This is a genomic window from Pelomonas sp. Root405 (assembly GCF_001425165.1).
Classification (GTDB): domain Bacteria; phylum Pseudomonadota; class Gammaproteobacteria; order Burkholderiales; family Burkholderiaceae_C; genus Pelomonas.
The window spans coordinates 787,906-844,515 of the sequence record NZ_LMDU01000001.1; the positions used below are offsets into that span (position 1 = coordinate 787,906).

A 56,610-nucleotide genomic window follows, 5' to 3' on the forward strand; every position below is an offset into this window, starting at 1 on the left:
CTTCCGCGGCGACGCGACCAAGAACATCATCGTCGGCAACACTGCGCTGTACGGCGCGACGCGCGGCGAGGCCTTCTTCCGTGGTGTGGCTGGCGAGCGCTTCGCGGTGCGCTTGTCGGGTGCGACGGCGGTTGTCGAAGGCACGGGCGACCATGGCTGCGAATACATGACCGGCGGCACCGTCGCCGTGCTGGGCAAGACCGGCCGCAACTTCGCCGCCGGCATGAGCGGCGGCATCGCCTACGTCTATGACGAGGACGGCCACTTCGCCAAGCGCTGCAACACCAGCATGGTCTCGCTGGAAAAGCTGCAGACCGGGCAGGAGCAGGAGGCCAGCGTCGACAAGGCCATCTGGCACCGCACCAAGGGTGTCGACGGCGTGGACCGCGAGGCCCAGACCGACGAGGCCATCCTGAAGAAGCTGCTGGAAGACCACCACCGCTGGACCGGCAGCCAGCGCGCGCGCGACATCCTCGATCACTGGGCCGAGGCGCGTGGCAAGTTCATCAAGGTGTTCCCGAACGAATACCGCCGCGCGCTGGGCGAGATCAACGCCGCCCGGGAAGCCGCACAAACCATCGCTCAGGCCAAGGCGCCTGAAGCCGTTGTCACCGCCAAGGTCTGAGGAGAGGGAGCATGGGAAAAGTCACCGGCTTCATGGAGTACGAGCGCCTGGAAGAGGGCTACGAGCCCGTCCCCGCTCGCGTCAAGAACTACAAGGAATTCGTCATCGGCCTGAACGTCGAGCAGGCCAAGCAGCAGGGTGCGCGCTGCATGGACTGCGGCACGCCCTTCTGCAACAGCGGCTGCCCGGTCAACAACATCATTCCGGACTTCAACGACCTGGTCTACAAGGGCCGCCCGGAAGACTGGCACAACGCCATCCGCGTGCTGCACAGCACCAACAACTTCCCCGAGTTCACCGGCCGCATCTGCCCCGCACCTTGCGAGGCGGCCTGCACGCTGAACGTCAATGACGACGCGGTGGGCATCAAGTCCATCGAGCACGCCATCATCGACCGCGCCTGGGCCGAGGGCTGGGTGCAGCCGCAGCCGCCCAAGGTGAAGACGGGCAAGAAAGTGGCGGTTGTCGGCGCCGGCCCCGCCGGGCTCGCCGCAGCGCAGCAGCTCGCCCGCGTCGGCCACAGCGTGACGGTGTTCGAGAAGAACGACCGCGTCGGCGGCCTGCTGCGCTACGGCATCCCGGACTTCAAGATGGAGAAGTCCCACATCGACCGCCGCGTCGAGCAGATGAAGGCCGAGGGTGTCGAGTTCCGCACCGGCGTGCTGATCGGCTCGCTTCCTGAAGGCAGCAAGGTCACCAATTGGGCGAAGGAAACTATTCAAGCCGATGATCTGAAGGCCCAGTTCGATGCCGTCGTGCTGACCGGTGGCGCCGAGCAGTCGCGCGACCTGCCGGTGCCGGGCCGCGACCTCGCCGGCGTGCACTTCGCGATGGAGTTCCTGCCACAGCAGAACAAGGTCAACGCCGGCGACAAGCTGAAGAACCAACTGCGTGCCGACGGCAAGCACGTCATCGTCATCGGCGGCGGCGACACCGGCAGCGACTGCGTCGGCACCAGCAACCGCCACGGCGCCAAGAGCGTGACCCAGTTCGAGTTGCTGCCCCAGCCGCCCGAAGTGGAAGACCGCCCGATGACCTGGCCCTACTGGCCGATCAAGCTGCGCACGTCGTCCAGCCACGAGGAGGGCTGCGAGCGCGAGTTCGCCATCGCCACCAAGGAGTTCGTTGGCGAGAAGGGCAAGCTGACCGGCGTCAAGACCGTGCGCCTGCAATGGCAGGGCGGCAAGATGATCGAGGTTGAGGGCAGCGAGCAGATCCTCAAGGCCGACCTGGCGCTGCTGGCAATGGGCTTCGTGTCGCCGGCCGCGACGGTGCTGGAAGCCTTTGGCGTCGACAAGGACCAGCGCGGCAACGGCAAGGCGCCGACCGAAGGTGCGAACGCCTACAAGACCAATGTCGACAAGGTGTTCGCCGCTGGCGACATCCGCCGCGGGCAGAGCCTGGTGGTCTGGGCGATTCGTGAGGGCCGGCAGGCGGCACGCGCGGTGGATGAGTACCTGATGGGCGTGACGACGCTGCCGCGCTGAAAAGCATCGGTCCGAAAAGCAACAAGGCCGCCCGAGGGCGGCCTTGTCTTTGAGGCTTTCGGCTCAGTTGTTGATCAGGATTTCGCGCCAGTTCAGGCGTTGCAGGCCGAGGTTGACCGGGCTGCGTGTGTCGACCTTTTCAACCGGCTGGCAGTTGTTGCCCGTGCAGTTGTCCTTGCCGGCGAGCAACACGGATTTACCGACACCGTTGATGTTGACGCTGTAGAAGGTCAGGTCGATGACGACGCCATCGGTCTTGCTGACATAGCAGTTCGTGCCGCCGCCGGTCAGCCCACAATAGCCCGAGCCAAGGTCGATGGCATAGATGCGGCTGGTGCCGTTGGGCGCGCAGGGGTCGGTGGAGCTGGGCGAGGTGGCGGCGAAGGCGACGGTGCCGTAGAAGGACGTCGGGTCCGACAGCACGCGCCAGCCCGGCCCACCGGCAGAAACGCCCAGATCGACAAACCAGCCGAGTTGCGTGCGCAGGTCCAGCGAGATCTTGTTGTTGAGGTTGGTCAGCTCCAGCAGGTTGGACACCGTCAATGGGAAGGTGATGCCCGCCGGCAGGTCCGAGGTTTGGCCAGTAATGGTGCCGTCCTTGCTGAAGGCGCCGTTGGTGCCGTCCAGGATGGCAAAGAAGCGCTGCGCCTGGGTGTTGCCCAGATCGCTGGAGTCGAGCAGGCGGCCGGTGCCCACTGTGATGAAGCGGCGGTTGGTGCCGGGCTGCACCACGGGCAAGGGCTTGCTGGTGACAGGAAGGGGGGTCCCGTTGGCGCCCACCAGCTGGGCGAAATTGACTGGCGCGGGATACGCGGTGGTTCCCGAGACGTCGACGCGCCAGATGTTGCCCATCAGGTCGCCACCATAGACGGCATCCGCATAGCCATCGGTCAGGTCGAGCACGAAGGCGTTGACGTGTGCCATACCCGCCTGGTTGCTGGCCGAACAAGTGCTGCAGCTGGTGGCCACCTTCTCCAGCAGCGCGCCGGTGCGCGGGTTGATGAAGAAGAAGTAGGCCTTGCCGTCGGCGTTGTTGTAGCCCGATCCGGCCACCACCACCCAGCCGTACTTGCGGGTCTTCACGACGACCGGCTGGCCGTAGGTGTAGCCCAGGTCGGCGTCCTTGAATTCCCACAACACCTTCTGTGCCGCGATCGCTTCGCTCGTGACCGAGGCCGGGTCGGTGATGTCCAGCGCATAGAGGATCTTGCCGCCCTTGCCGAGCCCGCCGAGAAGGATGGTGCGCCAGTCGGTACCGGTGCCGCCAACCGTGCGCCCGAAGTCGACATCAATGGTCAGCGGCGTGGCGTCCACCATGAAGTGGTGGATGAAGGTCGGGTTGCCGATCGATGCCAGGCCATCGGTGCTGGGTGCGCCGGTGGGGCCGTTGAACAGGGCCCCCGGGATGTAGGCCCAGACCTCCTTGCCGGCGTCCGTGCCGGTGAGGCTGCCGTTCACGGCATGCACCATGCCGTCGTTGCTGCTCACATAGACCATCTGCTGTCGGTTGGCGTGAGTGGTCTTGAAGGTGTCGTAGCCGGGGTTGTTGGCGGCGGAATACGGGGCGGCAGGGCTGGCCACCGGCCGCGCTTTCGCATTGACGATGTCACCCAGCAGCTTGGCGCGATCACGATAGGCCTTCGTCGAGCCGGTCGCTGCAGACGACAGCTCATGCGTTCGGTCGCCGCGCAGGTAGTTCAGGTAGTTGGCCGAATCGTCACCGGCGACATAGGCGGTATCCAGTGCCGTGAGCTGGCTGCTGGAGATGCCGCCTGTGCCGCTGCGAAACGGCACGCCGGCGTTGCTTGTCGTGTTGTAGGTGACGATCTTGCGCGCCGTGTCCCAGCCCGTGCCAGCTGCCTGCGTATCGAGCTTGCCGGCAAAGGTCCACTGGCTTTGCAGGCTGGGCTCGCCGGTGGTGGCATTGAAGGTCGTCAGGCTGGCTTCGAGTTCGCCCGTCCAGCTCTTGGCATCGAACTTCGTTGAATAGGACGCCACGCCGAGAGCGGAGACCTGCGGCAGTGCCGTCGAGAACGACGTCGAATAGGCGGAGAGCTGCGAGGCAATGCTGGAGAAGGTTTTGGTCAGGCCCTCCACCATCTGATCAGCGCGGGCCGCGGTGTAGTAGTTGTCCGGCCGCGGGGCGCCGTCCGGCGTGGTGTCAGTCGTCGTGGCCCACCACGACTTGTTGGCCCCGTTGTTCGCAAAGTCTGTGGCGCTCGCCGTGGCGTCCGAATACGTGCTGGGCGGCTTAAAGCCACCGTACTTGGCGGCCAGATAGAACTGGTTGTTGGACTTGAATGCCTGGTATTCCAGCACGTCCAGCCAATAGGTCTGGATGGTCTGGACGCCGGTCTTGTCGCTGCGGATGTCGTTGATGTTGGACCAGTACGCCAAGCCGGCCATCAGCGCGCCGTTGTTGGTGCAGCAGCCGCCGTATGGTTGGGTGGATCCGAGCGAACTGCCCAGGCCCTGCAGCACGCCGACCCGGTTGGTCCAGTCGTAGGCGTTGACGCCGGTGTCGCTGCTGACTTCAGCCGGCTTCGATGGCTCCGAGGCGCCGGTCGCACCGGGCAGGTTGCGGTCGGCATGGGTATTGACGTCACCGATGCCGAGCACGAAGTTGCGCTGGCATGAATACTGGACCGGGTCGTCCCAGGTCGTGATGACGGGGAAGCCATCGGTCTGGGTCGCCGTCGCGCCATTCGTCCAGGCCGGCACATTGCCGAGGTTGCGGTAATAGCGCTGCGTCGCGTAGTACAGCTCGCTGACCGGGTCGTACATCTTGTAGGCACCCGGCGTGATCTGGCCGAACTTGTTCAAATAGTTCATCACCCCGCTGTTGCTCACGCCGGTCACCGTGGCATCGGCGGGATCGGGGTTAGTGGCCATGACGCCGGTACTGGCATCCCACTCGGCCTTGGGGTTGGCGACCGGGATGCCGCCCGGTACCGGGCTCGTCGGGCCGATGAACTTCTGCTTGGCACGCAGCACGCCGCCGTCTCGGTTGAGGTTGCTGTCGTTCAGATAGCCGAAGGCGCTGTAGCGGATCTTGTCCGCGTACTTTTGCATCAGCCCGGTCGGCTTGGAAGAAGTGGCGCCGTAGGTCGTGCAGTTGGCTTCCGGCGAGGCCGCAGTGTCACAAACCTTGACGCGGACAAACGCCTCATAAAGCGTGCCGTTCTGCAATGCATTGGCCGGGTTGTAGTGCGTGGCTGTCGCATACAAGTCGGTAGCACCGCCGCCACCCACATTGGCATAAGTGGTTCCACCAGGCAGTTGCCATTGCAGGCTGACTTCGCCGCCGCCGGTGCCCTGGTAGTACTCGACAACGATGGTCAGCGTGTCGTTGGTACCCACGCCGGGCACGTTGAGAAAGTAGTCAGTGGCGCCCTGGTCCTTCCAGCCGGTGTTGTTCGTGCTGTAGGACGTGCCATTGCTTTTCGTCACGGTCAGCTTGACGCCGTCATCTCCGCGAATCTTGAAGCTGTAGCTCCCATTCGTGGGTGCCTTGACCGACCCCGTCCATTTGGCCGACACATTGGTGGTGCTCACCCCGGCCGGAAACCAGTTGCCAGTGATGTTGTAGTTGATGAAGCCCTCGGTGCGGGTGGCCACCGTCGCGCCGGTGAGCGTCTTGTTGCCGTAGTACTGCGCGGAAAACGTCGCGCTGTTGGCGAAGCCCGCATCGGGCGTCATGAACCGGATCTTGTTGCCCAGAGCCCAAATGCGCGTACTCAGCAGGCTGGCGTTGGTGAACGGCGTGGCGCCAGATATGGCAGCGTTGGCGATGCTGCTGTCGGGGAAGTTGCTCGTGCTGCCCTGGCCGCTTGGCGCCCAGGCCTTTTCGAGGACGGTCAGCGCGGAGGTGTCGATCACCCGATAGCCGCCCGTCAGCGCCCAGCGGAAGGGGTCGATGGTCTGCATCGACGCCCAGTTCAGGTAGTTGCCGCTCCACTTGTTCGTGCAGGTGCGACTGGTCGCGGCACCGTCCGGATAGAAGTAGTTGTCGGTGCCTGTGCCGTCGGTGTAGCGGTAGGAGTAGCACTTCGCCGGGTCGAAGTAGCCGATGTAAGTGTTGGCCGACGAGTACGTCCGCGTGGGATGGGCCACGCTGATCGCCGTTGGAAATTCCACCGAAAGCGCGAGTGCCAGATTGCCCGGCACGTTGACGGAGGTGAACACCGGCTGGTCGGCCAGCGTGACCTGGGCAGACGATGTGGCAGCGAGTGTCACCAGGCTGGCCAACAGCGCCAGGCCGCGCACGGAGACAACAAGGCGGACTGCATTCATGGGAAAACCTCGAAGCGCCCTGAGCAGGCTCAGTTGGTGGTGAATGTGGACTGGAAGAACGACAGCGTGTTGCGCGGCCCGGTCACTCGCAAGCTGATGCGGTAGATGGGCTGCTCGGGCACGGCGGACGGGTTCGCGTTGTTCGCCGCGCCACTGTTGGTCTGGGAATTGATCCATTCGCTGGAGCCGCCGCCGAACACGGTCTGGTTCACCAGGGTGCAGGTGCTGCTGCTGCATGCACCGGTGGCGGTGGACATGCGGTCGATGACATAGCGGATCTTGACGCCCATGTCCTGCACCTCGATATCGCTCGCCGTGCCGACGGTGGCAAAGACCGCGTCCGACAACAGAGCGTTTGGAATGCCCTGCGCATTGGTTGCAAGCAAGATGGCGCTGTAGTTCGCGGTCGGCAGATTGGTGTTGCGGGTCGTGACATTGGCCAGCAAGCCGCCGGCGCGCACACTGTCCAGCGCAATCTGCAATGCTCGCTCGCCCTGGTTGGTCAGATCCCGCTTGAAGCCGATGTTGCCCACCGTGAACTGACTTGAGCTGATCGAACGCGAGATGGCCACAGCGCCGATAAGCAGGATGACCAGGGTGATCAGAGCGAAGACCAGCACGATGCCGCGCTGGCGGTGCATGCGCACATGGATGTGGAGGTGAGGGCGCTTCATCACGGTCTAGCGAGAGTGGCGGACATTGCGCAGCGGTACCGTGAACTCGACGACCCGGTAGCGCTGGTTGGTGGTGCCGGTCGGCACGGTATAGGTGTGGGTCAGACCCGCGCCTAGCGTGCCGAACATCGTCAGAGAGGCCGGCGTGACGTCGTTCTTGTCCGCCAGGTCGCTGCGCAGGATAAGACCGACGCGCACGGCCAGGATGCGTTGCAGGTTGTCCTGGGCCACGTTGGTGCCGGCCGTGAGCGCTGCCGCCGTGAAATTGACGTCGGTTGGTGCGACCCAGCTGGCCACTTGCTGGGCGCCGCCAGCGGCGTCCACACCGTAGCGCACGCGCATGTCGACGACGCCTTCCACCAGCCCTTGAGGGGTAGCGGAGTTGATGTTCAGCAGGTCATAAGCGAAGAGCGTCGCGTTGTCGCCAATGCCCAACAGCATGAAGCGCGGCGGGTTGCCGGTGACATTGCCCAACACGGACAGGAAAGGGCGGGCCGTGAATGCTGAGATTGACAAGCCGTTGATGACATTGGCGGCGTAGGTGCCGCCGAAGGTCAGCGTCGTGACAGCGCCGCCAGCAAAGGGGCTGCTCACCTGTTGAACCATGCAGCCGACGCCTTGCTGGGACAGCAGCACCACGTCGCCGCCCCGTAGGCCGAGGGTATTGGCCAGTCTCAGCTGGCCGGCCGCGGGCGAGTTCGGCACGACCGGCAGCGCAGACTCGCTCAGGCCCGAATGACCGGTAGCCACGGCAATTACATCCGAGCCATTGGCGCCAGCGCCGGCATGGACGATCAAGGGAGCCAGCACATACGTTTGCGGAATCGCGGCAAACGGTGCGGGGAAAGCTGTCGTCGAGGGCAGCAACTGGGCGTTGTTGCGCGACACATTCAAGGGGCAGCCATAGTTCTCCGCCGTGGCCTGGCTGAAGCCGGCGCCCGCACTGCGTAGCTCGCGCTCCACCATGTAAGCGGCGTAGGCGGTGTTGCTCGTGAGGTCGTTGCCCGAGGTCACCCCGCGGCGTATCCCCTCTTGTCTCGCCACCATCATGGAGATGGCCAGTGTCAGTACCAGGCCGATGGCGAGTGTCACCATCAGTTCGACGAGGGAAAAGCCGCGGCAGGAGAGTGCGAGGCGACGTGTCATTTCGGCACCACCACGTCGGTCGTGTAGTTGTGCGTATTGCTGGCACCGCCAGTGGATTGCACTGGAACCCAGGTCACCTGCACGCGCGCTGTCGTGGGTGTCGTCACGGTCACGGTAGCGACCCCGCCAGGCACGCCGCCACTGGCGGGGTCGGCCGCGCGCGCGGCCCAGGTGGCGATGTCTGCGGCGTTCACGTTCACATCGTCCTGGTTCAACATCAAGGCTGCCATCTCGCTGGCGAGCAAGGCCGCGCGCTGCGAATCCTCGCTGCTGACCGAAACCATCAGCGCGCGGCTTTGCAGCGTGATGAGGCCCAGCAACCCGAAGGAGATGATCAGGACGCCGACGAGCATCTCGATCATCGAGAAGCCACGGCTCGCCAAGCGTGGAGAGGCCATCATCTGCATCCGTCCGGTGAGGTGCTGCTCTTGCCCGGGTCGCACATCCGGATCGAGCCGGCCAGGCTGACGGTCATACGCAAAGGGCGGCTGTCTGAACCGCTGGGGGGACTGATGTCATAGACGCGCGCTGCGGCGGTGCAATTGACGCCGATGCCGGTGGGGTCGGTCACGGTGGTCTGCCTTCCGTCCCCGCCGAAGCACACCGCGGCGACACCGGTGAGCGTGACGCCGGCGGAGACGTCGGTCAGCACGCCGCAGCGCACCGTTTTCACGAACCCCGCCGTGTTGTCTTCTGTCAGCAAAGCGTCTGGAACGACGCGGACTTGCCATTGGGTGCCGTTCGCATTCGCAACGGCGGTGTCATTGCAAGTCGTGTTGTTGGTCAGGAAGAACACCACGGTGTGCGTCCGTCGCTGCGCCTCAGCTTGGGCCAGGCGCATGCCCGACTGCAGCGCGTCGGCCACTGTGCGGGCGCGCGCATTGCGAATCCAGCTCGTGAAGTTGGGCAAGGCCACGGCCGTCAGGATGGCAAGCACGGTGACCGCCACCATCAACTCGATGAGGCTGAAGCCCGAACTGCGGCGAATCAGCATGCCTCTGCCTTCTTCATGATCCATTTGGTGGCGCATGTGGCGCCCCATGTGCTCGGCACAGCTGTTGTTGCCCGCACGTCCTGATGGTTGATCGTGTACGTGAAGCCGTTGGACGCGCCGCTGCCAACCGCCTCAAGGGTGAACTGCGTAGCGTTGAGCGTGCCTGTGCAACCGATCAGGAAATTGCCGAACGTGCGTGCCGAGGCGGTGGCGTTATTGCAGGGCGAAACGAAGGTGCCGATGTCGGCGTAGGTCCGGTTGTCCTGGTAGTAGCGCTCCATCTGCGCCCGCATCGTCGTCAGTCCGGCGCTGGCATCCGCCAGCCGGCTGCGCGTCACATAGTCGCGGTATTGCGGGATCGCGACGGCGGCAAGGATGCCAATGATGGCCACCGCGATCATCAGCTCGATGAGAGTGAAGCCGCGAGCAGCGTTGGAGCAGTGGCGATGGCGCATGGGATGGCTTTGCAAGGCAGTGGTTTGCATTTTGGTGTCGGGGGGCGCAGGCGCGATACCGCTTGTCGCGAGGCGGTGAACGCTGGTCGCGGCTTGGCCATGATTCGTGAACTGGCGCACGCTTGGTGCGCCCGCTGCCTGTCGCTTGAGACGCTGGAAGCCTCTTTTATCGGCACGCCAGCCGACTTCCCTAGGGTCTCCCCAGGGGTTCTCGGTGTTTCCCCTATCATGGCGCCCTTTCTCCCGCCCGGCTTCGGCCCGCCCGCGTGAACCCTCCGGCCACCGCACCCCTGATCGAACTGCGCAACGTCAGCGTCGGCTACGGCGACCGCGTGGTGCTCGACGGCGTCAACCTCAAGCTCCAGCGCGGCAAGGTGCTGGCGCTGATCGGCACCTCGGGCGGCGGCAAGACCACCGTGCTGCGCCTGCTTGGGCGCCAGTTGCGGCCGCTGAGCGGCCAGGTGTTGTTCGACGGCCAGGACCTAGCGCCCCTTGACCTGAACGGCCTGTACGCCGTGCGGCGTCGCATGGGCATGCTGTTCCAGTTCGGCGCGCTGTTCACCGACCTGAGCGTCTACGAGAACGTGGCGTTTCCGTTGCGTGAGCACACCGACCTGCCAGAAGCCATGATCCGCGACCTGGTGCTGATGAAGCTCAACGCGGTGGGTTTGCGCGGCGCGCGCGATCTGCTGCCGAGCGAAATCTCGGGGGGCATGGCGCGGCGCGTGGCGCTCGCCCGGGCCATCGCGCTGGACCCTGACCTGGTGCTCTACGACGAGCCTTTCGCGGGCCTTGATCCGATTTCGCTCGGCGTGGCGGCACGTTTGATCCGTGACCTGAACGACGCGCTGGGTCTGACCAGCATCGTCGTCTCGCACGATCTGCACGAGACCTTCGGCATCGCCGACGAGGTCGCGATGGTGGCCAACGGTCGCGTCGTGGCCCAGGGCACGCCGGATGAACTGCGCCGCAGCGACGACCCGCTGGTGCGCCAGTTCGTCGGCGCCGAGGCCGACGGCCCGGTGCGGTTCCATCAGCCGGCCAAGTCGGTGGCCGAAGACTTTGGGGTGTCAGCATGATGGCGCTGGCCGCCCGCATCGGCGCTGGCGTACGCCTGAAGCTGGGCGACATCGGCGCTTCGGCGCGCCTGTTCTTCAGCTTGCTGGCGCGCTCGCCCAAGGCACTGGCCCGCTTTGTCCTGGTGCGTGAACAGGTCTTCTATCTGGGCAATCGCTCGCTGTCCATCATCGGCGTGTCTGGCCTTTTCGTCGGCTTCGTGCTGGCGCTGCAGGGCTACTACACCTTGCAGCGCTACGGCTCGGCCGACGCAGTCGGTCTGCTGGTGGCGCTGAGCCTGGTGCGCGAGCTCGGCCCGGTCGTCACGGCCCTGTTGTTCGCGGGCCGAGCAGGCACGTCGCTGACCGCAGAGATCGGCCTGATGAAGGCGGGCGAGCAGCTCACCGCGATGGAAATGATGGCGGTGGACCCCGTGCAGCGCGTGCTGGCGCCGCGCTTCTGGGGCGGCGTTATCGCCATGCCCTTACTTGCGGCAGTCTTCTCGGCGGTCGGCATCATCGGCGGCTGGCTGGTGGCGGTGCCGTTGATCGGCATCGACCCCGGCGCTTTCTGGTCGCAGATGCAAGGCGGGGTCGACGTGTTCGCGGACGTGGGCAACGGCGTCGTCAAGAGCCTGGTGTTCGGCGTCACTGTCACCTTTGTCGCCCTGCTGCAGGGCTACACCTGCAGTCCCACGCCCGAGGGTGTGTCGGCGGCCACCACCCGTACCGTCGTGCTGTCGTCCCTTGCCGTGCTGGCGTTGGATTTCATGCTGACTGCCATGATGTTTTCTATTTGATGGAGTGGGAGAGAAACAAGAATGCAAGCCTCTCGACATGACGCCTGGGTCGGCCTTTTCGTGCTGATCGGTGGCGCGGCGTTGCTCTTCCTCGCGCTGAAGGCGGGCAATCTGCTCAGCCTGAATTTCGACGCCACCTACCAGGTGTCGGCGCGCTTCGACAACATTGGCGGCCTGAAGCCCAACGCGGCGGTCAAGAGCGCCGGCGTCGTCATCGGCCGGGTGGAGTCGATCAACTTCGATGACAAGACCTTCCAGGCCAAGGTCGTCATCAACCTGCACAAGGGTGCGCTGTTCCCCAAGGACAGCTCGGCCAAGATCCTGACCTCGGGTCTGCTCGGCGAGCAGTACATCGGGCTCGAACCGGGTGCGGACGAAAAGAACCTCGCCGCAGGCGACGTCATCCTGCAGACGCAAAGCGCCGTAGTGCTTGAAAACCTCATCGGCCAGTTCATCAACAACAAGGCGTCCGACATGGGCAGCACGGCCACGCCTGCGCCGGCATCCGGGAGCAAGCAGTGAGGCAATTGATTCGTGGACTGGCCCTGGTGGCCCTCGTGCTGGGCCTGGCAGGCTGCCAGACGGTACAAGGCGTGGGCAAGCGCGTGGAGCGTGCCGTCGACAAGGTCATGGGCTCCAAAGGCCAGCGGCTGGATCCCTGGGAGTCGTGGAACCGCAAGGTCTTCGCCTTCAACGAGAGGCTGGATGAGAACGTGCTGAAGCCTGTGGCCACGGCCTACTCCGAGGTCGTGCCATCACCCGTCCGCCAGGGCATCGACAACTTCTTCGGCAACATCGGCGACGCGTGGTCGGCCGTCAATCTGATGCTGCAGGGCCGCTTCAAGCCCGGCGTCGAGCAGGGCATGCGTTTCGCGGTGAATTCAACGCTCGGCCTGGCCGGTGTGCTCGATATCGCCACGGAAGCGGGCCTGGAGAAGAACAGCCAGGACTTCGGCAAGACGCTGGGCAAGTGGGGCATGGGCACGGGCGCCTATGTCGTCTGGCCGGTATTCGGGCCCTCCTCGGTGCGGGATTCCATTGCATTGCCGGTCGACTGGCAGGCGTCACCCGCCGTGGTTTTCGACGGTGGCGGCAGCAAGGTGGGCATCACGGCGCTGAATTTGGTCAACACCCGTGCCAACTTCCTGCGGGCGGGCGACATGCTGGAAGGCATCGCGCTGGACAAGTACACCTTCTACCGTGACGCCTATCTGCAGCGGCGCGGCAGCTTTGATGACGACGACGAGTACGAGGTGCTGGTCCCGGGCAACGGGGCTTCGGCACCAGCTGCAGCGGCACCCGAGGCCGCGGCATCAGCGCCCGCGGCGACGGCAAAGAAACCCGCTGATCCGGCGTCTGCCGCGTCGCGGTAAACAACTCGTTTCCTTGCGTCCCGGCGCGAGCAGCCAACCGAAACCCGCGCAGGCGCGTTTAGCGACTGCCCCTGTACAGAGAAAGTGACACCATGACTTTGCTGACTTCCTTGCGCCGCCTGCTGACTTTGGCCACCTTGGGCCTGGGTCTTGTGCACGGCGCCCACGCAGCCGATGCCACTGCGCCGGACCAGCTGATCCGCCAGCTGTCGCTGGAGACCATCGAAGCCGTCAAGGCCGACAAGGACATCCAGGCCGGCAACGTCAACAAGATCATCGCCCTGGTGGACACCAAGGTGATGCCCCATGTCAACTTCCAGCGCATGACGGCCTCTGCGGTCGGCCGCTTCTGGCGCCAGGCCACCCCGGACCAGCAGGCCAAGCTGCAGGCTGAATTCAAGACGCTGCTTGTGCGCACCTATGCCGGCGCACTGACGCAGGTCAAGGACCAGACCATTGCGCTGAAGCCGCTGCGCGCCCAGCCCACTGACGCCGAGGTGGTCGTTCGCACCGAGATCCGTGGCAAGGGCGACCCGATCCAGCTCGACTACCGCCTGGAGAAGGCCGGCGCCGTTTGGAAGATCTACGACGTCAATGTGCTTGGCATCTGGCTGGCTGATCAGTACCGCAACAGCTTCGCGCAGGAAATTGGCGCCAACGGCATCGATGGCCTGATCAAAAGCCTGGCCGACAAGAACGCCAAGGCCGGTGCGACGGCTGCCAAGAGCTGATCTTGAGTGGCCTGAAGCTGCCCGCACGGCTGCGCACGGATGGCGCTCGCGCCGCCTGGGCGCAGATGTCGCCGGCGCTGCGCGCCGAGGCCGCCCAGGTGCTGGCTGCTGCTGGCACGGAGGTGCGGCTGTCGGCCGCCGAACTGACGGATTTCGATTCGTCAGCACTGAGCCTGCTGCTGTCCGCCGCACGCCAGTGCAGCGAGCAAGGCGCGACGCTCAAGCTCAATGACGCGCCGGACAAGCTGCGTGAGCTGGCTCGCGTCTACGGCGTTGCAGAATTGCTCTGGGCGCCGCCGGCCGTCGTTTAGTTCAACCAGCGTAGCGTTTGGCGCGCAGGTTCTTCTTGATCTCTTGCAGCATGGGCCGCAGCTGCTGGCCCAGTCGCAGCGCCACGCCGGTCGTCAGGATGTCCACCGCGATAAGGTGAAGCAGCCGCGACACCATCGGGCTGTAGCGGTCGAAGTCCTCGGGATGGTCCACCGCCAGCAGGATCTGGTTGGGGCCCAGCGCCAACTGCGCAAGAGGCGAGGCGCTGGCCGTGATGATGATGATGGTCGCGCCCTTCTTGCGCGCAATCTCCGCAGCATCCAGCAGATCGCGGCTGCGGCCGGAGTTGCTGATGATGACGGCGCAGTCGCCGGGCGCCAGCATCGTCGCGCTCATCAGCTGCACATGGCCGTCGCTGTTGGCGGCGGTGTTGACGCCGAGGCGGAAGAACTTGTGCTGGGCATCCTGGGCCACGATGCCGGAGTTGCCGACGCCGTAGAACTCGATGCGCTTGTTGTGCCGCGCCGAATCGGCCAGCGCGTCGATGGCGCGCTCGAAGGCATGGCTGGCCGCATCGTTGCGGTAGTGCAGTAGCGCGGCGACCGCGTTGTCGACCACCTTGACGATGATGTCCTGCGGCTTGTCGTCCTCGTCCACGGCGCGGTGCACGAAGGGCACGCCCTCGTTGACGCTGCCGGCGAGCTTCAGCTTGAAGTCGGCCAGCCCGTCGTAGCCGACGCTGCGGCAGAAGCGCACCACCGTCGGCTTGGACACATGCGACCGGTCGGCCAGCTCGCTGACCGGCAGGCTGGCGAAGCTGCGGGCGTCGAGCAGCAGCAGTTTTGCCACCCGTTGTTCAGCGGGCGGCAGTGCCGGCAAGGCGGCTTTGACACGCTCCAGAATGCTCATTTCAGCTCCCCGCTCAACGGGTACGTTGCGCGGCCCTCCGAGAGGGCGCGGCCTTGCTTGGGGCGGCCCGGCGCAGCGGCCTTCATTGCTCTTCCGCCCAGTGGAAACCATCGCGTGCGACCAGCGCGCTGGCGGCGGCCGGGCCCCAGGACCCCGCCGAGTAGGGGCGCGGGCCGCTGGCATCAGCCGCCCACGCATCGAGGATGGGTTCGACCCAGCGCCAGGCCTGCTCCTGCTCGTCGCTGCGCACAAAAAGGTTGAGGCGACCGGCAATCGCGTCCAGCAGCAGGCGCTCGTAGGCGCCGACGCGCTGGGTTGCAAAGGCCTTGTCGAAGTCCAGGTCCAGCGACACCGGCGTCAGCTGCTCGCCATGGCCGGCGCCCTTCTGGGCCAGCAGTTGCAGCTCCAGGCCGTCCTCGGGCTGCAGCTTGATGACCAGGCGGTTGGGCTGGCTCGCACCGGGGAAGATCTTGTGCGGCACGGGGCGGAAGTTGACGACGATCTGCGCATCGCGCTCGGCCAGGCGCTTGCCGGTGCGCAGGTAGAAGGGCACGCCGGCCCAGCGCCAGTTGTTGACCTCGGTGCGCAGCGCGACGAAGGTTTCGCAGGCACTGTCCGGTGGCACCTTGACCTCTTCCAGATAGCCCGGCACGGCCTTGCCTTCGATGCTGCCGGCGCGGTACGTGCCACGCACGACGTCGCGGGCCACGCTATCAGGCGTGAAGGGCTTGAGCGAGCGCAGGACCTTGAGCTTCTCGTCGCGGATCGCGTCGGCATCGTTGCGCGCCGGAGGCTCCATCGCGATCATCGTCAGCAGCTGCAGCGCATGGTTCTGGATCATGTCGCGCAGCGCGCCGGTGCCGTCGTAGAACGCCCCGCGTGTGCCCACGCCCAGGCGCTCGGCCAGCGTGATCTGGATGTTGGCGATGCTTTCGCGGCGCCACAGCGGCTCGAACAGCGCATTTCCGAAGCGCAGCGCCATCAGGTTCTGCACGGACGGCTTGCCGAGGTAGTGGTCGATGCGGAAGGCCTGGCTTTCGGCAAAGACGCTGCGCACCGCACGGTTGATCTCCTGCGCGCTGGCCAGGTCATGGCCCAGCGGCTTCTCCAGCACCACCCGCACCTTGTCGTGGTTCAGGCCGACGGCGCCGAGCTGCTGGCAGATGCCCGTGAAGAGGTGCGGGCTGGTGGCCAGATAAAGCACGACGGTGTCGGCGTTGCGGGCATCGAGCCAGTCCTTGAGCCCTTGGTAGTGGTCGGGCTGGGACAGGTCCATGCGGCGGTAGTGGATCAACGCGCCGAACTGCTCGAACTCCTCGTCGGTCGGCCGCTTGGCGCCGTCGACTTCGCGGAAGCGCTCCTTCAGCCATTCGCGGTAGCGCTCGTCCGTCTGCTCGTCACGTGCGACGGCGAGAATGCGACCGCCTTCGGGCAACTTGCCGTGCCGGAAGGCCTGAAACAGCGCGGGCATCAGCTTGCGCCACGTCAGGTCACCGGTGCCGCCGAAAAACACGAGATCGAAAGACATTTGCGGGGTCTCCAGGCCAGCTCTTCCCATGGAGCGCTAACCGTTGTGTAACTTAGTTTCGTGAAATACTATGCAGCAGTTTCTTCGCCGGGTCAATCCAGTCGACCCGTAAAGGCCCATCCATGAACCAGCTCGATCAGCTCAAAGCCTTCACCACTGTCGTTGCCGACACCGGCAACTTCCTGCAACTGGCGCAGTTCGCGCCGCGAGATGCAACGACCAATCCTTCCCTGATCCTGAAGGCCGTGCAGTCGGCCGACTACGCGCCGCTGTTGACTGAAACGGTTGCGGCGCACCGCGGCAAGCCGCTCGACGAGATCGTCGACCAGGTGCTCGTGCGCTTCGGCCTTGAGATCCTGAAGGTTGTGCCGGGGCGTGTGTCGACCGAGGTCGATGCGCGCCTGAGTTTCGACAAGGCTGCCAGCCTGTCGCGCGCCCGCCGCATCATTGGGTTGTACGAGGCGGCTGGCATCGGCCGTGAACGCGTCCTGATCAAGCTGGCATCCACCTGGGAAGGCATCCAGGCCGCTGCAGAGCTTGAGCGCGAGGGCATCCGCTGCAACCTGACGCTGCTGTTCGCCTTTGCCCAGGCGGTGGCCTGCGGTGAAGCCAAGGTGCAACTGATCTCGCCCTTCGTCGGCCGCATCTACGACTGGTACAAGAAGTCGGCCGGCGCCGCCTGGGACGAGGCCGCACAGGCTGGCGCGAACGACCCGGGCGTGAAGTCGGTGACTCAGATCTATGCCTACTTCAAGCAGCACGGCATCAAGACCGAAGTGATGGGCGCCAGCTTCCGCAACATCGGCCAGATCCAGGCGCTGGCGGGCTGCGACCTGCTGACCATCAGCCCCGACCTGCTGGCGCAACTGCAGGCGACAGACGCCAAGCTGGAGCGGGCGCTCGATCCGGCCAAGTCGTCGGCAGTACCAGCGATGCACCTCGACGAAGCCGCCTTCCGCTTTGCGCTGAACGAGGACGCGATGGCGACCGAGAAGCTGGCCGAAGGCATCCGCCAGTTCGCCGTTGACGCTGTGAAGCTGGACAAACTCATCGAAGCAGCCTGACCATGACGACCCGCTGCGACCTGTCTCCCGTCTGGGCCGAGCTCCAAGCCCACTACGCCGCGAGTGGTCGCGGCTTCGACATCCGCACCGCCTTTGCGTCCGACGCGGGGCGCTTCGGCGCGCTGTCTTTCGAGGCGCCCGAGGTCTTTGCCGACCTGTCCAAGAACCGCATCGACACGCCGACGCTGGCGCTGCTGGTGAAGCTGGCCCGCGACTGCGGCCTGGAGGCGCGGCGTGACGCGCTGTTGCGTGGCGACCCGGTCAACCACACCGAGGGCCGCGCGGTGCTTCACACGGCGCTGCGCGCGCCGGCGGGCAGCGATGCACCCTTCCATGCCGAGGTGCAGGCGTCGCTGGACGCGATGCTGGCCTTTGCCGAAAGCGTGCGCCGTGGCGCGCGCGGCCAGATCACCGACGTTGTGCACATCGGCATCGGTGGCAGCGACCTCGGCCCGGCGATGGTCGTGCAGGCACTGCAGGCCTTTGGGCGCCGCGACCTGAAGCTGCATTTCGTGTCCAACGTGGACGGGCACGATTTGGCACCCGTGTTGGCCGGCCTGGATGCGGCGAACACGCTCTTTGTGGTTGCATCCAAAACCTTCACAACCCAGGAGACGCTGGCCAACGCGCAGGCCGCCAAGGCCTGGTTCCTGGCGGCCGGCGGCACGGACGTGGCACGCCACTTCGTCGCGACAAGCAGCAACACGGCCGCTGCCGCCGCCTTTGGCATCGACACCGCCTTCGGCTTCTGGGACTGGGTCGGCGGCCGTTACTCGCTTTGGTCGGTCATCGGCCTGCCCATCGCCATTGCGGTCGGCGCGAGCAACTTCCGCGACCTTTTGGCCGGCGCGCACGCGATGGATGGGCACTTTGCGTCCGCATCGCTTGAGCAGAACCTGCCCGTGCTGCTCGGCCTGGTCGACATCTGGTATCGCAACTTCCACGGCTTCACCAGCCGCAGCGTGGCGCCCTACCACCAGGGCCTGCGTCGCCTGCCGGCCTATCTGCAGCAGCTGGAGATGGAAAGCAACGGCAAGGGCGTGGACCTGGACGGCAATGCGTTGCGCTTGAGCACCTCGCCCGTCGTCTGGGGTGAGGCGGGCACCAATGGCCAGCACGCCTATTTCCAGATGCTGCACCAGGGCACCGACGTCATCCCGGTCGAGTTCATCGCCGTCAAGCGCCCCAACCATGGCGCGAGCGGCGAGCTGGCCACCAAGTTGGCCGACCAGCACCGCAAGCTGCTGGCCAACTGCCTCGCGCAGAGCCAGGCGCTGATGCAGGGCAAGACGGCCGAAGAGGCCCTCGCCGAAAAGGCGCCGACGGCGTCAGCCACCTTGGACCGCGACGTGCTGTCCCGTCACCGCAGCTTCCCCGGCAACCGGCCGAGCACGATGCTGGTGTTGGACGCGCTGACGCCGCGTTCACTTGGCGCCTTGATCGCCCTTTACGAGCACCGTGTTTTCGTCACGGGCGCGCTCTGGGGCATCAACAGCTTCGACCAGTGGGGGGTGGAGCTCGGCAAGGCGCTGTGCAATCAACTCCTGCCGCGTCTGGAATCGGGCGACGCGACCGGGCTGGACGGCTCGACCGCCGGCCTGCTGGCCCGGTTGACGGCATGAAGATCGTCTTCGACTTCGGCGGCGTCGTGTTCCGCTGGCATCCCGCCAGTTTCCTTGCCCGCATCTGGCCGCATCGCGTCGAGACGCTGGAGCAGGGGGCGGCAATCGCAGCCCAGTTCTTCCAGAACTACGGTGGTGACTGGGGACTGTTCGACCAGGGCCTCATCGGTGCTGACGAGGTGGTGCGCCGCATTGCCGCCCGCACGGGCTGGCCGCGCGGCGAGGTCGCCGCTGTCGTGCGCGCGGTGCCGGATGAGCTGATGCCCATCCCCGGCACCGTCGTGCTGATCCGCGACCTGCGCGCCGCCGGGCACACGTTGCATTTCCTGTCCAACATGCCCGAGCCTTACGCTGACCATCTCAGCCAGACCTATCCGCTGGGCGAGTGGTTCGAGTCAGGCCTGTTTTCCGGCCGCATCAAGCAGATCAAGCCGAGCGCCGAGATCTTTGCGATGGCCGAGAAGCATTTCAACGCGCAGCCGCATGAACTGCTTTTCCTGGACGACCACCCGGTGAACGTCGACACCGCGCTGTCGCGCGATTGGCAGGCCTTCCTGTTCACCGATGCCGCCAGCGCGCGGCGCGAACTGGTGTCGCGGCGCTTGCTCAGTGCATGAGCCGGTCGCCGTCCGAGCCCTGCTCATCGGGCTCCTCGGGCGGCGCGGCCGGTACGCGGAAGGACTCGCTGGCCCAGGCGCCCAGGTCGATCTGCCGGCAGCGCTCGCTGCAGAACGGCCGCCACTTGTTGCTGGGTGCGAACACGCTGTCGCCGCCGCATTGCGGGCAGCGCACGATGCGCTCGCCTTGGGCGTTGGTCTTCATTTGATGTCTATTGGCAAAGCGCCAGCTCGAAGCCGATGTCTTCAGGGGCCAGCTTGAGTCGGCCGTCCTCGTCCTGGCGCATCAGCCGGATGGAAATCATCAAGCGGTGGCCCGAGATTTCAGGGATCAGCCCCAGGCTGGGGTCGATGCGCATGCGCAGCAACTGGTAGACGCGACCCGGCGGCAGGCTTTGCTGGAACTGGCCGGCGGTGGCCGCGACCTTGTGCGGGCTGCCTGCATCACGCAGCAGGCCGAGCAGCACCTGCAAGGCCTCGGCCATCGGCATCAGCGTTTGCGCCCATGACATCAGATCCTTGCGGCGACGTACGGGCAGCAGCTGCTGCCAGTTGTAGTAGGCCGGCAGATCGAACTCGCAGGTGCCGCCCGGGATGCTGATGCGGCTGCGGATGCTCATCAACCAGTCGTTGCCCGTCAGTGCCGTGCCGGTCTTGCCAGCAACGGCGTTCAGCCGCTGGTATGCGCCGTCGATGCGAGCGACTACCTCGTCGAGCCGCGCCTCATCCAGGCCGGGGCTGCCACGGTAGCCATTGAACTGGGCCTTGTGCTTTTCCAGCTCCTTCAGCAGGTCGCTCTTCAGGTCAGCGCGCGAGGCGACGTCCAGGATCTCGAACAGCGTGACCAGGGCGAAGTGGTGATCCAGCGCGGTCTCGCGCGCCATCAGCGCACCGAGGCGGTCGAACAGGTGTTCGAGGCGGAGCATCGTGCGGATGCTCTCGTTGAACGGGTACTCGTACAGGACCAATGGTGTCTCGGGATGGACTGCGATCAGGGCGGCGCGATTGTTTCACAGCCCCAGCGCGCAGCCAGGGCCAGAACCTCGTTTCTGAGCGCAACAAGTGAGAGGTCATCGTTCCACAAGACCGCATCGGCAGCGGCGCGACGTGCTTGGCGTGTTGCCTGTGCCGCCAGCGCGCCGTCGATGCGCTCGCGCGTCCAGCCAGGGCGTTGCAGCACGCGGCCGATCTGCGTCTCGGTAGCGCAGTCGACGACGAGCACGCGCGCGACACGCGACCGCCAGCGCCCCGACTCGACCAGCAAGGGCACGTCGAACACGACAAGGCCGGCCGCAGCCGTCTCGGCTTGCGCAAGCGCCCGGGCTGTGATCAAGGGATGGAGGATGGCTTCGAGCCGGCGCTTGGCGCTGGCGTCCGAGAAGACGAGGGCGCGCATGCGCTCCCGGTCGAGTGCGCCGTCCGCGGTGATGAACGCGGCACCGAATTGCTCCTGAACCGCCGGCATGGCGACGCCGCCGGGAAGGGTCAGTGCGCGCGAGATCGCATCGGTGTCAACGATGGTGGCGCCAGCGTCGCCAAGCATGCTGGCGACCGTGCTCTTGCCGCTGCCGATACCGCCCGTCAGGCCAATCCGCATCGTGGCGTCAGGTCCAGCCGAGCCAGCCCAGCACGGTCTGCTGGCCTGCAAACAGCACGACCAGACCGCCCCCCGCGAGGAAAGGGCCGAAGGGAACGTAGCGACCCTCGCGCAGCCGGGCATTCATCTTCATGACGATGCCGACCACTGCGCCGATGGCCGATGCGCCGAGCACGATGGGCAGGATCATCTGCCAACCCAGCCAAGCACCAAGCGCGGCGAGCAGCTTGAAATCGCCATAGCCCATGCCTTCCTTGCCCGTGGCCAGTTTGAACAGCCAGTAGACGGACCACAGCGACAGGTAGCCAGCGAGTGCTCCGATCAGTGCCTTGTCCAGCGGAATCGTCCAACCCATCAGCGCAGCGACGAGCCCGGCCCAAAGCAGCGGCTGGTTGATGGCATCAGGTAGCAGCGTCGTGTCCCAGTCGATCATCGCCAGTGCGATGAGGGCGGCGACAAAGCCGCACCAGAGCAACGTCGTCGGCTGCGCGCCGAAGCGCCAAGACAGCGCCGCGAATGCAACACCGGTGGCGATCTCGACCAGCGGATAGCGCGTCGAGATGGGCGCCTTGCAGGCCGCGCATTTGCCGCCGAGGCGCAGCCAGCCGATGACGGGCAGGTTCTCATGCCAGCGCAGCTGATGGCCGCAATGCGGGCACCTGGAGCGCGGCTTGGAGATGCCAAAGGGCGGCAGCGCCTCGATCTTGGTGCCATAGGCGTCGACGGCCTTTGCCAGCTTCTCGGTCTCGCTGGCTGGCGCCCCGATGACGCGCGCCATCGCCGGCGCATCGGTCAACTGGGCGGCGGATTCATGCAGCCATTGGCGCTCCAACATCAGCGGGATGCGATGGACGACGACGTTCAGGAAGCTGCCGATGCACAAGCCCAGGATGCCCAGCACCCAGGGGGAGAGCCAGAGGGACCAGTCGAGAGAGACAGCGGGCATGTTGAGCGGCGTTGTTGAAAGGATGCGGGCGGGAATCTACCCGCATTCAGCCGCCGGGACGCCGAGCCTCAGACCACCTGACCCAGCTTGAAGATGGGCAGATACATCGACACCACGATGCCGCCGATGAGGCCTCCAAGGATGACGATGATGAACGGCTCCATCAGGCTGGAGAGGGCCTTGACCATCTCGTCCACCTCGTCCTCGTAGAACTCGGCGGCTTTGCCCAGCATGTGGTCCAGCGAGCCGGACTCTTCGCCGATGGACGCCATCTGCAGCACCATCGTCGGAAAGACGCCGGTGGTCTGCATGGACGTCGTCAGTGCCGAACCGGTCGACACATCGCGCTGGATTTGCTCGGTGGCTTCCGCGAACACTGCATTGCCCGCGGCGCCACCCACTGAATCAAGCGCTTCGACGAGCGGCACGCCCGCCGCGAACATTGTTGACAGCGTGCGAGTCCAGCGCGCGACCGCGGACTTGTACATCAGGTCGCCGAAGACCGGCACCTTGAGCAGCAACCGATCCATGCGCTTCTGCATCTTCTCGGAGCGCTTCCAGCTCTGGATGAAGAAATAGATGCCGCCGCCAAGGCCGCCGAAGATCGCCCACCAATACGAGACGAAAAATTTCGACATGGCGATGACCATCAGAGTCGGTGCTGGCAAGTCGGCGCCAAATGACTTAAACACATCCTCGAAAGAGGGCACCACGAAGATCATGATGACCGCTACGACGATGAAGGCGACGATCATCACGGCGACCGGATAGGTCAGCGCGGACTTGATCTTGTTCTTGATGGCGACCGTCTTCTCTTGGTAGATGGCGAGCCGGTCCAGCAGCGCTTCCAAGATACCGCCCGTCTCGCCTGCCTCCACGAGATTGCAGTAGAGGGCGTCGAAATACATCGGATGCTTGCGGAACGCGGCGGACAGGCTCGTGCCGGTCTCAACATCCTGCCGGATGTCGTTCAACAGTCGCGTCAGCCGTGGGTTGGTGGCGCCGCGGCCGACGATGTCGAAGGCTTGCAGCAGCGGAACGCCAGCGCGCATCATCGTGGCCAGCTGGCGGGTGAAGACGGCGATGTCCTTCTGCTTGATCGATGAGCCGCCGCTGGCGCGGCGCTTCTTGACCTTGTTGACGAGGATGCCCTGCCGGCGCAAGGTCGCGCTGACCATGGCTTCGCCACCGGCACGCAGCTCGCCCTTGACGATCTTGCCGTTGCGGTCCTTGCCCTCCCACTCGAAGACGAAGTCCTTGACGCCTTTTGCTGCGGCGGTGGCAGTGGCAGTGGCCATGCACGTTCCTCGAAACTGAATTATTCGTTGGTGGCGGATAGCACTTCTTCAAGCGTCGTGATTCCGCCGCGCACTTTCACCAAGCCGGACTGACGCAGGTCGCGCACGCCTTCCTTCTTGGCTTGTTCGGCGATGTCCATCGCGGTACCCAGAGCCAGGATGATGCGTTGGATTGCTTCAGTGACCGGCATCACTTGATATAGGCCCAGCCGTCCGCGGTAGCCGTTGGTGCAATTGCTGCAACCCACCGCGCGGTAAGGCTTCCAGCTGCCGTCGAAATCTTCCTCCGCGAAGCCGGCCCTGAGCAGGGCTTCGCGCGGGTAGTCGGCAGGTTGCTTGCAGTTCTCGCACAGCCGGCGCACCAAGCGCTGGGCGGTGATGAGAAGCACGCTCGACGCGATATTGAAAGGCGCAACACCCATATTGAGCAGGCGCGTCAGCGTCTTGGGCGCGTCGTTGGTGTGCAGCGTTGACATGACCATGTGGCCGGTCTGCGCCGCCTTGATGGCGATGTCGGCCGTCTCAAGGTCGCGAATTTCGCCGACCATGATGATGTCTGGATCCTGGCGAAGGAATGACTTGAGCGCTGCCGAGAAATTCAGGCCGGCCTTGTCGTTGACATTGACCTGATTGATGCCGGGGAGGTTGATTTCCGCCGGATCCTCGACGGTCGAAATGTTGACGCCGGGCTGGTTGAGGATGTTCAGGCAGGTGTACAGAGACACCGTCTTGCCCGAACCCGTCGGGCCCGTCACCAGCACCATGCCGTAAGGTCGGTAGATGGCGGCCAGCAGGCGTTCTTTCTCTATCTTCTCGTAACCCAGGGCTTCGATACCAAGCTTGGCCGAGGACGAGTCGAGGATACGGACGACGATCTTTTCGCCAAACAGCGTCGGCAGGGTGCTGACCCGGAAGTCGATGGATTTGCTGCCGAACTTCAGCTTCATGCGCCCGTCCTGGGGCACCCGTCGTTCCGCGATGTCTAGGCGCGAGATCACCTTGATACGGGACGACAGCTTGTCCTTGATGGCGATCGGCGGCTGGGTGATTTCGCGCAGCTCACCGTCGACGCGAAAGCGCACCCGGTAGTGAAACTCGTAGGGCTCGAAGTGCAGGTCAGAGGCGCGAAGATTGATCGCGTCGACCAGCATTTTCTGAAGGAAGCGAACGACGGGAGCGTCCTCGACGTCGGCCAGTTCAGACGATTCCTGCTGCGGGGTCGCATCTTCCTCGGCGATGTCAAAGTCGAAGTCGCCACCCGCAATGGATTCCAGCGTCTCCGCTGCAGTGACGCCTGCGCTGACCAGCATCTTGGTCAGTTTGTCGTGTTCGACGATGACCCATTCGGGTTGAAGTTGCGTTGCGAACTTGATCCGCTCGATAACTTCGAGTTCGGTCGGGTCCGCACCGCCGATGAAGAGTCGACTGCCGCGTCGCGACAGGGCGATAACCTGATACTGCTGCGTCAACTTCGCGTCGATGACGTTTTGCGGCATGCGCTGCGGGTCCATCGCCGACAAGTCGAGTAGCGGCAACGCCAGCGCACTCGAAAGCGTATGGGCCAAGTCGAATGCCGAGACCTGTCCGCTGGCAATCACGGCATTGACGAAACTGACCTTTTTCTCGCGCGCCTGTTTGACGAGGTCTTCGGCGGCTTTGCTTTGCAGCTTGCCGGCATGCACCAACATGCGCGCTACCCCTGACAGGGAAGACTGAAGCGGCTCAGCGAGCGTGGTTTCCACAGGCGGTTGCGTCGACGACGGAGGGGCAGAGTTCGTCGATTGTGCCAGTCATGCGTACGGGCGGAGTCAAACGAATTCCAGGGATAACCGCAACTTTTCAACGTCGCGCGACTGAAATCCGTCGCATTTTCTTGCCCTCATCCCGAAGACTAAGACTTGGTCGGGGTGAGAGGATTCGAACCTCCGGCCTCTACGTCCCGAACGTAGCGCTCTACCAGGCTAAGCTACACCCCGATGGTCTTTTGCTAAGCGCTCACTATGAGTGGCGCTCAACCGACTGAATTGCGAATTCTAGCAGAGATTTCGTCCACTTATTGGGAGGAAGCAATTGCAGGCATTCGGCTGCATGCCGGGCCTCGGCGCGAGCGGCTTCCCGAGTCGATTCGAGGGCGCCAGTGGTCCGCACGATAGTGACGATCTCCTGAAGCTTCTCTTGCTCCCCTTCCTCGATCGCATGCCGCAGCAGCGTGCGCTGTTCAGGCGTCGCGCGTTCCATGGCAATCAGCAATGGCAGGGTCGTCTTGCCTTCGCGCAGGTCATCGCCAATGTTCTTGCCGAGTTCATGAGCGTCGCCTTCGTAGTCAAGAACGTCGTCAATGAGTTGAAATGCGGTGCCTAGAGCGCGGCCGTAAGCGGCGCAGGCCTCCTCGACCTCCGGCGACGCGTCGGCGAGCACCGCGCCAAGACGCGCGCTTGCCTCAAAGAGCTTGGCTGTTTTGAAGCGGATCACGCGCAGATAACTTTCCACGGTGATGTCCGGGTCATGCATATTCATCAGCTGCAGAACCTCGCCCTCAGCGATGACGTTGGTGGCCTCCGCCAGCACCTCCAGCACGCGCATGCGGTCGACAGAAACCATCATCTGGAAAGCGCGCGAGTACAGGAAGTCGCCGACCAAGACGCTCGCCGCGTTGCCAAACAGCGCGTTCGCGGTCGGTTTGCCACGTCGCAACGACGACTCGTCGACGACATCGTCGTGCAGCAAGGTTGCCGTGTGAATGAATTCGACCACGGCAGCCAACTCGAAGCGAGCGGTCTGCTCGAAGCCCAGCGCGTTTGCGAACAGCAGCACGAGCTTGGGGCGCATGCGCTTGCCGCCCGCATGCACGATGTAGTGGGCGATCTGATCGATCAGCGCCACGTCTGAGCTCAGGCGCTGGGCAATGACTGCGTCCACCTGAGCCATTTCAGCGGCGAGTAGAGCGAGGACCTCGGCAACTTGGGATGGGGGCGAGGCTGACTCGACGCGCACTCTGGACTCTCAAGCTAGGGAGGCCGCCATTATAGGAAGCGCGCGAAGTCCCGACGAAGAGGGGTCGGCCAACTGTTCATCTCCCTCAGCGGGGGGGCTGGGTGATTGCCATGTTTTGATCGCCGAGGGTATACTCGCGGGCTCTTTGCAACTCGCATGCCTTTAGATGCGTGGGACGCAGGGGAACAAAACCGACAAAAAGGCCCGGCGAGGGCGGCGGCGCAAACCTTAAAGGGGAGCGCGGAGCTGCTGGAGCCGGGTGAATGCGCCTCCAGGGTGCGAAAGGAAGAACATGTACGCGGTCATCAAAACCGGCGGCAAGCAGTACAAGGTTGCTGCTGGCGAAAAAATCAAGGTCGAGTTGCTCGACGCGGAAGTCGGCGCTGAGGTCACCATCGACCAAGTGCTGGCAGTTGGCAGCGGTGACGGCCTGACGGTCGGCGCTCCGCTGGTCGCTGGCGCCACGGTCAGTGCCAAGGTGGTCAGCCACGGCAAGCACGACAAGGTTCGCATTTTCAAGATGCGCCGTCGCAAGCACTACAAGAAGAGCCAAGGCCACCGCCAGAACTACACCCAGCTGGAAATCAGCGCGGTCAACGGCTGATCCAGCCGCTTTCGCTAATTTTGAGGAGCTAACTCATGGCACAGAAAAAAGGCGGCGGTTCCACACGGAACGGCCGCGACTCCAAGCCCAAGATGCTGGGCGTCAAGGCTTTCGGCGGCGAACTGATCTCCGCCGGTTCGATCATCGTGCGTCAGCGCGGTACCAAGTTCCATCCCGGCGTGAACGTCGGCATCGGCAAGGACCACACGCTGTTCGCATTGGTCGATGGCCACGTTTCTTTCGCCATCAAGGGCGAGAAGAACCGCCAGACCGTCGTCATCACGCCGCTGGCGGCTTGATGATTGCGTGATCCGGACGGGTCAGCCGTTCGGACAGTCTCAAGCCCCGGCTCGCCGGGGCTTTTGCTTTTTGGATCCGGTTCACCGGGTTTGTTTTTTGGAAAGCCCGCCCCGCGCAATCGCAGCGGCGCGCCGCAACCCAGCCAGTACGATGGCTGACTCGCCATGAAATTCGTCGACGAAGCCACCATTGATATCGCAGCCGGCAACGGCGGTGCGGGCTGCGCGAGCTTTCGTCGCGAGAAATTCATCCCGTTCGGCGGGCCGGACGGCGGCGATGGCGGCAAGGGCGGCAGCGTCTGGGCGGAGGCTGACCGCAATCTCAATACACTGATCGACTACCGTTACGCGCGCCGCCATGAGGCCCGCAACGGCGAGGCCGGTCGCGGCTCGGACTGCTTCGGCGCGGCGGCCGACGACATCGTGCTGCGCGTGCCCGTCGGCACCATCATCACGGACCTTGAAACCGAGTCCGTCATCGGCGAATTGATCGAGCCCGGCCAACGCATCCTGCTCGCCAAGGGCGGCGATGGCGGTTTCGGCAACCTTCATTTCAAGACCAGCACGAACCGCGCGCCGCGTCAGAAGACACCTGGCTGGCCGGGTGAGACCAAGAAGCTGCGGTTGGAACTGCGCGTGCTGGCCGATGTGGGTCTGCTGGGCCAGCCGAACGCAGGCAAGTCGACGTTGATCACGGCAATCTCCAACGCCAAGCCGAAGATTGCCGACTACCCGTTCACGACGCTGCATCCCAACCTCGGCGTTGTGCGCGTCGCGCCCGAGAAGAGCTTCGTCGTCGCCGACATTCCAGGGCTCATTGAAGGTGCTGCGGAGGGTGCCGGCCTTGGTCACCAGTTCCTGCGCCATCTGCAGCGCACGCGGTTGCTTCTGCATGTCGTCGATCTCGCGCCCTTCGATCCGGAAGTCGATCCGGTCAAGGAAGCCAAAGCCATCGTGGCGGAGCTGAAGAAATACGACGCCGGCCTGCATGCCAAGACGCGCTGGCTGGTGCTGAACAAGCTCGACATGGTCCCTGAAGACGAACGCGCCACGCGCGTGAAGGATTTCGTCAAGCGCTATCGCTGGAAGGGCCCGGTTTTCGAGATTTCGGCGCTGACACGCCAAGGTTGCCAGCCACTGATCCATGCCATCTATGACCACGTCGCGGCCGAGCAGCGCGTGCTTGTGGAGCCCGATATTCGCTTCGAGTCCAACAGCCCCGCCGAATGAGCCTGCTGTCCGACGCGCGCCGCATCGTTGTCAAGGTCGGGTCCAGCCTCGTCACCAATGAGGGCCGGGGCATTGACGCCGAGGCGATTGCCAACTGGAGCCGCCAGCTTGCTGTGCTGGCGAAGGACGGACGCGAGCTGATCATGGTGTCCAGCGGCGCCATCGCCGAGGGCATGAAGCGCTTGGGCTGGGCGAGGCGCCCCAAGGAGTTGCATGAACTGCAGGCCGCTGCAGCTGTTGGCCAGATGGGGCTGGCACAGATGTACGAGAGCCAGCTTAGCGCACAGGGCATGGCCAGCGCGCAGGTCTTGTTGACGCATGCCGACCTCGCCGACCGCGAGCGCTATCTGAATGCGCGCTCGACCCTGCTGACGCTGCTCGCCCACCGCGTGCTGCCCGTCATCAACGAGAACGACACGGTCGTCAACGACGAGATCAAGTTTGGCGACAACGACACGCTCGGCGCCTTGGTGGCCAACCTTGTGGAAGCCGACGCCCTCGTCATCCTGACAGACCAGCGCGGTCTGTACTCCGCGGATCCGCGCAAGGACCCCACCGCGCGCTTCATTGAAAACGCCCAGGCCGGCGACGCGGAACTGGAGCGCATGGCTGGCGGCGCGGGGTCCAGCATCGGCCGCGGCGGCATGATCACGAAGATCCTCGCCGCCAAGCGCGCCGCCGGTAGCGGTGCAGGCACTGTCATTGCCTGGGGACGCGAGCCTGATGTGCTGTTGCGCCTGGCCGCCGGCGAAGCCATCGGCACGGCGCTGCACGCGGCCACGCCCAAGCTGGCGGCACGCAAGCAATGGATGGTCGACCATCTGCAGATGCGCGGCGCCGTGCGGATCGACGCCGGCGCCGTCGTCAAGCTGCGCGGCGAGGGCAAGAGCCTGCTCCCCATTGGCGTGACCGAAGTGCAGGGCGACTTTCACCGTGGTGACGTGATCGCCGTGATGGCGCCTGACGGAACCGAACTGGCGCGCGGCCTGGCCAACTACTCAGCCGCGGAGTCGCGACTGATTGCGCGCAAGCCGTCCTCAGAGTTCGAGAGCCTGCTGGGCTACGCGGCCGAACCCGAACTCATCCACCGCGACAATTTGGTGCTCCGCTAGGGGCGCCAAATTGCGGCGCAGCTCACATCGCTTGCGATGTGAGCGCAGACACAATTTAGTGCTGCGCTAGGCGCGCACGCGGGTCAGTTTGGCGGCTCGCCATCTGGGGGTGCTGCCGCCGCCTCCAGCGGCATCGGCCCGCTGTTGCGTTCACCGCGGTGCGACGGACGCATGCCCGCGCGCAGATACCGGTTGTGATGGTTGATGCGCGGCAGATAGCGCGCCAGTTCGGTCAGCGCCATTTCATAGACGCCGCGTTTGAACTCGATGACGGCTTCCAGCGGCACCCAATACTCGTTCCAACGCCAGGCGTCGAACTCGGGGTGATCGGTTGCGCGCAAATTCATGTCGCAGTCTCGGCCCACCATCTGCAGCAGGAACCAGATCTGCTTCTGGCCGCGGTAGTGGCCACGCGCATCGCGTCGTATGAAATGCTCGGGCACTTCATAGCGCAGCCAGTCACGCGTCCGCGCAATGATGCGCACATGCTCTGGTGTGAGCCCCACTTCTTCGTGGAGCTCTCGGAACATCGCCTGCTCAGGCGTCTCGCCGTGTTTGATGCCCCCTTGCGGGAACTGCCACGAGTGCGTTCGGATGCGTTTGCCCCAAAACACCTCGTTGCGTTGGTTGAGCAGGATGATGCCGACGTTGGGGCGGAAGCCTTCACGGTCGAGCATAATCAACCTCAAATCTCTAGTTGGTTCGATTATTGCATCGGGCCACGATCGTCACAGCGCCCTCGCTAACCCGCAGATTTCTCCCTGTTTTTGTCACGACTTCGGCCGGGTTTTCACCCGGCCTTCGCATTTGGTACCGCGCATGAAAGCCTCCCAGTTCTTCGTCTCCACGCTCAAGGAAGCGCCCGCCGATGCCGAGGTCGTCAGCCACAAGCTGATGATGCGCGCCGGCATGATCAAGCGCCTGGGCGCGGGCATTTACAACTACATGCCGATGGGACTTCGCGTCATCCGCAAGGTCGAGAAGATCATCCGCGAGGAGATGGACGCCGCCGGCGCCGTCGAGTGCCTGATGCCTGTCATCCAGCCAGCCGAGCTGTGGCAGGAAACGGGTCGCTTCGACAAGATGGGGCCGGAGCTGTTGCGCGTGAAGGACCGCCACGGTCGCGACTTCATCGTGCAGCCGACGAGCGAAGAGGTCATCACCGACATCGCCCGGCAGGAACTGCGCAGCTACCGCCAGCTGCCCAAAAATTTCTATCACATCCAGACCAAGTTCCGCGACGAGCGCCGCCCCCGCTTCGGCCTGATGCGCGGCCGCGAGTTCACGATGAAGGACGCTTACTCCTTCGACCGTGATGTCGACGCCGCCGGCCGCAGCTACGAAAACATGTACGCGGCCTACTGCAAGATCTTCGACCGCTTCGGCCTGCAGTACCGCGCCGTCGCGGCGGACACCGGCGCCATCGGCGGCGACCGTTCGCACGAGTTCCAGGTCATCGCCGATACGGGCGAGGACGCCATCGTCTACTGCCCGACCAGCGACTACGCCGCCAACATGGAGCTGGCCGAGGCCGTCGCGCTGCTGCCCACCCGCGGCCAGGCGATGCAGACGCTGACCAAGACGCCGACGCCCGGCAAGAGCACTTGCGAGGACGTCGCCGCCTTGCTCGGCCTGCCGCTGTCGCAGACGGTGAAGTCGCTGGTATTGGCCACGGATGAGCTGGACAAGGACGGCAACATCGCCAAGACCCAGGTGTGGCTGCTGCTGGTGCGTGGCGACCATGATCTCAACGAGGTGAAGGCCGGCAAGGTCGAGGGTCTCAAGAGCGGTTTCCGCTTCGCGACGGGCGGGGAGATCGACGCCCACTTCGGCTGCAAGCCTGGTTACCTCGGCCCCATCGGCCTGAAGCAGCCGCTCAAGATCGTCGCGGACCGCACGGTCGCCGTCATGAGCGACTTCGTCTGCGGCGCCAACGAAGCTGACTTCCACTTCACCGGCGCGAACTGGGGCCGCGATCTGCCCGAGCCTGACGTCGTTGCAGACCTGCGCAATGTCGTCGCCGGCGACCCCTCGCCCGACGGCAAGGGCGTACTCGCCATCCAGCGTGGCATCGAGGTCGGTCATGTCTTCTATCTCGGCACCAAGTACTCAGCCGCGATGAACGCCACCTTCCTTGACGAGAACGGCAAGCCCAAGCTGATGGAGATGGGCTGCTACGGCATCGGGGTCACGCGCATCCTCGGCGCGGCCATCGAACAGAACCACGACGCGCGCGGCATCATCTGGCCGGACGCCATTGCGCCTTTCACCGCCGTCATCTGCCCGATCGGCATGGACCGCAGTGAAGAGGTCAAGGCCGCCGCCACGCAGCTCTACGACGAGCTGAAGACACTGGGCATCGACGTGCTGCTCGATGACCGTGGCGAACGCCCTGGCGCGATGTTCGCGGACTGGGAGCTGATCGGCGTGCCGCATCGTGTCGTGCTGTCGGACCGTGGCCTCAAGGAAGGTCAGGTCGAGTACCAGGGCCGCCGTGACGAGGCTGCCACCAAGCTGGCCGTCGCTGATGTCGCGGGCCATCTGAAAGGCCTGCTCAAGCTTTGAAGCGCCGCCTTGCGGTTCTGGGCCTGCTCGCCGCACCGTTCGGCGCGCGCGCCGGTGCCCAGCGCGAGGAGCCGCTGGCGGATTCCATTCGCTCGGCCCTCAGCGCGTCCATTGCGCAGAACGCGCCGCCGCGGCCCAGCTTCAACGAAGTCGATGCCCGCATGGCGTATCTGCGCTGGCTGGGCGCCATGAGCGAGCGGCTGAAGAAGCGCAAGACCGAGACGCAGATCCGCATCGAGTTCCTTGAGACTGTCTGGTACGAAGCCAGGCGCGCCGGTCTGGAGCCCAGCCTGGTGCTCGGCCTCATCCAGGTCGAAAGCGGCTTTCGCAAATACGCCATCAGCACGGCCGGCGCACGCGGCTACATGCAGGTCATGCCGTTCTGGACGCGCGCCATCGGTGACGGTAACGCGTCGCGCCTTTTTCACATGCAGACCAATCTGCGCTTCGGCTGCGTGATCCTGCGCCATTACCTCGACATCGAGAAGGGCGACCTCTTCCTGGCGCTCGGCCGCTACAACGGCAGTCGCGGCCGGGCCGAGTACCCGAACGCCGTCTTCGGCGCGCGCCGGCAGTGGCTGCTTCCTGGCGAGAAGTGATCAGGGCTTTCCCGGCGTGGCTTGTGGCCGCGTGGGACGGCAGCGTTAGGCTTGGCGGCTTCGTCCACAAGACAACCGCCCGATGCCCGCTGCCCACCGCTTTGCGCCCCTGATCGTTTCCTTCCTGCTGTCAACCGGCCTGGCCGGCGCCCAGCCCGCCGCCAATCCATTGCTGACCATCAGCCCGCTGCCGCTGCGCTATCCGCAGTTCGACAAGCTGCGCGACGAGCATTTCGCACCGGCGCTCGACCAGGGCATGGCCGAGCAACTGACCGAGATGCAGGCTATTGCCGACAACCCGGCGGCGCCCACCTTCGACAACACCATCGTCGCCTGGGAGAAAAGCGGTCGCCTGCTGGCGCGCACGACCTCGATGCTGTCCAACCTGGTCGGCACGGACGCCAACCCGGCCCGGCAGCAGGTGCAGTCGGACTACGCACCCAGGCTCGCCGCGCAGCGCGATGCGGTGCTGCTCAACCCCAAGCTCTTTGCCCGTGTCGAAGCCCTCTACGCGGCGCGCGACACGGCTGCGCCGACGTCCGAAGGCAGGCGCCTCATTGAGCGCTATCGCCGCGACATGGTGCGCGCCGGCGTCCGCCTCGACGACGCGCAGAAGGCACGCATGAAGGCCATCAATGCCGAGCTGGCCACGCTCGGGGCGCGCTTCAACCGGGCGACGCTGGCCGAAGTGAACGACTCGGCCGTGGTCGTCGAGACCGCTAAGGAACTGGTGGGGCTGACCCCGGCCCAGGTCGCCGCGGCGGCCGAGGCGGCGAAGAAGCGCGGCCTGGAAGGCAAGTACCTGCTGACGCTGCTGAACACGACCATCCAGCCCTTCGAGACGCACCTGCAAAACCGCGCGCTCCGCGAGCGCCTGCACCGCGCGTCCGTCGCACGTGGCGCGCGTGGCAATGCCAACGACACGACGGCCATCGTCGCCCGCGTGATGACGCTTCGCCAGGAGCGGGCGGCGTTGCTGGGCTATGCGACGCCGGCGGCTTTCGTGCTGGAGGAAGAGACCGCTAAATCGGTCGACACCGTCAACGCGCTGCTGCGCCAGCTTGCGCCTGCGGCGATGGCCTCGGCCCGCCAGGAGGCGGCCGAACTGCAGAAGGTGATCGACGAGGAACAGGCCGGCAAGAAGCAGCCCAGCTTCGCGCTGCAGGCCTGGGACTGGAGCTATTTCGCCGACAAGCTGCGCGCCGCCCGGTACGGTTTCGACGAAAGCCAGCTCAAGCCCTATCTGGAAGTGACGAGCGTGCTGGAGCGCGGCGTGTTCTTTGCGGCCAACCAGCTCTACGGCATCAGCTTCAAGCGCCGCACCGACCTCCCGGTCTACCGCGACGACATCAGCGTCTACGACGTCTTTGACAACAACGGCAAGCAGCTCGCCATCTTCATCGCCGACCTTTATGCACGGCCCAGCAAGCGCGGCGGCGCATGGGCGAATGCCTATGTGAGCCACAACGCGCTGGAAGGCACCCAGCCGGTCGTCGCCAACCACCTCAACATCCCCAAGCCGCCAGCGGGCGAGCCGACGCTGCTGACCTGGGACGAGGTCAACACGCTGTTCCACGAGTTCGGACATGCGCTGCACGCCATGTTCAACAAGGTCCCCTATCCGAGCCTCGGGCGCACGCCGCGCGACTTCGTCGAATACCCGTCGCAGGTCAACGAGGTCTGGGCCGACTGGCCCAGCGTGCTGGCCAACTATGCGCGCCACCACAAGACCGGCGAGCCGATGCCACGCGAGCTGCTGGACAAGGTGGCGCGCGCCAAGCGCTTCAACCAGGGCTACACGACCGTGTCCTACCTCAGCTCGGCCCTCCTCGACCAGCGACTGCACCAGCTCGATGCTGGCCAGATGCCCGCCGCCGATGACGTCATGGCCTTCGAGGCCAAGGTACTGAAGGAGGAGGGCCTGGACTTCGGACCCGTGCCGCCGCGCTACCGCACGCCCTATTTCAGCCACATGATGGGCGGCTACTCGGCCGGCTACTACGCCTACATCTGGAGTGAAGTGCTGGACGCCGACACCGTGAAATGGCTGATGGCCAATGGCGGCCTCAAGCGCGCCAACGGTGACCAGTTGCGCGCCAAGCTGCTGTCGCGCGGCGGTAGCGAGGACGCGATGGCGATGTTCCGCAACCTCGTCGGCCGCGACCCCAAGATCGAGCCGCTGCTGGAGCGGCGCGGCCTGGTCGTGCAAAAGCCCTGAGCGGGCCTACAGCCCAGTCCAGGTCTTGGGCTGGGCGGCCGCGATGCCGGCCAGCTCAAGCACGCGCTCGACGGTCTCGTTGACCAATTCGTCGATGCTCTTGGGGTGGTGATAGAAGGCCGGCAGCGGCGGGAAGCAGATGCCGCCCATCTCGGTCACCGCGACCATGTTGCGCAGGTGGGCGAGGTTCAGCGGCGTCTCGCGCACCATCAGGATGAGGCGGCGGCGCTCCTTCAACGTCACGTCGGCAGCACGGGTCAGCAGGTTGTCGCCAAGGCCGTGCGCGATGGCCGCGAGGGACTTCATCGAGCAGGGCGCGACCACCATCGCCGCCGTCGCGAAGCTGCCGCTGGCGATGCAGGCGCCGATGTCGCCGGGCGCATACGCATGGTCGGCTTCAGCCTCCAGCGTGGAGCGGTCCAGGCCGAGCTCGTGATGGGCGTTCAGGATGCCGGCGGGCGTGGCGATCAGGTGGGTCTCGACGCCCAGCTCGCGCGCGCGGCGCAGCAGGCGCAGCGCGTAGGCCGCGCCCGTCGCGCCTGTCAGCCCGACGACAAGACGCGTCACGCCGTGGCCAAGGCCTGTTGCAGCTCACCCGACTCGTACATCTCCATCATGATGTCGGAGCCGCCGACGAATTCGCCGCCGATGTAGAGCTGGGGAATGGTGGGCCAGTTGGCGTAGTCCTTGATGCCCTGGCGAACTTCCTCGTCTTCCAGCACGTTGAAGGTCTTCAGGTCGGTGACGCCGGAAGCCTTCAGGATCTGGATGGCACGACCGGAGAAGCCGCACATCGGGAACTGGGTCGTGCCCTTCATGAAGAGCACGACACGGTTGGACTTGACCAAGTCGTCAATGCGTTGCTGAACGTCGCTCATTGCAGTTCTCATCAAAGGCAAAACCGCAATTATCCGGGACTGAGCCCTGACAGGGGCAGTCCGGTGGACTGGCCCTGCCTGGCGAAGGGGTGGGGTCACTGACCCCACCCCCAGGCCGGCCCTCAATAGCTGTAGGCCAAGCCCAGTTGCAGCAGGGGCTTGAAGCGCAGGTCGCGCATCGCGTCCTCGAATCCCTGGGCGCTGCTGCGGCCCAGCCGCAAGCCGCTGTACGAGCCCGACATCAGGCCGAGGTCGGCGCTGAAGGCAAAGCCGCTGCCCTGCACGCGGCCGGTATAGCCGATGCCGACATAGGACAGGTTGGCACTCGGCTCCAGGGAGTAGGCCTCCATGCTGTTCAAGGACAGGCTGCGCCGGCCGGCCGAGATGGGGCCGCTGCCGAGGGCCAGCCCCCCGCTGCTTTGTGACATGGACAGCGGCCCCAGCAGCAGGCCGCCGGTGGCGCGCAGGCCGCCCTGCACGCTGGAGAAGCCGGAGCTTGTCAGGTAGTAGTCGCCCAGCAGGTTGGCGCTGAGCACGCGTGAGCCGCCGAGGTGCGGTTTGCTGTCGGAGGCACCGTCTGCGCTGCTCAACTGCAAGCGCGCCTGCCAGCGCGGATTGGCATCACTGTTGTCAGCCAAGGCGGGCAACGCAAAAAGGGCAGAGAGGCTCAGAACTGCGGCGCTGGCAAGGCGGGTCATGGTCGTCTCCTGCCGGTGCATCGGGCGGCACCGGGATTTGATACTACGCCGTGCAGTCGGTTACGGGAATGACGAACTGGCAGCAATACATCACACAGTTCTGGGGGGTTTCAGTTCGTTGCAGGCCAGCAGCCGCCACTGGCGCGCGGTCGGTCGCCGAGGTCGCGGCGCAGTTGCACCTGGGTGAACCCACGGCCGCCCAGGCTGTCGGCAACGGCCGCGGCCTGATCCCAGCCATGCTCCAAAAGGAGCCAGCCGCCAGCGTTCAAGTGTTGCGGCGCAGCATCAATGAGGGTTTGAAGGTCAGCCATGCCGTTGCCGCCGGCGGTGAGGGCGGTGATGGGTTCATGGCGCAGCGCCGGCAAGTGCGGGTCGTTGGCGGCGATGTAAGGCGGGTTGCTGACGATCAAGTCGACATGCTGGCCAGCCAACGGCGCGAACCAACTGCCGTGGTGCCAGTCGACCGACAGGGCGAGGCGCTCGCCGTTTGCGCGGGCGATGGCGAGCGCGTCGGCGCTGAAATCAACGGCCGTGACCTTGGCGCGCGGGCAGGCCGCCTTGATGGCCAGCGCGATGGCGCCGCTGCCCGTGCCGAGGTCGACGACGCTTGGCTGGCCGGGCAAGTCCGCCAGCAGCTCCAGCGCCCAGTCAACCAGCGTTTCCGTGTCCGCGCGGGGAATCAGCGTGGCTGGCGTGACCTGCAGCATCAGGCCGTGGAAGGGCTGACAGCCGGTCAGATGAGCCAGCGGTTCGCCGGCGGCCAGCCGGCGCAGCGCCGCCGCCGCGTCGGTCACAAGCGCGTCGCCATGCGCGATCAGCCAGGCGCGGTCGTGGCCGGTCAGATGACCGATGAGCGTCTGGGCATCGCCGCGCTCTACGCCGAGCTGGCGGGCGAGGGCCAGCGCGTCGTCGACCGTCACGCGCGGCCCTCTTCGAGCTGCGCCAGCTGCTCCGCCGCCTGCGCTGCGAGCAGCCCCTGGATCACGTCGTCGAGGTCGCCGTCCATGATCTGGCCGAGCTTGTAGAGCGTCAGGTTGATGCGGTGGTCGGTGAGGCGGCCCTGCGGAAAGTTGTAGGTGCGGATGCGGTCGCTGCGGTCACCGGTGCCGATCAGGCCCTTGCGCGTGGCGGCCTCCTTGGCATCGCGCTCGCTGCGCTCCTTGTCCTGGATGCGTGCCTGCAGCACCTGCAGCGCCTTGGCCTTGTTGCTGTGCTGGCTGCGGCCGTCCTGGCATTCCGCCACGATGCCGGTCGGCAGGTGGACGACGCGCACCGCCGAGTCGGTCTTGTTGATGTGCTGGCCGCCGGCGCCGCTGGCGCGGAAGGTGTCGATGCGCAGGTCGGCCGGGTTCAACGTGATGGCCTCGGTCTCGTCGGGCTCCGGCATCACGGCGATCGTGCAGGCGCTGGTGTGGATGCGGCCTTGCGCCTCGGTCGCCGGCACGCGCTGCACACGGTGGCCGCCGCTCTCGAACTTCAGGCGGCCATAGACGCCATCGCCCTCGACGCGCACCACCAGTTCCTTGTAGCCGCCCAGGTCCGATACGTTCTCGGACAGGATCTCCGTGCGCCAGCCCTGGCCTTCGGCAAAGCGCAGGTACATGCGCGCCAGGTCGCCGGCGAACAGGGCCGATTCGTCGCCACCGGCACCGGCGCGAATTTCGAGGAAGGCGTTGCGTTCGTCGTCCGGGTCTTTGGGGATGAGGGCGAGTTGCAGCTCGGCGTCGAGCGCGGTCAGTGCTGACTCGGCGTTTGCAATCTCTTCCCGCGCCATCTCGGCCATCTCGGGGTCGGCCAGCATGTCGCGCGCGGCGGCGAGGTCGGCCTCGTGCGCCTGATAGCGGCGGTAGCGCTCGACGAGGCCGGCCACCTCGGACTGCTCCTTGGTCAGCGCACGGTAGCGCTTCATGTCCGAGGCAATGCTGCCGTCGGCAAGGATGGTGTCCAGCTCGGCGAGGCGATAGCCGAGGCGGTCGAACTGCTGGCGCAGGGAGTCTTTCATGGGCGGCGAATGGAGAGGCAGTCAGGGGCGGCGCGGGCGCGCCGGGCGGCGGCGGTGAGCGCCGCTAAGACTGCTTGTTGCCGCGCAGGAAGAGGCGCGACACGGTCTGCGCCAGCTGCAGGCGCTGCTCGCCGTCGCTGGCGTTCAACTCTGCCAGCGTGCCGTGAAGCAACTTCTGCGTGAGGGCCTTCGACAGCGCATCCAGCACCTCGTCCACATCCGCGCCCTTGGCCAGCAGCTTGCGGGCGCGGGCGATCTCCAGCTCGCGCCAGTCGTCGGCCTGCGCGTGCAGGGCCTGGATCAGGGGCACGGTGTGGCGCTGGTCCAGCCAGTGCATGAAGCTCTGCACGCCGGTCTCGACGATGGCCTCGGCCTGCTCGACGGCGGCCTGGCGCTTCTCACCGGCGGTCTGCACCTGCACGGCCAGCTCGTCGACGGTATAGAGATAGACGTCGTCCAGCTGGGCGACCTCGGGCTCGATGTCGCGCGGCACGGCCAGGTCGACCATGAACATCGGGCGATGCTTGCGTTTCTTCAGCGCGCGCTCGACGGCGCCCAGGCCGATCAGCGGCAGGCTCGATGCCGTGCAGGAGACGACGATGTCGAACTCGTGCATGCGGTCGGGCAGGTCGGACAGGCGCACGGCCTCGGCGCCGAAGCGGATGGCCAGCTTCTCGCCACGCTCCAGCGTGCGGTTGGCGACAGCCATGTGGCGGGGCGTCTTGGCGGCGAAGTGAGTCGCCGTCAGCTCGATCATTTCGCCAGCGCCGACGAACAGCACGCGCGTCTTGGCCAGGTCTTCGAACAGCTGGCCGGCCAAGCGCACGGCGGCGGCGGCCATGCTGATCGAGTGGGCGCCGATCTCGGTGGAGCTGCGCACTTCCTTGGCGACCGAGAAGCTGCGCTGGAACAGCTGGTGCAGCGTGGTTCCCAAAGCGCCGGCGGCCTCGGCTTCCTTCACGGCCTGCTTCATCTGGCCAAGGATCTGCGGCTCGCCCAAGACCATGGAGTCGAGCCCGCTGGCGACGCGGAAGGCATGGCGCGCGGCGGCGCTGCCCTGCATCACGTAGGCGTGTTCGCGCAGCGCGCCGGCCTCCACGCCACCCGTCTGTGCCAGCCAGGCGATGGCAGGCTGGACCTGAGCCGACGGCGCGGCCACGTAGACCTCGGTGCGGTTGCAGGTCGACAGGATCGCCGCCTCGGGCGTGCCGGGCAGCTTCTGACGCAGGCCGGTCAGCGACGGCGCAAGTTGCTCCAGCGTGAACGCAAACCGCCCGCGCAGATCGAGCGGGGCGGTGTTGTGATTCAAGCCGAGAGCAAAGACCGACATGGGTTGAATTGTAGGATTCGGCGCTTTTCAGCGACTGACAACGGTCAAGCCCGAATGAGCCCTCTCGACGCCTTCTGGCACATCGCCAACCTGTTCGCTCCCGCCTGGGGGCTGGCGGCTTTGCTGGCGTTGGCGATCAAAGGGCTGTGGCGGCGTGAGGCGAAGTCTTTGGGGTGGCGGAAGTTGTGGGCCTGGGGCGCGGCGGGCGGCACGGCTGCCGTCATTGCCGCAGTGGTGCTGCTCGGCCGCGACGGCAAGATGGCAGGCTATGCCTTGCTGGTGATCGGCGTGGCCCTGCCACAGTGGTGGCTGCTCAGCTTCAAGCGCTGAGGACTTCCTCGGTCGTCACGACCTCGGCGCGCAACGAGTGCGCGAAGGCGGTCGTGATGCGCACGTCGACCAGCTGATTCATCAGCCGCAGCGAGCCCGGGAAGTTGACGATGCGGTTGCATTCGGTGCGGCCCATCAGCTCGGTCGCGTCCTTGCGGGCGGTGCCGGTGACGAGCACCTTCTCGACCTTGCCGACCATGCCTTGCGAGATCGTCAGCGCGTGCGCTTCGATGGCGGCCTGCAGCTCCTGCAGCCGCTTCACCTTGACCTCGTAGGGCGTCGTGTCCTCCAGCGCCGCGGCCGGCGTGCCGGGGCGGGGGCTGAAAATGAAGCTGAAGCTCGCGTCGAAGCCGACGTCGTGCACGAGCTTCATCAGCTTGGCATGGTCTTCGTCCGTCTCGCCGGGGAAGCCGACGATGAAGTCGCTGGCCAAGCGCAGGTCCGGACGGATGGCGCGCAGCTTGCGCACGGAGCTCTTGAACTCCAGCGCCGTGTAGCCGCGCTTCATCGCCATCAGGATGCGGTCGCTGCCGTGCTGCACGGGCAGGTGCAGGTGGTTCACCAGCTGCGGGATCTTGCCGTAGGCCTCGATGAGGCGCGGGCTGAACTCGTTGGGGTGGCTGGTGGTGAAGCGAAGGCGCTTGATGCCGGGGATCTCGGCCGCGTATTCCAGCAGCAGAGCCAGGTCGGCGAACTCGGCCGTGTCACCCATCTTGCCCCGGTAGGCATTGACGTTCTGGCCCAGCAGGTTGATCTCCATGACGCCCTGGTCGGCCAGTCCGGCGATCTCGGTCAGCACGTCGTCGAAGGGCCGCGAGACCTCTTCGCCGCGGGTGTAAGGCACCACGCAATAGCTGCAGTACTTGGAGCAGCCTTCCATGATCGACACGAAAGCGCTGGCGCCTTCCACCTTGGCCGGCGGCAAGTGGTCGAACTTTTCGATCTCGGGGAAGGAGATGTCCACCTGCGGGCGGCGCTGTTCGCGGCGGGCGTCCAGCATGGCGGGCAGGCGGTGCAGCGTCTGCGGGCCGAAGACGACGTCCACATACGGCGCGCGCTCGATGATGGCCGCACCTTCCTGCGACGCGACGCAACCGCCCACGCCGATCATGACGCCCTTGGCCTTCAGGTGCTTCACGCGGCCGAGGTCGCTGAAGACCTTCTCCTGCGCTTTCTCGCGCACCGAGCAGGTGTTGAAGAGGATGAGGTCGGCCTGCTCGGGGTCGTTGGTCGGCTCGTAGCCCTGGGCAGCGCCCAGCACGTCGGCCATCTTGTCCGAGTCGTACTCGTTCATCTGGCAGCCGAAGGTCTTGATGTAGACCTTTTTGGAGATCACATCGGTCATTGCTTAATCCAGGTTTGGTTGCCGCCGTTGAACTGCCACGTGGCGGCTTCGGCTCGTGTCGTCGGCCAGGTCTTGTTGGCAAGCTCGGCGGCGTTCAGCACCCACACGTCCATGATCAGACCGCTGTTCTCAACCGTGTAATGAACGACGAGCTTCTGCCCGGTGATGCCGGCCGGTTGCACGAGCAGGTTGTTCTCGCCCTTGACTCGGCTGCCTGGCGCGAACCGCGCGGGCTTGCCGTTCAGTAATGCGTCGGGATGCTGTGTGACGACGAGTTCGCCACGCAGGGTTTGCGGCGTGAAGAAGCGATGCGTCTGCGCCTGGGCAGCGAGACAGCTGACGGCAAGCGTCAGGGCAAGAACACAGCGGTACATGGCATGTCCAGTGGCTGCGAGAGCAGGCATCTTCAACGAAGACGCTGCGGAAATGAAAACGGCCCGAGGGATGCTCGGGCCGTTCCGGATTTTGGTGGCGCTTCAGGGACTCGAACCCCGGACCTGTGGATTATGATTCCATCGCTCTAACCAACTGAGCTAAAGCGCCTGAGCCCGCCATTCTAAGCGAAGTTTTTTCAGGCTGGCAAGCGTGTCGCGCAGATCAAGGTGCGACGGGGCGCAGGAAGGACTGCAGCGGCTGGCCCGGCAGGCGCTTCAGGGCCTCCACGAGCTGGGTGGCGTTGAAAACCGCGCCGGCGTCATTCGTGTGCGTGCGGGCGTCGGAGAAGAAGGTGTCGACCTTGTCGGCGCCGACTGCGCGGTAGGCCTCGGCGACCAGCAGCGTCAGGTCGATGAACTGGGCGCCGTTGGCGCGGGCGACCTGCTCGCCCCAGGCGGCGTAGTTCTCGAAGTCGCGCGGCTGCTCGGGCTTCCAGCGGTCCTTGTGCGGGATGGGCGACAGCACGACGACGCTCGCACCCTTTGCCTTGGCATCGTTGATGTAGCGAGCCAGGTACCACCCAAAGCTCTGCACCATCTCCTTCGTGCCGTCGGGCCGTGTGTCCTCCACGGTCTCGGGCCCGATGCCGGGCACCGAGCCACGGTTCTTGCCGGCCGGGTCGCCGATGCGGGCGCCGTCGTTGTGGCCGAACTGGATCAGCAGCGTGTCGCCGGCTTTCAACTGTTCCAGCACCGCGGCCCAGCGCCCTTCGGTGAAGAAGGTGCGGCTGCTGCGGCCGCCGATGGCGTTGTTGACGACGTTGATGCGCTGCGTGTCGAAGAAGAGCGCCACACGCTCGCCCCAGCCATAGGCGCCGTTCTGGCCGCCGCTGCGCACGGTGGAGTCGCCGATCAGCACGAGGCTGGGCAGCTTCGGGTCGCGCGGGGCCTCGACCCTGACCTTGCGGGCGTCGACGACGGGCCGGTCGTCCGACCCGTCGGGTGCGAAGCGCTGCTTGTAGACGTCCTCCGGCAGCACCTTGTTCTGCAGTAGCCCGGCAATCACCAGTTGGGCATTGACAGCCGCACCCAGCCAGTTGGTGTGCACGGTTTCTGGATTAGGTGGGAAGAGCGTCGCCACCACGGCCTTGCCCAGTGCCTCGTAGCGTTTGGCACCCCACTCGTTGAGGTCGATGAAGGCGACTTTCTCCTGCCTGGCCACCTCGGCCGCCCAGCCGGCGAAGTTGCCGCCGGCGCGCGTCACCGTCTTGCCGTCGGCTTCCCAGCGCTTGCGGATGACCGGCGAGGCGACGACCGGTGTGGCGCCTGCCGCGCGGATTTCGGCGATGTAGCCACGCAGGTAGGCGCCGTAGGTGGTGACGGTCTCGCGCTTGCCGGTCAGCAGGTTGTCGATCACTTCCTGCTCCGGCCCGGTGCCGCGCAGCACGCCGCGGGCGCGGCTGTTGTCGTTGACCGGGCTGGCGTCGTTGTGGCCGAACTGCATGACGACCCAGTCGCCGCGCTTGATGAAGGGCTTGGTGCGGTCCCAGTGGCCGCTCGTGCGGTACGTCCGGCTGCTCAAGCCGCCGACGGCGCGGTTGACGACGTTGATCTTCTTCAGGTCGAAGTAGGCGGCGATGGGAGTGCCCCAGCCCCACTGGCCGTCGGCGCCCTGGCCCTGGCCATCGTCGCGGCCGTTGCGCACGGTGGAGTCGCCGATGAAGATCAGCGACGGCAGCTCGGGCTTGGCGGGCTCCGGCAGCTGGATCTGGGCGCGCGCTGGGTCGGTCGTGGCTGTGAACTCCTGCGCGTGGGCCAGCGGCAGAGCGAGCAGCAGCGTCGCGAGCATGCGGCGGGTCAGGCGGCGGGTGGTGAGGCGAGTCATGGCGCGCATGCTAGGAGCGATTGCGTCGCCGCTGGCAGCCGCGACAGCGCAAGTTCTTGAGCGATTGGTGGCCAGCAACAGTCCTTGACATGGCGGGGCCTAGAGTCGCCGCACTTCGACCAGCGGGCACTGCCATGCGCTTCAAAAAAACCTTGTTCATTGGTGCTCTGCTCAGCCTGGCACTCAGCTCGGCCTGGGCCCAGATCGGCCAGCGCTTCCCGTCCGAGAAGCGCGTCGTGCCCGACCCGGTCACCGGCACGCCGCTGACCTTCCTGACGACGCAGCCGCGCGGCGACTCCAAGATCTACCCCAGCCACCCGCAGTGGACGGCCGACGGCCAGTGGCTGGTGTTCCGCTCCAACCGCGTCAAGGGCGAGGCCATCGCCGTGCACGAGGCCACGGGCGACCTGGTGCAGGTCACCGAGGGCGGCTACGAGGGCATGCTCAACCTGGCGCAGTCGGGCGGCAACAAGCTGTTCTTCCTGCGCAAGGACCCGACCGGCGCCGCGGGCGACAAGGTCAGGCAGGCCGTCGAGGTGGACCTGGACCGCGTGTTCGCCGACAGCAAGGCCGGCGCGATGAAGCCTGCCAGCGCCTATCAGCGCATCTTCGCCACGCTGCCCGCCGAGCTGGAGGCCTATGGCGACAACGCGCTGGACGCCGACGGCCAGTGGTTCTACTTCCGCATCCAGGGCAAGGCCTACGCCGGCGCGAAGCTGCCGGCCGGCACCAAGGTCGAGCCGCCCTTCGGCCCGCGCCGCATGGGCGCCGGCCCGCACGCCATCGGCAAGGTCAACGTGAAGACGGGCGAGTTCCAGCACGTCGTCTCGGTGCCCTTCCAGATCGGCCACATCCAGAGCAACAGCTGGAACCCGGGCGAACTGGTGTTCAGCTGGGAGACCGGTGGCAAGTCGCCGCAGCGCACCTGGACGGTCAAGGGCGACGGCACCGGCCTGCGCCCGCTCTACCCCGAGGCGCCCTACGAGTGGGTCACGCACGAAGCCTTCATCAGCAAGGACGAGGTGGCGCTTGCCATCATGGGCCACCGCCCCGTCCCGGGTGTCGTCGACGCCAGCCGCCCGGCCGCCACCGACGTGGGCGGCGCCAACCCGGGCCAGGAAGACGGCTGGGGCAACACCGGCACGCGCGAGAAGCCGACCGGCCTGGCCATCGTCAACCTGCGCACGCGCGAGATGACGATTGCCGGCCAGACGCACAAGGGCAGTGGCCTGTGGCACGTGCACGGCTCGCCGGACGGCCGCTTCGCCGTGGGTGACGACTTCAACCGTGATCTCTACCTGATCGACCGCAAGAGCCGCGAAATGATCCTGCTCACCGCCGGCCACAAGACGACGGCGCGAGACCACCCGCATCCGACCTTCAGCCCGGACGGCCGGAAGATCCAGATCCAGTCCGCCATGCTGGCTGCGGACGGGCGCGAGATGAATATCTGCGTGGTGCCGGTGCCGCAGGCCTGGCTGGACCGTAAACCCTGAGTCGGACATATATCGATGTGAGTTTTCGGATTTCTGATTTGAATATTGGGAATCCGTTTTCAAATCAAACGCGTCATTTGATTTGAACCTTGTCGCCAGCTGACCCGATCGCGCGTTCAATGGCGTCTGCGCCTGGGCTGGCGCGCCGGGATAATCATGGCGTTGATTGAGATCTGAGCTGCACAAGGGTTAACGCGGTGCAAAGTGATCATGGTCGTGATTCTTTGCTGCGCGGTGAACACAGCGTGAATCCCGACCTCTAGACTGATCTCGGGGCAATAAGAAAGAGCGTGGTTTGAACCGCTCACCTCGATATTCTGGAGACTCACAAATGCTGAAGATGAATCACGGCCGCGCGCCGGTTTCACGTTGGACCCCGCTGGCCCTCGCCGTCGCGGCCGCACTGGCCAGCCAGGCCCAAGCCCAGCAGGCTGCTGCACCAGCCCCGGCCGCATCGGCGCCGGCCGCCGCCGCTGACAAGAGCGCCCAGCTCGAAACGGTCGTCGTGACCGGCATCCGCAGCTCCATCCGCAGCGCCATCGACCGCAAGAAGAACGCCGGCACGGTGACCGACTCCATCGTGGCCGAGGACATCGACCAGTTCCCCGACAAGAACGTCGGCGAGGCCTTGTCGCGCATCACCGGCGTGCAGCTGTCGCGCGAATTTGGCGAGGGTTCGCAGGTGTCCATACGCGGCGTCGAGCCCGACCTGAACCGTGTGGAGATCAACGGCATGTCCGTGCTGGGCACCAGCGGTGGCGCCGGCCGTGGCGCCGAGCTGCGCGAGCTGGCCTCCGAGCTGATCCAGTCCATCGACGTCGTCAAGGGCACGCAGGCCCGCATGACCGAAGGCGGCGTCGGCGGCACGGTGATGATCACGACCCGCAAGCCGCTGGACTTCAAGCAGCGCACCGTGGCGGGCAGCATCGCCGGCGAGCAAGCCAGCCTGCGCGGCGGCGTGCAGCCCCGCGCCACGCTGCTGCTGGCGGACAAGTTCTTCGACGGCCGCCTGGGCCTGATGGCCAACCTCGTCTACGACAAGGTCCACACCCGCGGCGACTTTGCCCGCAACACCTCGTGGAACTTCCTGCGCGACTGGGACATGTCGCCCGAGAAGACGGTCACCAGCCTGAATGCCAATGCCGCCGCGGTGAGTGCCTCGACAGGATGCGCGGCGCTGGCCGCCGCCGACCGCGCGCCCTGCCTGAGCCAGTGGTTCGACTACGCGCCGCGCATCTCGCGCTACGGCCTGTGGACGCGTGACCACGAGCGCAAGACGGCCGAAGTGACGGCCCAGTACAAGTTCAGCGACCAGTTCGACGCCTACGTCAGTCACCAGATCAACTCGCAGGCGCAGAAGCTCAACGACATGAACTTTGGCACCGACCTGACGGCGGTGACCCGGCTCAACAGCGCGGGCAATGCGCCGATCTACCGCCCCGACGCGACGGTGCTGACGGCCGGCACCTGCGTGGGTGCCCCCGGCACCACGACGCCGGCCGGGATGGTGGTCGAGAACCACCATGTCACGCAGTACACGGTGGGCAACTGCCTGAACGTGGCGGGCCAGGGTGGTCAGGGCGCGTTCAGCACTTCGGCGCGCGACTTTGCGCTGGATATCAAGTCCCAGTACACGACCGCCGGCTTCAAGTTCAAGAACGATTCCTGGCGCATCGAGGGCCTGCTGGGTGATTCCAAGTCGGACTACAAGAGCGACAGCAACAACATCGTGCTGACGCAGAACGCGCCTGGCCTGGTCGTCAAGCTAGACGACCAGCGCCTGCCGCAGTTCACCTTTCCCAGTGGCTACAGCCCCGACAGCGCTGCGTCCTATGTGCAGGCGCAGTTGCAGTACCGCCCGTCTGCCACAGCCAACAAGGAGCGCCAGGCCAAGCTGGACCTCTCGTACAACATCGACCGCGGCATCTTCGGCACGCTGCACTTCGGCGGCCAGGCGCGCGAGTCCAGCTCGCGCCAGTACAACGGCGGCGGCTACCTGGTGCAGAACAACGGCAGCCTGACCAACACGACGGAAGCGGTGGACATCAACGCCCGCAGCGCCAACGTCAACCAGACCATCATCTTCGACCCGCTCTACACCGGCACGGCCCAGCGCGCCAACGACGTTCAGAACTTCATCAACAGCGGTCACCGCACGTCCTACGTGAATGGCGCCCGCATGCAGGAGATCGTCAACCTGCTGCGCACGACCTCGCCCGGCACCTTCTTCAACGGCTACAAAGACGCCGGCAACCTGCCGGGCGGCTGGACGGCGCCGAGCTATGTCGCGGCCGCCGGCTCGGGCATTTTCGACACCAGCGCCTTCAACCACGCCTACCTCTACGAAACCCCGGGCAGCGACGGCAAGACCTATCCGCAGATCCCTGCCTTTGACATCTCCGAGAAGATCAAGGCCGCCTACCTGCAGCTGGACTGGGGCACCGAAGTCTTCGGCATGGGCCTGGACGGCAATGTCGGCGTGCGCTACGCCAAGACCGACGTGAACTCCATCGGCCTGCAGACCGACCGCACCTGCAACCCGGCCACCGTGTCGACCTGCTCGGTGGTCGTCAACAGCAACACCGTCGTTGCCATCGACAACAGCTACAGCGACGTGCTGCCCAGCATCAACGCCGCGCTGCAGCTGGTGCCCAACAAGCTGATCCTGCGCGCCGGCTGGGGCAAGGTCATGGCGCGCCCGGCCATCGACCTGCTGGCGCCCAATGTCACCTGCACCACGGGCAGCGGCAACCCCTCGCGCGGCGGCGACGGCACCGACGACTGCTCGGCCGGCAACCCCGAGCTCAAGCCCTACCGCGCGACCAAGGAAGACTTGAGCCTGGAGTGGTACCCGGACCGCGACACCCAGCTGAGCCTGGCCGTGTTCCGCACCAACATCGACACCTATGTGCGCAAGGGCATCTACCAGCCGCAGGTGAACTTCTACGGCGACGGCCGCCTGTTCGACGTGACCCAGGCGGTCAACGGCCAAGGCGCCCGAACCCAAGGCCTGGAACTGGCCGGCCGCACGCCGCTGTCCTTTCTGCCCGGGTTCATGAGCGGCTTCGGCGTCGACGCCAACGTCACCCGCATGGGCTTCAGCTACGCGGCCGGCAACGAGCTGATCAGCCCGCTCGACAACTCGGTGCTGCCCTATCCGGGCCTGTCCAAGCTGGCCTACAACCTGGGCCTGTGGTACGACCGCGACCAGTTCAACGCCCGCCTCGCCTGGCACCACCGCAGCAAGTACTACACGGGTGGCAACGACGTCTCCGGCAACCCCAACTTCCGCGATGCCAGCGGCTACCTGGACGCCAAGTTCCAGTGGAAGGCCACCAAGCAGCTGACCCTCTCGGTCGAGGCCAAGAACCTGACTGACCAGGCCGAGCTGACCTATGCGGGTGACCTGTCGCGCCCCAATGAGCTGGCCTGGTCTGGCCGTCGCTACTACGTGACGCTGAGCTACAAGCTCTGATCCGCCTTTCATTGAAGTGAACTCCAGGCCGGCATGGCCTCTGTTGTTGCGCTGACCTCCAAGCGCGCCGGCCCCCGCCTCCGCTGGGGCCGTCTTTTTTTGCGAGTCGTCGACATGAAGCTTTCGCGCCGTTTCATCGCCTGCCTGCTGCTGGCCGCCACCGGCCTCGGGCAGGCCCAGCCCAAGCAGATGGAAAAACTCGACCGCGGCCTGGTGGCGCTGGCCACGCAGCAGGGCGTGATGCTCAGCTGGCGCCTGCTGGGTACCGAGCCGGCGAGCGTCGGGTTCCACGTCTATCGCGATGGCCGGCGGCTGACAACCAAGCCGCAGCAGTTGACCAACCTGCTCGATGCCAAGGGCCGCGCCGACAGCCTCTACAGCGTGCGCGCCGTTGTCGCCGGCCGCGAGCTGCAGGGCCCGACCGTCGCGCCGTGGAACCAGCCCTACCTGCGCGTGCCGCTGCAAAAGCCTGAAGGAGGCGTGACGCCCGACGGCGTGGTCTACACCTACCAGATGAACGACGGCGCGCCGGCCGACCTGGACGGCGATGGCCAGTACGAGTTGGTCGTCAAATGGCAGCCCACCAACGCCAAGGACAACTCGCAGCGAGGCCACACCGGCCACACGCTGGTGGACGCCTACAAGCTGGATGGCACACGGCTGTGGCGCATCGACTTGGGGCCCAACATCCGCGCTGGTGCCCATTACACGCACATGGTCGCCTACGACCTGGACGGCGACGGCAAGGCCGAAGTGATGATGAAGACCGCCGACGGCACGGTGGACGGCGCCAGCCAGGTGATCGGCGACGCGAAGGCCGACCACCGCAACGCGACCGGCTTTGTGCTGGCCGGCCCCGAGTTCCTGACCGTTTTCAACGGCCTGACCGGCGCCGCCATGGCCACGACCGACTACAACCCGCCGCGCGGCGGTGATGGCGGCGGCTGGGGCGATACCAACGGCAACCGCGTCGACCGCTTCCTGGCCGGCGTCGCCTATCTGGACGGCCAACGGCCCAGCGCCGTGTTCGCCCGCGGCTACTACACCCGCGCCGTGCTGGCCGCGTGGGACTGGCGCGCCGGCAAGCTCACACAGCGCTGGATCTTCGATAGCGACAGCGACGCAGCAAGCAAGCCTGTGGCTGGGCAGGGCGCGCACTGGTTCTCCGTCGCCGACGTGGACGGCGACGGCCGCGACGACATCATCTACGGCGCCGCCACCATCGCCAGCACCGGCAAGACGCTCTACAGCACCGGCCTGTGCCACGGCGACGCGCTGCATGTCAGCAACTTCGACCCGGCGCGCGAGGGCCAACAGATCTTCATGGTCCACGAGAGCCCGCGCTGCTATGGCGCGCACGGCCTGGAGATGCACGACGGCGCGACCGGCAAGGTGCTGTGGAGCATGTCCGGCAACAACACCGACGTGGGCCGCGGCGTCTGCTTCGACATCGACCCCGCCCACCCCGGCGCCGAATGCTGGGGCAATGTCGGCGGCCTCATGAACGCCAGCGGCAAGCTCATCAGCGACAAGCACCCCAACCGCTACAACTTTGCACTGTGGTGGGACGGCGACCTGCTGCGCGAGTCGCTCGACCATGTCGCCATCGACAAGTGGAACCCGGCCGCCTTCAAGTTTGAGCCGCTGCTGAACGGCAAGGCCGTTGGCGCCGCGTCCAACAACGGCACCAAGGGCAACCCGGTGCTGTCGGCTGACCTGTTCGGCGACTGGCGCGAGGAAGTCGTCTGGCGCAACGAGGACAGCACGGCGCTGCTCGTCTTCACGACGCCGCTGCCCACCAAGCACCGGCTGGTGACGCTGATGCATGACCCGCAGTACCGTGTGCAGGTCGCCGGGCAGAACGCCGGCTACAACCAGCCGCCGCACACCAGCTTCCACCTGGGCCATGCCATGAAGTCGCCGCGCTATCTGCCGATCACGGCGCCATGAAGTTCGCCGCCGTGTTGTTGGCCGCAATGCTGGCCGGCTGCGCGACGCCGGAGCCCGCACCGCGCCCGCTGTTCCGCGACCCCGTGCTGGACGGCGCGGCCGACGTGTCCCTCGTCTTCAACCGCGGGCTGAAGCGTTGGGAAATGTTCTACACCAACCGCCGCGCGACCCTGCGGCTGGATGACCCCAAGGACGTGAGCTGGGTCCATGCAACGCCCATCGGCATCGCCACGACCGACGACGGCAACCGCTGGCGCGCGTCGGGCGAGGCGAAGTTCCCGGCCGAATGCACCGGCGTCACGCTGTGGGCGCCCGAGATCCAGGAGTTTGACGGCATCTACCACCTGTGGCTGACCATCGTCCCCGGCGTGCACAAGAGCTGGACCGGCGAGCGCCGCATCGAGCATCTGACCAGCACCGACCTGCGCAACTGGACCTGCGCCGGCCGCGTGGACCTCGGCTCGCCCAAGGTCATCGACGCGTCCGTCATCCGCGCGCCACAGGGCGGCTGGCGGATGTGGTTCAAGGACGAGGCCGCCGGCAGCAAGCTGAAGTTCGCCGACAGCCCGGACCTGAAGACCTGGACCGTGCGCGGGCCCGTCAGCCAGTTGCCCGGCGAAGGTCCGACGGTGTTTCAGTTTGCCGGCAAGTGGTGGCTGGTGGCCGACCTGTGGAAAGGCCTGCTCGTCATGCGCTCTGACGACGCGCTGAACTGGCAGGAGCAGCCCACGCGGCTGCTGGCCGGCATCGGCCAGCACCCCACCGACCGCGCCAAGGGCCAGCACCCCGGCGTCACCGTCGTTGACGGTCGCGCCTACCTGTTCTATTTCACGCACCAGAGCGGCGAGCCCGAGGCCAAGACCGATGACCGCTGGCACCAGCGCACCGTCATCCAGGCGGCCGAGCTGCAAGTGAAGGACGGCTGGCTCGCCGTCGATCGCAACGCGCCGCCGCCCGACCTGCGGTCCGCATTCAAGGCCCGATGACCGCCATGCGCCAGCTGCTTGCTCTCCTGCTGCTGGCGCTAGCCGGCGCTGCCCACGCGGGCCTGGACGTGTCCACCCGCGCCACCGCCCACAGCCTGCCGCTGGACGGCGCCGTCATCGTTGGCAACCCGAACGCCGACCCGCTCGAAGCCTTCGTCGCGCAAGACCTGGCCGATGACCTGAAGCGCCTCGGCCTGCGCACAAGCGACAAGGGTGCCGTGCAGATCTGGATCGGCACGGCCGGCCGCCACGCGCAGATCGATGCGCTGGCCGCCGCCGGCAAGCTGGACATCGGCAAGCTCAAGGACTGCTGGGAGTGCTTCCAGATCACGCAGCTGCGCAACCCCGCGCCGGGCGTGAGCCACGCGCTCGTCATCGCTGGCGCCGACCGCCGCGGCACGGCCTACGGCGTCTACACGCTGAGCCAGGCGCTGGGCGTGTCGCCCTGGGTCTGGTGGGCGGACCTCGCGCCCGTCAAGCGCGGCCCGCTGCATGTCACGCTGAACCAGCCGCTGCACGACGGCCCCGCCGTCAAGTACCGCGGCCTGTTCATCAATGACGAGGACTGGGGCCTGCAGCCCTGGGCCGCCAACACCTTCGAGCCCGAGGCCGGCAACATCGGCCCGCGCACCTACGAGCAGGTCTTTCGCCTGCTGCTGCGACTGAAGGCCAACACGCTGTGGCCCGCCATGCACCAGGTGTCGCGCGCCTTCAACGACAACCCGCGCAATGCCGAACTGGCGCAGCGCTACGGCATCGTCATGGGCTCGTCCCACGCCGAGCCGATGCTGCGCAACAACGTCTCCGAATGGGAAGCGCCGCACGAGCAATACAACTACGCAACGCATGCCGAACAGGTTCGCGGCTACTGGGCCGAGCGGCTGCGGGCCAATGGCCGCTTCGACAACCTCTACACGCTGGGCATGCGCGGCATCCACGACAGCGGCATGCAGGGCGGCGGCACGGTGGCTGAGAAGCAGGCGCTGCTGAACCGCCTGCTGGTTGACCAGCGCGAACTGCTGCGCCAGCACGTCGGCGACCCGACGACGCTGCCACAGGTCTTCGTGCCCTACAAGGAGGTGCTGCCGCTGCTGCCGGGCCTGGCGCTGCCCAAGGACGTCACGCTGGTCTGGCCCGATGACAACTTCGGCTACATCCGCCAGTTCCCCGATGCCGCCCAGTCGAAGCGTTCGGGCGGCTCCGGCGTGTACTACCACCTGAGCTATCTCGGCGCGCCCCTGTCCTATCTGTGGCTCAGCACGACGCCACCGGCCCTCGTCGCCGAAGAGATGGGCCGCGCCTTCGACGCCGGTGTCCAACGGCTGTGGGTCGTCAACGCGGGCGACATCAAGCCGCACGAGATCAACCTCAGCCACTGGTTCGACCTGGCCTGGAACCCGGCCGCGGTGCGAGCTCAAGACCAGCACGACTACCTGCTCGACCTGGCCCGCCGGCTATTCGGCCCGGCACGGGCCGTCGAGTTGGCGACGCTCTGGGACGGCTACTACCGCGTCAACTTTGAGCGGCGGCCCGAGCACCTGCAGTTCCATCTTGCGGGCGAACGCGTGAAGCGCAGCGGCATGGCGCCGACTGCGGTGAACCGGCGCCTGACCGCCTTCATGGCGCTGCTGGTGTTGCTGGACAGCGTGCGCCCGCACATCGCCGCCGAGCAGCGCGCCGGCTTCTTCCAGCTTGTCGAATACCCGCTGCGCGCGTCGGCCCTGGCCAACGAGCGCTTCTTCGCGCTGGAGCGCTATGCGGCGACGCTGGAAAGAGACCCCTCCGGCGCGCGTGCCTCTGCCGCGCAAGCCGTGCGAGCCGACCATCGGCTGAAGGCCTTGACGGCACGCTACAACGCCGGCCGCTGGGCCGGCATCCTGGCCGAGGAGCCCGCCGATGGCCTGTGGACCAGCTTTCGCCAGCAGGCGCCGCTGCTGCCCGCGCCGGGGCTCGGCGGTAGCGCGCCCGATGCGCTGCACGACCTGGCCCGCGCGGCGGCCGACCTGGCGCCACTGCCCCTCGTCGAGCCGGTCGCGCCGCTGCTGCGTATCACCGCCGTGGACGACGGCTGGCGCCGCGTGCCCGGTCTGGGCCGCGGCGACGGCGTGCTTGCAGCGCGGCGGGCCGGCGCGACGCTGACGCTCGAAGCGCCCGCCACCGACGCCGCCTGCCTGCGCGTCCATGTGCTGCCCACATACACGCTCACGGCGGGCGAGGCCTGGCAGGCCGATGTGCTCGTCGATGGCCACGCCCACCCGTTGCGCTGGCTTCGCGGCACTCAGGACACTGCCTGGGCCCAGGGGGTACTCGCCAACCGGCTCACCGCCTCCCTCTCGTTGCTCGGCAGCGCCGGTCCCTTGCGACTGCAGATCAAGGCGGGCCAGGCCGAACTGATGTTCGACGGCGCCGACCTGCTGCCCGGCGCCTGCCGCCCATGAAAAGGAATCGTGCGATGAAACGCCTTCTGTCTCTGGCGCTTGCGGCGCTGCTCGCCACGGCGGCCCAGGCCCAGAACCCGCTCGCTCTCGGCCAGGACCTGCGCACCGCCGACCCCTCCGCGCACGTCTGGAAGGACGGCAAGATGTGGCTCTACACCTCACACGACGAGGAATGCCAGGCCGACTTCCACATGAAGGACTGGTACGCCTTCTCGTCCACCGACCTTGTCAACTGGACCAACCACGGCGCCGTGCTGTCGGTGAAGGACCTCGCCTGGGCCGACGACTACGCCTGGGCGCCCGACGCGGCCTACAAGAACGGCAAGTACTACCTGGTCTTCCCCGCCGGCACCGGCATCAAGGACCGGCAGAACCCCAAGAACAGCACGAAGTGGATGGGCGTCGGCATCGCCGAGAGCGACAACCCCGCCGGCCCCTTCAAGGACGTGATCGGCGCGCCGCTGTGGCGCAAGCCGTATGCGAACGACCCGGTACTGTTCGTCGACGACGAGGAGAGCGGCGGCCGCGCCTACCTCTACAGCCGCACGTCGGGCGTGAACTACCTCGTGGCCGAGATGGCCGACGACATGCGCAGCCTCAAGGGCGAGCTGCAGAAGATGGACATGGGCGGCTACGAGCCGCCAATGGAAGGGCCGTGGGTGTTCAAGAGGAAGGGCCTCTACTACTTCACGATGCCCGAGCACAACCGCATCCTGACCTACTACACGGCCACCTCGCCGAAGGGGCCGTGGACCTACCGGGGCGTCATCATGGAGCAGGAGAACAACGCCAACAACCACCACGCCATCGTTGAGTACAAGGGTCAGTGGGTCTTGTTCTATCACCGCTGGCTGGACACACCCGGCGCGGCCTGCGCGAAGAAGCAGCGCCATGTGACGGCCGAGTACCTGCACTTCAACGACGACGGCACGATCCGCAAGGTGGAGCGGACGAGCGAAGGCGTCGGTGATTTTCCCCAGCGGGCAACACCTACCGCTGCAGGCATGACAAAGTAGTTCGCACGTCAAGGGCCGTCCTGCCCTGCTGGCCGCTGCAGCCCCGGCTGGATGTCCCAAGCTGTCGCAGCCACCATCTTCCCGTTGCGGTGCCATCGCCCGCTTCCGTCATCAGCACAACGACTGGTCCCGATGAAACCTGGTGTCCAACGTTTGGCCTGGCTGGCAGGTGTCGCCTGTGTCGGCGCATTGGCTTTTGCCGTGGCCCACTGGCGTGGCGACAGCGACGCCCTGCCGCAGCAAGCCTCGGTGCCGGCGCCTTCGCCGCCCGTGGCGCTGGCGCCAGCCGTCCCGTTGGACGAGGGGCGCTCCGCCGCCAGTGCCGCCACTGCCGCCGCCCCGGTGCCAACAACGGCGATGCCGGCATCTGCCGTCTTGCGCCGCCCGCCTGTGGACGTCTCGCGCATGCAACCCGACATCCAGCTCGCCATCAGCAGCGATCAGCGCGGCAAGGCGGGGGAAGCAGCGTGGCACATCCAGAGGTGCCTGTCGTTGGAGCGCGACCCAGAGCGGGCGCGCCAGCAGATGGAGAACTTGCTGCGCCGCTTGCCCGAAACCGCGCACAGCGTCATGAGAGCCAGCCACCAACAGTGGGTCGCCTCCTGCCAAGCCGTGGATGCAGCTTCTCGCGAGCAGCTGGTGCCGCTGCTTCGCCGCAGCCTTGGCGAGGGCGACAAGGGCGCGGCTGCAGGCCTGGTGCAGGCCTTGGGAGAGAACTTCAATCTGGCCGATGAGCCCGCCGTCGTCCCCGCGCTGCGCCGCGACGCCTGGGACTGCGACAGCAGTTCACAACGTGTGCTGAGCAGGCTGCTCCGCCGGGATCCGCAACTGTTGACCCCCAACGAGATCGGGGCCTTGCGTGATCAGGAACACATCCAGTTCAGCAAGAGTTTGGAGGCATTGCTGCGCAAGGCGGAGGGTGACCCGAAGCGTCAGGCCGTCCTCGAAGGCATGCTGGCCACCTACAAACCGCCGCCCGAGGCCGACCCCGCGGAAGTGGCGCGGATCTCGGCCGAGATCCAGAGCCGCTGCAAGGCTGGGCCGGCACAAGCCGGCGGTCCGCAGCCCGCCGTACCCGGCTGAGCGAGCCCGATGCTCGACGACGAGCAGATCAACGCACTGGCCCCCCAGGCCTTCGAGCACTGCGGGAATGGGCGCCCGCCCGCGCTGGCTCGGTGCTCAGCCCTTGCGCGCCAGGAGCAACCGCTCCGCCAGGTCCGTCACCACCCATTCCTCGGCGATCAGCCCGGCCTCGAAGCGGCTGACCACCATGTCACGCCACACCAGCGCCTTGCCACTGGC

The 56,610-nt window shown here is 66.0% G+C and carries 52 protein-coding genes and 2 tRNA genes (2 of these 54 cut by a window edge); 26 read left to right on the plus strand and 28 right to left on the minus strand.

Features of this window, described 5'->3' with window-relative positions; genetic code table 11:
* Together ASC81_RS03515 and ASC81_RS03520 are read left to right on the plus strand one after the other, a co-directional pair.
* On the plus strand, positions 1-625 hold the end of the coding sequence (locus ASC81_RS03515) for a glutamate synthase-related protein (protein WP_056264263.1). 4,142 nt of this gene lie to the left of the window's left edge; 625 of the gene's 4,767 nt are visible here — the last part of the coding sequence; its start codon lies off the left edge, out of view; it ends in the stop codon at positions 623-625.
* A gap of 11 nt (positions 626-636) precedes the next feature.
* On the plus strand, positions 637-2,112 hold the full coding sequence (locus ASC81_RS03520; protein WP_056262762.1) for a glutamate synthase subunit beta: 1,476 nt from the start codon (positions 637-639) through the stop codon (positions 2,110-2,112).
* A 63-nt stretch (positions 2,113-2,175) separates the two neighbouring features.
* Here the strand turns inward: ASC81_RS03520 and ASC81_RS03525 are convergent, their stop codons facing one another.
* From ASC81_RS03525 to ASC81_RS03550, 6 genes are read right to left on the minus strand one after another with little or no spacing between them, the layout of a single operon-like run.
* Positions 2,176-6,405, minus strand: coding sequence for a PilC/PilY family type IV pilus protein (locus tag ASC81_RS03525; RefSeq protein ID WP_056262763.1), 4,230 nt, complete (start codon positions 6,403-6,405; stop codon positions 2,176-2,178).
* 29 nt (positions 6,406-6,434) lie between these two features.
* Positions 6,435-7,079, minus strand: a complete 645-nt coding sequence (locus ASC81_RS03530; protein WP_056262766.1) for a hypothetical protein — start codon at positions 7,077-7,079, stop codon at positions 6,435-6,437.
* A gap of 6 nt (positions 7,080-7,085) precedes the next feature.
* Entirely contained in the window at positions 7,086-8,225 is a 1,140-nt protein-coding gene (locus ASC81_RS03535) for a PilW family protein (RefSeq protein ID WP_082536226.1), read from the minus strand.
* A complete protein-coding gene (locus ASC81_RS03540) occupies positions 8,222-8,623 on the minus strand; it encodes a prepilin-type N-terminal cleavage/methylation domain-containing protein (protein WP_235533560.1) in 402 nt (133 codons plus the stop codon). The genes ASC81_RS03535 and ASC81_RS03540 overlap by 4 nt, the downstream gene beginning before the upstream one ends.
* Positions 8,623-9,219 carry a Tfp pilus assembly protein FimT/FimU gene (locus ASC81_RS03545; protein WP_056262774.1) on the minus strand — a complete coding sequence of 199 codons (597 nt, stop codon included), beginning with the start codon at positions 9,217-9,219 and terminating at the stop codon, positions 8,623-8,625. The genes ASC81_RS03540 and ASC81_RS03545 overlap by 1 nt, the downstream gene beginning before the upstream one ends.
* Positions 9,213-9,704, minus strand: a complete 492-nt coding sequence (locus ASC81_RS03550; RefSeq protein WP_304438370.1) for a type IV pilin protein — start codon at positions 9,702-9,704, stop codon at positions 9,213-9,215. Before ASC81_RS03550 ends, ASC81_RS03545 begins: the two co-directional genes overlap by 7 nt.
* Before the next feature lie 236 nt (positions 9,705-9,940).
* Here ASC81_RS03550 and ASC81_RS03555 point away from each other — a divergent pair, with 236 nt between their 5' ends.
* From ASC81_RS03555 to ASC81_RS03580, 6 genes are all read left to right on the plus strand, one after another.
* Entirely contained in the window at positions 9,941-10,753 is an 813-nt protein-coding gene (locus ASC81_RS03555; RefSeq protein ID WP_056262779.1) for an ABC transporter ATP-binding protein, read from the plus strand.
* The gene (mlaE, locus tag ASC81_RS03560) at positions 10,750-11,529 is read left to right on the plus strand and encodes a lipid asymmetry maintenance ABC transporter permease subunit MlaE (protein WP_056262782.1); all 780 of its coding nucleotides are present in this window, start codon (positions 10,750-10,752) and stop codon (positions 11,527-11,529) included. Before ASC81_RS03555 ends, mlaE begins: the two co-directional genes overlap by 4 nt.
* 21 nt (positions 11,530-11,550) lie before the next feature.
* Positions 11,551-12,051 (plus strand): outer membrane lipid asymmetry maintenance protein MlaD, encoded by a 501-nt coding sequence (mlaD, locus tag ASC81_RS03565; RefSeq protein ID WP_056262785.1) that lies wholly within the window; start codon positions 11,551-11,553, stop codon positions 12,049-12,051.
* Positions 12,048-12,902, plus strand: a complete 855-nt coding sequence (locus ASC81_RS03570) for a VacJ family lipoprotein (RefSeq protein WP_156391710.1) — start codon at positions 12,048-12,050, stop codon at positions 12,900-12,902. Before mlaD ends, ASC81_RS03570 begins: the two co-directional genes overlap by 4 nt.
* A 92-nt stretch (positions 12,903-12,994) precedes the next feature.
* Positions 12,995-13,633: a phospholipid-binding protein MlaC gene (locus tag ASC81_RS03575; RefSeq protein ID WP_056262791.1), complete on the plus strand. Its 639-nt coding sequence runs from the start codon at positions 12,995-12,997 to the stop codon at positions 13,631-13,633.
* A 2-nt stretch (positions 13,634-13,635) separates the two neighbouring features.
* Positions 13,636-13,944 (plus strand): STAS domain-containing protein, encoded by a 309-nt coding sequence (locus ASC81_RS03580; RefSeq protein ID WP_235533561.1) that lies wholly within the window; start codon positions 13,636-13,638, stop codon positions 13,942-13,944.
* Position 13,945: 1 nt separating this feature from the next.
* Here the strand turns inward: ASC81_RS03580 and ASC81_RS03585 are convergent, their stop codons facing one another.
* Complete coding sequence (locus ASC81_RS03585; RefSeq protein ID WP_056264267.1) at positions 13,946-14,806, minus strand: MurR/RpiR family transcriptional regulator; 861 nt, start codon at positions 14,804-14,806, stop codon at positions 13,946-13,948.
* Between the two features lie 88 nt (positions 14,807-14,894).
* The gene (zwf, locus tag ASC81_RS03590; RefSeq protein ID WP_056262794.1) at positions 14,895-16,340 is read right to left on the minus strand and encodes a glucose-6-phosphate dehydrogenase; all 1,446 of its coding nucleotides are present in this window, start codon (positions 16,338-16,340) and stop codon (positions 14,895-14,897) included.
* 122 nt (positions 16,341-16,462) lie between these two features.
* Between zwf and tal the strand changes: the two genes are divergently transcribed.
* The 3 genes from tal to ASC81_RS03605 are packed head-to-tail and all read left to right on the plus strand — an operon-like array spanning position 16,463 to position 19,643.
* A complete protein-coding gene (tal, locus tag ASC81_RS03595; RefSeq protein WP_056262797.1) occupies positions 16,463-17,404 on the plus strand; it encodes a transaldolase in 942 nt (313 codons plus the stop codon).
* 2 nt (positions 17,405-17,406) lie between these two features.
* Positions 17,407-19,026 carry a glucose-6-phosphate isomerase gene (pgi, locus tag ASC81_RS03600; protein ID WP_056262800.1) on the plus strand — a complete coding sequence of 540 codons (1,620 nt, stop codon included), beginning with the start codon at positions 17,407-17,409 and terminating at the stop codon, positions 19,024-19,026.
* Positions 19,023-19,643, plus strand: a complete 621-nt coding sequence (locus ASC81_RS03605; protein ID WP_056262803.1) for an HAD family phosphatase — start codon at positions 19,023-19,025, stop codon at positions 19,641-19,643. Before pgi ends, ASC81_RS03605 begins: the two co-directional genes overlap by 4 nt.
* Here the strand turns inward: ASC81_RS03605 and ASC81_RS03610 are convergent.
* The 8 genes from ASC81_RS03610 to ispB all read right to left on the minus strand — a co-directional run bounded on the left by ASC81_RS03610 (position 19,633) and on the right by ispB (position 26,412).
* Positions 19,633-19,848, minus strand: coding sequence for a DNA gyrase inhibitor YacG (locus tag ASC81_RS03610; protein WP_056262807.1), 216 nt, complete (start codon positions 19,846-19,848; stop codon positions 19,633-19,635). The genes ASC81_RS03605 and ASC81_RS03610 overlap by 11 nt on opposite strands.
* Before the next feature lie 7 nt (positions 19,849-19,855).
* Complete coding sequence (gene zapD, locus ASC81_RS03615) at positions 19,856-20,611, minus strand: cell division protein ZapD (RefSeq protein WP_056262809.1); 756 nt, start codon at positions 20,609-20,611, stop codon at positions 19,856-19,858.
* Between the two features lie 23 nt (positions 20,612-20,634).
* Positions 20,635-21,240, minus strand: coding sequence for a dephospho-CoA kinase (coaE, locus tag ASC81_RS03620; protein WP_056262812.1), 606 nt, complete (start codon positions 21,238-21,240; stop codon positions 20,635-20,637).
* Positions 21,241-21,247: 7 nt separating this feature from the next.
* Positions 21,248-22,186, minus strand: coding sequence for an A24 family peptidase (locus ASC81_RS03625; protein ID WP_056262815.1), 939 nt, complete (start codon positions 22,184-22,186; stop codon positions 21,248-21,250).
* 68 nt (positions 22,187-22,254) lie between these two features.
* Positions 22,255-23,484 (minus strand): type II secretion system F family protein, encoded by a 1,230-nt coding sequence (locus ASC81_RS03630; protein ID WP_056262817.1) that lies wholly within the window; start codon positions 23,482-23,484, stop codon positions 22,255-22,257.
* A gap of 20 nt (positions 23,485-23,504) precedes the next feature.
* Positions 23,505-25,172 carry a type IV-A pilus assembly ATPase PilB gene (gene pilB / locus ASC81_RS03635; protein ID WP_056262820.1) on the minus strand — a complete coding sequence of 556 codons (1,668 nt, stop codon included), beginning with the start codon at positions 25,170-25,172 and terminating at the stop codon, positions 23,505-23,507.
* A 211-nt stretch (positions 25,173-25,383) separates the two neighbouring features.
* Positions 25,384-25,460 (minus strand) — tRNA-Pro (locus tag ASC81_RS03640).
* Between the two features lie 22 nt (positions 25,461-25,482).
* The gene (gene ispB / locus ASC81_RS03645) at positions 25,483-26,412 is read right to left on the minus strand and encodes an octaprenyl diphosphate synthase (protein WP_056262823.1); all 930 of its coding nucleotides are present in this window, start codon (positions 26,410-26,412) and stop codon (positions 25,483-25,485) included.
* 358 nt (positions 26,413-26,770) lie between these two features.
* Between ispB and rplU the strand changes: the two genes are divergently transcribed.
* The 4 genes from rplU to proB all read left to right on the plus strand — a co-directional run bounded on the left by rplU (position 26,771) and on the right by proB (position 29,723).
* Positions 26,771-27,082, plus strand: a complete 312-nt coding sequence (gene rplU / locus ASC81_RS03650) for a 50S ribosomal protein L21 (RefSeq protein WP_056262826.1) — start codon at positions 26,771-26,773, stop codon at positions 27,080-27,082.
* A gap of 35 nt (positions 27,083-27,117) precedes the next feature.
* Positions 27,118-27,381, plus strand: coding sequence for a 50S ribosomal protein L27 (rpmA, locus tag ASC81_RS03655; protein WP_056262830.1), 264 nt, complete (start codon positions 27,118-27,120; stop codon positions 27,379-27,381).
* Positions 27,382-27,546: 165 nt separating this feature from the next.
* The gene (gene obgE, locus ASC81_RS03660) at positions 27,547-28,611 is read left to right on the plus strand and encodes a GTPase ObgE (RefSeq protein ID WP_056262833.1); all 1,065 of its coding nucleotides are present in this window, start codon (positions 27,547-27,549) and stop codon (positions 28,609-28,611) included.
* Positions 28,608-29,723: a glutamate 5-kinase gene (gene proB, locus ASC81_RS03665; RefSeq protein ID WP_056262834.1), complete on the plus strand. Its 1,116-nt coding sequence runs from the start codon at positions 28,608-28,610 to the stop codon at positions 29,721-29,723. The genes obgE and proB overlap by 4 nt, the downstream gene beginning before the upstream one ends.
* Before the next feature lie 83 nt (positions 29,724-29,806).
* On the opposite strand, the gene ASC81_RS03670 is transcribed toward proB, so the two are convergent.
* Entirely contained in the window at positions 29,807-30,400 is a 594-nt protein-coding gene (locus ASC81_RS03670) for an RNA pyrophosphohydrolase (RefSeq protein WP_056262837.1), read from the minus strand.
* Positions 30,401-30,542: 142 nt separating this feature from the next.
* Here ASC81_RS03670 and ASC81_RS03675 point away from each other — a divergent pair, with 142 nt between their 5' ends.
* From ASC81_RS03675 to ASC81_RS03685, 3 genes are all read left to right on the plus strand, one after another.
* The gene (locus ASC81_RS03675; RefSeq protein WP_056262839.1) at positions 30,543-32,288 is read left to right on the plus strand and encodes a proline--tRNA ligase; all 1,746 of its coding nucleotides are present in this window, start codon (positions 30,543-30,545) and stop codon (positions 32,286-32,288) included.
* Positions 32,285-32,887 (plus strand): lytic transglycosylase domain-containing protein, encoded by a 603-nt coding sequence (locus ASC81_RS03680; RefSeq protein WP_056262842.1) that lies wholly within the window; start codon positions 32,285-32,287, stop codon positions 32,885-32,887. The genes ASC81_RS03675 and ASC81_RS03680 overlap by 4 nt, the downstream gene beginning before the upstream one ends.
* 82 nt (positions 32,888-32,969) lie before the next feature.
* Positions 32,970-35,105, plus strand: a complete 2,136-nt coding sequence (locus tag ASC81_RS03685; protein ID WP_082536228.1) for a M3 family metallopeptidase — start codon at positions 32,970-32,972, stop codon at positions 35,103-35,105.
* Positions 35,106-35,111: 6 nt separating this feature from the next.
* On the opposite strand, the gene ASC81_RS03690 is transcribed toward ASC81_RS03685, so the two are convergent.
* From ASC81_RS03690 to hemA, 6 genes are all read right to left on the minus strand, one after another.
* The gene (locus tag ASC81_RS03690) at positions 35,112-35,672 is read right to left on the minus strand and encodes a UbiX family flavin prenyltransferase (protein ID WP_056262843.1); all 561 of its coding nucleotides are present in this window, start codon (positions 35,670-35,672) and stop codon (positions 35,112-35,114) included.
* A complete protein-coding gene (grxD, locus tag ASC81_RS03695; protein ID WP_056262846.1) occupies positions 35,669-35,983 on the minus strand; it encodes a Grx4 family monothiol glutaredoxin in 315 nt (104 codons plus the stop codon). Before grxD ends, ASC81_RS03690 begins: the two co-directional genes overlap by 4 nt.
* 122 nt (positions 35,984-36,105) lie before the next feature.
* Positions 36,106-36,681, minus strand: coding sequence for a hypothetical protein (locus tag ASC81_RS03700; protein WP_156391714.1), 576 nt, complete (start codon positions 36,679-36,681; stop codon positions 36,106-36,108).
* A gap of 110 nt (positions 36,682-36,791) precedes the next feature.
* A complete protein-coding gene (gene prmC / locus ASC81_RS03705; RefSeq protein ID WP_056262852.1) occupies positions 36,792-37,601 on the minus strand; it encodes a peptide chain release factor N(5)-glutamine methyltransferase in 810 nt (269 codons plus the stop codon).
* Positions 37,598-38,683 carry a peptide chain release factor 1 gene (gene prfA, locus ASC81_RS03710; protein WP_056262854.1) on the minus strand — a complete coding sequence of 362 codons (1,086 nt, stop codon included), beginning with the start codon at positions 38,681-38,683 and terminating at the stop codon, positions 37,598-37,600. The genes prmC and prfA overlap by 4 nt, the downstream gene beginning before the upstream one ends.
* A 64-nt stretch (positions 38,684-38,747) precedes the next feature.
* On the minus strand, positions 38,748-40,013 hold the full coding sequence (gene hemA / locus ASC81_RS03715; RefSeq protein WP_056262857.1) for a glutamyl-tRNA reductase: 1,266 nt from the start codon (positions 40,011-40,013) through the stop codon (positions 38,748-38,750).
* Positions 40,014-40,067: 54 nt separating this feature from the next.
* Between hemA and ASC81_RS03720 the strand changes: the two genes are divergently transcribed.
* Positions 40,068-40,343: a hypothetical protein gene (locus ASC81_RS03720; RefSeq protein ID WP_056262860.1), complete on the plus strand. Its 276-nt coding sequence runs from the start codon at positions 40,068-40,070 to the stop codon at positions 40,341-40,343.
* On the opposite strand, the gene miaB is transcribed toward ASC81_RS03720, so the two are convergent.
* The 4 genes from miaB to ASC81_RS03740 form a co-directional block, all read right to left on the minus strand.
* A complete protein-coding gene (gene miaB / locus ASC81_RS03725; RefSeq protein ID WP_200946682.1) occupies positions 40,333-41,688 on the minus strand; it encodes a tRNA (N6-isopentenyl adenosine(37)-C2)-methylthiotransferase MiaB in 1,356 nt (451 codons plus the stop codon). The genes ASC81_RS03720 and miaB overlap by 11 nt on opposite strands.
* Positions 41,685-42,062 (minus strand): hypothetical protein, encoded by a 378-nt coding sequence (locus ASC81_RS03730; protein WP_056262863.1) that lies wholly within the window; start codon positions 42,060-42,062, stop codon positions 41,685-41,687. Before ASC81_RS03730 ends, miaB begins: the two co-directional genes overlap by 4 nt.
* A gap of 92 nt (positions 42,063-42,154) precedes the next feature.
* Positions 42,155-42,231 (minus strand) — tRNA-Met (locus tag ASC81_RS03735).
* A gap of 54 nt (positions 42,232-42,285) precedes the next feature.
* Positions 42,286-43,947, minus strand: a complete 1,662-nt coding sequence (locus tag ASC81_RS03740) for a rhamnogalacturonan acetylesterase (RefSeq protein ID WP_082536318.1) — start codon at positions 43,945-43,947, stop codon at positions 42,286-42,288.
* Positions 43,948-44,081: 134 nt separating this feature from the next.
* Here ASC81_RS03740 and ASC81_RS03745 point away from each other — a divergent pair, with 134 nt between their 5' ends.
* The 7 genes from ASC81_RS03745 to ASC81_RS03775 all read left to right on the plus strand — a co-directional run bounded on the left by ASC81_RS03745 (position 44,082) and on the right by ASC81_RS03775 (position 56,391).
* Positions 44,082-45,443, plus strand: coding sequence for a PD40 domain-containing protein (locus ASC81_RS03745; RefSeq protein ID WP_056262870.1), 1,362 nt, complete (start codon positions 44,082-44,084; stop codon positions 45,441-45,443).
* Between the two features lie 331 nt (positions 45,444-45,774).
* Positions 45,775-48,918, plus strand: coding sequence for a TonB-dependent receptor (locus tag ASC81_RS03750; RefSeq protein ID WP_156391716.1), 3,144 nt, complete (start codon positions 45,775-45,777; stop codon positions 48,916-48,918).
* A gap of 114 nt (positions 48,919-49,032) precedes the next feature.
* A complete protein-coding gene (locus ASC81_RS03755; protein WP_056264280.1) occupies positions 49,033-50,868 on the plus strand; it encodes a rhamnogalacturonan lyase in 1,836 nt (611 codons plus the stop codon).
* Positions 50,865-51,854 (plus strand): hypothetical protein, encoded by a 990-nt coding sequence (locus tag ASC81_RS03760; RefSeq protein WP_200946684.1) that lies wholly within the window; start codon positions 50,865-50,867, stop codon positions 51,852-51,854. Before ASC81_RS03755 ends, ASC81_RS03760 begins: the two co-directional genes overlap by 4 nt.
* A 5-nt stretch (positions 51,855-51,859) precedes the next feature.
* Positions 51,860-54,292 carry a glycosyl hydrolase 115 family protein gene (locus ASC81_RS03765; protein ID WP_162245852.1) on the plus strand — a complete coding sequence of 811 codons (2,433 nt, stop codon included), beginning with the start codon at positions 51,860-51,862 and terminating at the stop codon, positions 54,290-54,292.
* Positions 54,293-54,306: 14 nt separating this feature from the next.
* Entirely contained in the window at positions 54,307-55,308 is a 1,002-nt protein-coding gene (locus ASC81_RS03770) for a family 43 glycosylhydrolase (protein ID WP_056262877.1), read from the plus strand.
* Between the two features lie 390 nt (positions 55,309-55,698).
* Complete coding sequence (locus ASC81_RS03775; protein WP_162253752.1) at positions 55,699-56,391, plus strand: hypothetical protein; 693 nt, start codon at positions 55,699-55,701, stop codon at positions 56,389-56,391.
* Between the two features lie 96 nt (positions 56,392-56,487).
* On the opposite strand, the gene ASC81_RS03780 is transcribed toward ASC81_RS03775, so the two are convergent.
* Positions 56,488-56,610, minus strand: partial view of an ester cyclase gene (locus ASC81_RS03780; RefSeq protein WP_056262883.1) — the final stretch only. The gene runs 282 nt beyond the window's last position; the window shows 123 of its 405 coding nt (coding positions 283-405); the start codon falls outside the window, past its right edge; its stop codon occupies positions 56,488-56,490.

Coding starts and splice junctions, on each gene's coding strand:
- ASC81_RS03760 (WP_200946684.1), top strand. CDS start 50,865: ATGAAGTTCGCCGCCGTGTTGTTGGCCGCAATGCTGGCCGGCTGCGCG.
- ASC81_RS03525 (WP_056262763.1), bottom strand. CDS start 6,405: ATGAATGCAGTCCGCCTTGTTGTCTCCGTGCGCGGCCTGGCGCTGTTG.
- ASC81_RS03745 (WP_056262870.1), top strand. CDS start 44,082: ATGCGCTTCAAAAAAACCTTGTTCATTGGTGCTCTGCTCAGCCTGGCA.
- ASC81_RS03740 (WP_082536318.1), bottom strand. CDS start 43,947: ATGACTCGCCTCACCACCCGCCGCCTGACCCGCCGCATGCTCGCGACG.
- pilB (WP_056262820.1), bottom strand. CDS start 25,172: ATGTTGGTGCATGCCGGCAAGCTGCAAAGCAAAGCCGCCGAAGACCTC.
- ASC81_RS03535 (WP_082536226.1), bottom strand. CDS start 8,225: ATGACACGTCGCCTCGCACTCTCCTGCCGCGGCTTTTCCCTCGTCGAA.
- ASC81_RS03625 (WP_056262815.1), bottom strand. CDS start 22,186: ATGCCCGCTGTCTCTCTCGACTGGTCCCTCTGGCTCTCCCCCTGGGTG.
- zwf (WP_056262794.1), bottom strand. CDS start 16,340: ATGTCTTTCGATCTCGTGTTTTTCGGCGGCACCGGTGACCTGACGTGG.
- mlaD (WP_056262785.1), top strand. CDS start 11,551: ATGCAAGCCTCTCGACATGACGCCTGGGTCGGCCTTTTCGTGCTGATC.
- obgE (WP_056262833.1), top strand. CDS start 27,547: ATGAAATTCGTCGACGAAGCCACCATTGATATCGCAGCCGGCAACGGC.
- coaE (WP_056262812.1), bottom strand. CDS start 21,240: ATGCGGATTGGCCTGACGGGCGGTATCGGCAGCGGCAAGAGCACGGTC.
- ASC81_RS03550 (WP_304438370.1), bottom strand. CDS start 9,704: ATGCAAACCACTGCCTTGCAAAGCCATCCCATGCGCCATCGCCACTGC.
- ASC81_RS03755 (WP_056264280.1), top strand. CDS start 49,033: ATGAAGCTTTCGCGCCGTTTCATCGCCTGCCTGCTGCTGGCCGCCACC.
- ASC81_RS03520 (WP_056262762.1), top strand. CDS start 637: ATGGGAAAAGTCACCGGCTTCATGGAGTACGAGCGCCTGGAAGAGGGC.
- rpmA (WP_056262830.1), top strand. CDS start 27,118: ATGGCACAGAAAAAAGGCGGCGGTTCCACACGGAACGGCCGCGACTCC.
- ASC81_RS03545 (WP_056262774.1), bottom strand. CDS start 9,219: ATGCTGATTCGCCGCAGTTCGGGCTTCAGCCTCATCGAGTTGATGGTG.
- ASC81_RS03770 (WP_056262877.1), top strand. CDS start 54,307: ATGAAACGCCTTCTGTCTCTGGCGCTTGCGGCGCTGCTCGCCACGGCG.
- grxD (WP_056262846.1), bottom strand. CDS start 35,983: ATGAGCGACGTTCAGCAACGCATTGACGACTTGGTCAAGTCCAACCGT.
- mlaE (WP_056262782.1), top strand. CDS start 10,750: ATGATGGCGCTGGCCGCCCGCATCGGCGCTGGCGTACGCCTGAAGCTG.
- tal (WP_056262797.1), top strand. CDS start 16,463: ATGAACCAGCTCGATCAGCTCAAAGCCTTCACCACTGTCGTTGCCGAC.
- ASC81_RS03575 (WP_056262791.1), top strand. CDS start 12,995: ATGACTTTGCTGACTTCCTTGCGCCGCCTGCTGACTTTGGCCACCTTG.
- hemA (WP_056262857.1), bottom strand. CDS start 40,013: ATGTCGGTCTTTGCTCTCGGCTTGAATCACAACACCGCCCCGCTCGAT.
- ispB (WP_056262823.1), bottom strand. CDS start 26,412: ATGGCTCAGGTGGACGCAGTCATTGCCCAGCGCCTGAGCTCAGACGTG.
- ASC81_RS03685 (WP_082536228.1), top strand. CDS start 32,970: ATGCCCGCTGCCCACCGCTTTGCGCCCCTGATCGTTTCCTTCCTGCTG.
- prfA (WP_056262854.1), bottom strand. CDS start 38,683: ATGAAAGACTCCCTGCGCCAGCAGTTCGACCGCCTCGGCTATCGCCTC.
- ASC81_RS03670 (WP_056262837.1), bottom strand. CDS start 30,400: ATGCTCGACCGTGAAGGCTTCCGCCCCAACGTCGGCATCATCCTGCTC.
- ASC81_RS03540 (WP_235533560.1), bottom strand. CDS start 8,623: ATGGCCTCTCCACGCTTGGCGAGCCGTGGCTTCTCGATGATCGAGATG.
- miaB (WP_200946682.1), bottom strand. CDS start 41,688: ATGACCGATGTGATCTCCAAAAAGGTCTACATCAAGACCTTCGGCTGC.
- ASC81_RS03530 (WP_056262766.1), bottom strand. CDS start 7,079: ATGAAGCGCCCTCACCTCCACATCCATGTGCGCATGCACCGCCAGCGC.
- ASC81_RS03750 (WP_156391716.1), top strand. CDS start 45,775: ATGCTGAAGATGAATCACGGCCGCGCGCCGGTTTCACGTTGGACCCCG.
- ASC81_RS03605 (WP_056262803.1), top strand. CDS start 19,023: ATGAAGATCGTCTTCGACTTCGGCGGCGTCGTGTTCCGCTGGCATCCC.
- ASC81_RS03610 (WP_056262807.1), bottom strand. CDS start 19,848: ATGAAGACCAACGCCCAAGGCGAGCGCATCGTGCGCTGCCCGCAATGC.
- proB (WP_056262834.1), top strand. CDS start 28,608: ATGAGCCTGCTGTCCGACGCGCGCCGCATCGTTGTCAAGGTCGGGTCC.
- ASC81_RS03630 (WP_056262817.1), bottom strand. CDS start 23,484: ATGGCCACTGCCACTGCCACCGCCGCAGCAAAAGGCGTCAAGGACTTC.
- ASC81_RS03765 (WP_162245852.1), top strand. CDS start 51,860: ATGCGCCAGCTGCTTGCTCTCCTGCTGCTGGCGCTAGCCGGCGCTGCC.
- ASC81_RS03720 (WP_056262860.1), top strand. CDS start 40,068: ATGAGCCCTCTCGACGCCTTCTGGCACATCGCCAACCTGTTCGCTCCC.
- ASC81_RS03730 (WP_056262863.1), bottom strand. CDS start 42,062: ATGTACCGCTGTGTTCTTGCCCTGACGCTTGCCGTCAGCTGTCTCGCT.
- rplU (WP_056262826.1), top strand. CDS start 26,771: ATGTACGCGGTCATCAAAACCGGCGGCAAGCAGTACAAGGTTGCTGCT.
- ASC81_RS03675 (WP_056262839.1), top strand. CDS start 30,543: ATGAAAGCCTCCCAGTTCTTCGTCTCCACGCTCAAGGAAGCGCCCGCC.
- ASC81_RS03700 (WP_156391714.1), bottom strand. CDS start 36,681: ATGACCCGCCTTGCCAGCGCCGCAGTTCTGAGCCTCTCTGCCCTTTTT.
- pgi (WP_056262800.1), top strand. CDS start 17,407: ATGACGACCCGCTGCGACCTGTCTCCCGTCTGGGCCGAGCTCCAAGCC.